At 67.0% G+C, this 54,341-nt stretch carries 60 protein-coding genes and 1 tRNA gene (2 of these 61 running past the window's edge); 24 read left to right on the top strand and 37 right to left on the bottom strand.

Annotation, left to right across the window (positions count from 1 at the left end):
• Window positions 1–754, top strand: partial view of a glycosyltransferase 87 family protein gene (locus ACFVJ5_RS12690; RefSeq protein WP_379220118.1) — the 3' portion only. Its footprint begins 503 nt before the window's first position; only the last 754 of its 1,257 coding nucleotides appear in the window; the start codon falls outside the window, past its left edge; it ends in the stop codon at window positions 752–754.
• Window positions 755–787: 33 nt separating this feature from the next.
• On the opposite strand, the gene ACFVJ5_RS12685 is transcribed toward ACFVJ5_RS12690, so the two are convergent.
• Both ACFVJ5_RS12685 and ACFVJ5_RS12680 read right to left on the bottom strand, forming a co-directional pair.
• The gene (locus ACFVJ5_RS12685) at window positions 788–2,080 is read right to left on the bottom strand and encodes a M18 family aminopeptidase (RefSeq protein ID WP_379220117.1); all 1,293 of its coding nucleotides are present in this window, start codon (window positions 2,078–2,080) and stop codon (window positions 788–790) included.
• A gap of 60 nt (window positions 2,081–2,140) precedes the next feature.
• Window positions 2,141–2,578: a MarR family winged helix-turn-helix transcriptional regulator gene (locus tag ACFVJ5_RS12680; protein ID WP_378631758.1), complete on the bottom strand. Its 438-nt coding sequence runs from the start codon at window positions 2,576–2,578 to the stop codon at window positions 2,141–2,143.
• A gap of 60 nt (window positions 2,579–2,638) precedes the next feature.
• Between ACFVJ5_RS12680 and ACFVJ5_RS12675 the strand changes: the two genes are divergently transcribed.
• A complete protein-coding gene (locus ACFVJ5_RS12675; RefSeq protein ID WP_379220116.1) occupies window positions 2,639–3,712 on the top strand; it encodes a substrate-binding domain-containing protein in 1,074 nt (357 codons plus the stop codon).
• A gap of 16 nt (window positions 3,713–3,728) precedes the next feature.
• Here ACFVJ5_RS12675 and purQ read toward each other — a convergent pair whose 3' ends face one another.
• Both purQ and purS read right to left on the bottom strand, forming a co-directional pair.
• On the bottom strand, window positions 3,729–4,406 hold the full coding sequence (purQ, locus tag ACFVJ5_RS12670) for a phosphoribosylformylglycinamidine synthase subunit PurQ (RefSeq protein ID WP_379220115.1): 678 nt from the start codon (window positions 4,404–4,406) through the stop codon (window positions 3,729–3,731).
• Between the two features lie 76 nt (window positions 4,407–4,482).
• Window positions 4,483–4,719, bottom strand: coding sequence for a phosphoribosylformylglycinamidine synthase subunit PurS (gene purS, locus ACFVJ5_RS12665; RefSeq protein ID WP_056818769.1), 237 nt, complete (start codon window positions 4,717–4,719; stop codon window positions 4,483–4,485).
• A 97-nt stretch (window positions 4,720–4,816) separates the two neighbouring features.
• On the opposite strand from purS, the gene ACFVJ5_RS12660 reads away from it, so the two are divergent.
• Window positions 4,817–5,461, top strand: a complete 645-nt coding sequence (locus tag ACFVJ5_RS12660) for an MBL fold metallo-hydrolase (protein ID WP_379220114.1) — start codon at window positions 4,817–4,819, stop codon at window positions 5,459–5,461.
• Here ACFVJ5_RS12660 and ACFVJ5_RS12655 read toward each other — a convergent pair whose 3' ends face one another.
• The 5 genes from ACFVJ5_RS12655 to ACFVJ5_RS12635 form a co-directional block, all read right to left on the bottom strand.
• Entirely contained in the window at window positions 5,462–6,808 is a 1,347-nt protein-coding gene (locus ACFVJ5_RS12655) for a dipeptidase (RefSeq protein WP_379220113.1), read from the bottom strand.
• An 11-nt stretch (window positions 6,809–6,819) separates the two neighbouring features.
• Window positions 6,820–7,257, bottom strand: coding sequence for a hypothetical protein (locus ACFVJ5_RS12650; protein WP_379220112.1), 438 nt, complete (start codon window positions 7,255–7,257; stop codon window positions 6,820–6,822).
• Window positions 7,254–8,678: an APC family permease gene (locus ACFVJ5_RS12645; protein WP_379220111.1), complete on the bottom strand. Its 1,425-nt coding sequence runs from the start codon at window positions 8,676–8,678 to the stop codon at window positions 7,254–7,256. Before ACFVJ5_RS12645 ends, ACFVJ5_RS12650 begins: the two co-directional genes overlap by 4 nt.
• Before the next feature lie 134 nt (window positions 8,679–8,812).
• Entirely contained in the window at window positions 8,813–9,514 is a 702-nt protein-coding gene (locus ACFVJ5_RS12640; RefSeq protein ID WP_379220110.1) for a DUF2334 domain-containing protein, read from the bottom strand.
• 74 nt (window positions 9,515–9,588) lie between these two features.
• Window positions 9,589–10,236, bottom strand: coding sequence for a nitroreductase family protein (locus ACFVJ5_RS12635; protein ID WP_378990602.1), 648 nt, complete (start codon window positions 10,234–10,236; stop codon window positions 9,589–9,591).
• Between the two features lie 141 nt (window positions 10,237–10,377).
• Between ACFVJ5_RS12635 and ACFVJ5_RS12630 the strand changes: the two genes are divergently transcribed.
• Window positions 10,378–10,830: a MarR family winged helix-turn-helix transcriptional regulator gene (locus tag ACFVJ5_RS12630; protein WP_379220109.1), complete on the top strand. Its 453-nt coding sequence runs from the start codon at window positions 10,378–10,380 to the stop codon at window positions 10,828–10,830.
• 40 nt (window positions 10,831–10,870) lie between these two features.
• Here ACFVJ5_RS12630 and ACFVJ5_RS12625 read toward each other — a convergent pair whose 3' ends face one another.
• The gene (locus tag ACFVJ5_RS12625; RefSeq protein ID WP_379220108.1) at window positions 10,871–13,018 is read right to left on the bottom strand and encodes a S9 family peptidase; all 2,148 of its coding nucleotides are present in this window, start codon (window positions 13,016–13,018) and stop codon (window positions 10,871–10,873) included.
• A gap of 152 nt (window positions 13,019–13,170) precedes the next feature.
• On the opposite strand from ACFVJ5_RS12625, the gene ACFVJ5_RS12620 reads away from it, so the two are divergent.
• Complete coding sequence (locus tag ACFVJ5_RS12620; RefSeq protein ID WP_379220107.1) at window positions 13,171–14,190, top strand: DUF2330 domain-containing protein; 1,020 nt, start codon at window positions 13,171–13,173, stop codon at window positions 14,188–14,190.
• Between the two features lie 21 nt (window positions 14,191–14,211).
• Here ACFVJ5_RS12620 and ACFVJ5_RS12615 read toward each other — a convergent pair whose 3' ends face one another.
• From ACFVJ5_RS12615 to ACFVJ5_RS12595, 5 genes are all read right to left on the bottom strand, one after another.
• Window positions 14,212–15,144, bottom strand: coding sequence for an alpha/beta hydrolase (locus tag ACFVJ5_RS12615; RefSeq protein WP_379220626.1), 933 nt, complete (start codon window positions 15,142–15,144; stop codon window positions 14,212–14,214).
• Window positions 15,145–15,307: 163 nt separating this feature from the next.
• Window positions 15,308–15,730 carry an HIT family protein gene (locus ACFVJ5_RS12610; protein ID WP_378631740.1) on the bottom strand — a complete coding sequence of 141 codons (423 nt, stop codon included), beginning with the start codon at window positions 15,728–15,730 and terminating at the stop codon, window positions 15,308–15,310.
• Between the two features lie 98 nt (window positions 15,731–15,828).
• A complete protein-coding gene (gene purB, locus ACFVJ5_RS12605) occupies window positions 15,829–17,250 on the bottom strand; it encodes an adenylosuccinate lyase (RefSeq protein ID WP_379220106.1) in 1,422 nt (473 codons plus the stop codon).
• 6 nt (window positions 17,251–17,256) lie between these two features.
• Entirely contained in the window at window positions 17,257–17,910 is a 654-nt protein-coding gene (locus ACFVJ5_RS12600) for a TetR/AcrR family transcriptional regulator (RefSeq protein WP_378631736.1), read from the bottom strand.
• A 157-nt stretch (window positions 17,911–18,067) separates the two neighbouring features.
• Window positions 18,068–19,231, bottom strand: coding sequence for a pyridoxal phosphate-dependent aminotransferase (locus ACFVJ5_RS12595; protein WP_379220105.1), 1,164 nt, complete (start codon window positions 19,229–19,231; stop codon window positions 18,068–18,070).
• A 127-nt stretch (window positions 19,232–19,358) separates the two neighbouring features.
• Here ACFVJ5_RS12595 and ACFVJ5_RS12590 point away from each other — a divergent pair, with 127 nt between their 5' ends.
• Both ACFVJ5_RS12590 and ACFVJ5_RS12585 read left to right on the top strand, forming a co-directional pair.
• Complete coding sequence (locus ACFVJ5_RS12590) at window positions 19,359–20,483, top strand: M23 family metallopeptidase (RefSeq protein ID WP_379220104.1); 1,125 nt, start codon at window positions 19,359–19,361, stop codon at window positions 20,481–20,483.
• Between the two features lie 83 nt (window positions 20,484–20,566).
• A complete protein-coding gene (locus ACFVJ5_RS12585; protein WP_194825705.1) occupies window positions 20,567–20,749 on the top strand; it encodes a YegP family protein in 183 nt (60 codons plus the stop codon).
• A gap of 87 nt (window positions 20,750–20,836) precedes the next feature.
• Here ACFVJ5_RS12585 and purD read toward each other — a convergent pair whose 3' ends face one another.
• Window positions 20,837–22,120 (bottom strand): phosphoribosylamine--glycine ligase, encoded by a 1,284-nt coding sequence (gene purD / locus ACFVJ5_RS12580; RefSeq protein ID WP_379220103.1) that lies wholly within the window; start codon window positions 22,118–22,120, stop codon window positions 20,837–20,839.
• Between the two features lie 144 nt (window positions 22,121–22,264).
• Here purD and ACFVJ5_RS12575 point away from each other — a divergent pair, with 144 nt between their 5' ends.
• From ACFVJ5_RS12575 to ACFVJ5_RS12550, 6 genes are all read left to right on the top strand, one after another.
• Window positions 22,265–22,642, top strand: coding sequence for a PH domain-containing protein (locus tag ACFVJ5_RS12575; protein ID WP_379220102.1), 378 nt, complete (start codon window positions 22,265–22,267; stop codon window positions 22,640–22,642).
• A gap of 14 nt (window positions 22,643–22,656) precedes the next feature.
• Complete coding sequence (locus ACFVJ5_RS12570; RefSeq protein WP_101464615.1) at window positions 22,657–23,082, top strand: HIT family protein; 426 nt, start codon at window positions 22,657–22,659, stop codon at window positions 23,080–23,082.
• An 81-nt stretch (window positions 23,083–23,163) separates the two neighbouring features.
• A complete protein-coding gene (locus ACFVJ5_RS12565) occupies window positions 23,164–23,685 on the top strand; it encodes a DUF3558 domain-containing protein (RefSeq protein ID WP_379220101.1) in 522 nt (173 codons plus the stop codon).
• A 28-nt stretch (window positions 23,686–23,713) separates the two neighbouring features.
• Entirely contained in the window at window positions 23,714–24,103 is a 390-nt protein-coding gene (locus ACFVJ5_RS12560; protein ID WP_379220100.1) for a hypothetical protein, read from the top strand.
• Between the two features lie 317 nt (window positions 24,104–24,420).
• Window positions 24,421–25,503 (top strand): hypothetical protein, encoded by a 1,083-nt coding sequence (locus ACFVJ5_RS12555; RefSeq protein WP_379220099.1) that lies wholly within the window; start codon window positions 24,421–24,423, stop codon window positions 25,501–25,503.
• Window positions 25,500–26,255, top strand: a complete 756-nt coding sequence (locus ACFVJ5_RS12550; RefSeq protein ID WP_379220098.1) for an ESX secretion-associated protein EspG — start codon at window positions 25,500–25,502, stop codon at window positions 26,253–26,255. The genes ACFVJ5_RS12555 and ACFVJ5_RS12550 overlap by 4 nt, the downstream gene beginning before the upstream one ends.
• A 113-nt stretch (window positions 26,256–26,368) precedes the next feature.
• On the opposite strand, the gene ACFVJ5_RS12545 is transcribed toward ACFVJ5_RS12550, so the two are convergent.
• Complete coding sequence (locus ACFVJ5_RS12545; protein WP_379220097.1) at window positions 26,369–26,779, bottom strand: DUF6069 family protein; 411 nt, start codon at window positions 26,777–26,779, stop codon at window positions 26,369–26,371.
• Between the two features lie 491 nt (window positions 26,780–27,270).
• On the opposite strand from ACFVJ5_RS12545, the gene ACFVJ5_RS12540 reads away from it, so the two are divergent.
• Window positions 27,271–28,272, top strand: a complete 1,002-nt coding sequence (locus ACFVJ5_RS12540; RefSeq protein ID WP_379220096.1) for a 1-aminocyclopropane-1-carboxylate deaminase/D-cysteine desulfhydrase — start codon at window positions 27,271–27,273, stop codon at window positions 28,270–28,272.
• Between the two features lie 49 nt (window positions 28,273–28,321).
• On the opposite strand, the gene ACFVJ5_RS12535 is transcribed toward ACFVJ5_RS12540, so the two are convergent.
• Together ACFVJ5_RS12535 and ACFVJ5_RS12530 are read right to left on the bottom strand one after the other, a co-directional pair.
• A complete protein-coding gene (locus ACFVJ5_RS12535; protein WP_379220095.1) occupies window positions 28,322–29,545 on the bottom strand; it encodes an RNA polymerase sigma factor in 1,224 nt (407 codons plus the stop codon).
• On the bottom strand, window positions 29,542–29,889 hold the full coding sequence (locus ACFVJ5_RS12530; protein ID WP_378631709.1) for a YciI family protein: 348 nt from the start codon (window positions 29,887–29,889) through the stop codon (window positions 29,542–29,544). Before ACFVJ5_RS12530 ends, ACFVJ5_RS12535 begins: the two co-directional genes overlap by 4 nt.
• 109 nt (window positions 29,890–29,998) lie before the next feature.
• Between ACFVJ5_RS12530 and ACFVJ5_RS12525 the strand changes: the two genes are divergently transcribed.
• A complete protein-coding gene (locus ACFVJ5_RS12525; protein ID WP_379220094.1) occupies window positions 29,999–30,406 on the top strand; it encodes an AbrB/MazE/SpoVT family DNA-binding domain-containing protein in 408 nt (135 codons plus the stop codon).
• Between the two features lie 322 nt (window positions 30,407–30,728).
• Here ACFVJ5_RS12525 and ACFVJ5_RS12520 read toward each other — a convergent pair whose 3' ends face one another.
• From ACFVJ5_RS12520 to ACFVJ5_RS12505, 4 genes are all read right to left on the bottom strand, one after another.
• Window positions 30,729–31,364 (bottom strand): LysE family translocator, encoded by a 636-nt coding sequence (locus tag ACFVJ5_RS12520; RefSeq protein ID WP_379220093.1) that lies wholly within the window; start codon window positions 31,362–31,364, stop codon window positions 30,729–30,731.
• Window positions 31,365–31,446: 82 nt separating this feature from the next.
• Window positions 31,447–31,518: transfer RNA gene (locus ACFVJ5_RS12515), tRNA-Thr, on the bottom strand.
• 75 nt (window positions 31,519–31,593) lie between these two features.
• Window positions 31,594–31,830, bottom strand: a complete 237-nt coding sequence (locus ACFVJ5_RS12510) for an MbtH family protein (protein WP_022565839.1) — start codon at window positions 31,828–31,830, stop codon at window positions 31,594–31,596.
• 130 nt (window positions 31,831–31,960) lie between these two features.
• A complete protein-coding gene (locus tag ACFVJ5_RS12505) occupies window positions 31,961–32,794 on the bottom strand; it encodes an alpha/beta fold hydrolase (protein ID WP_379220092.1) in 834 nt (277 codons plus the stop codon).
• 174 nt (window positions 32,795–32,968) lie between these two features.
• Here ACFVJ5_RS12505 and ACFVJ5_RS12500 point away from each other — a divergent pair, with 174 nt between their 5' ends.
• The 4 genes from ACFVJ5_RS12500 to ACFVJ5_RS12485 all read left to right on the top strand — a co-directional run bounded on the left by ACFVJ5_RS12500 (window position 32,969) and on the right by ACFVJ5_RS12485 (window position 36,898).
• Entirely contained in the window at window positions 32,969–33,127 is a 159-nt protein-coding gene (locus ACFVJ5_RS12500; protein WP_165610244.1) for a hypothetical protein, read from the top strand.
• Between the two features lie 44 nt (window positions 33,128–33,171).
• Window positions 33,172–34,701 (top strand): trehalose-6-phosphate synthase, encoded by a 1,530-nt coding sequence (locus ACFVJ5_RS12495; RefSeq protein ID WP_378632450.1) that lies wholly within the window; start codon window positions 33,172–33,174, stop codon window positions 34,699–34,701.
• A gap of 65 nt (window positions 34,702–34,766) precedes the next feature.
• A complete protein-coding gene (locus ACFVJ5_RS12490; protein WP_379220091.1) occupies window positions 34,767–35,480 on the top strand; it encodes a response regulator transcription factor in 714 nt (237 codons plus the stop codon).
• Window positions 35,477–36,898 carry a sensor histidine kinase gene (locus ACFVJ5_RS12485; protein WP_379220090.1) on the top strand — a complete coding sequence of 474 codons (1,422 nt, stop codon included), beginning with the start codon at window positions 35,477–35,479 and terminating at the stop codon, window positions 36,896–36,898. The genes ACFVJ5_RS12490 and ACFVJ5_RS12485 overlap by 4 nt, the downstream gene beginning before the upstream one ends.
• Before the next feature lies 1 nt (window position 36,899).
• Here ACFVJ5_RS12485 and ACFVJ5_RS12480 read toward each other — a convergent pair whose 3' ends face one another.
• The 12 genes from ACFVJ5_RS12480 to ACFVJ5_RS12425 all read right to left on the bottom strand — a co-directional run bounded on the left by ACFVJ5_RS12480 (window position 36,900) and on the right by ACFVJ5_RS12425 (window position 48,368).
• Complete coding sequence (locus ACFVJ5_RS12480) at window positions 36,900–37,385, bottom strand: h domain protein (protein ID WP_379220089.1); 486 nt, start codon at window positions 37,383–37,385, stop codon at window positions 36,900–36,902.
• Window positions 37,382–38,110, bottom strand: coding sequence for a hypothetical protein (locus tag ACFVJ5_RS12475; RefSeq protein WP_379220088.1), 729 nt, complete (start codon window positions 38,108–38,110; stop codon window positions 37,382–37,384). The genes ACFVJ5_RS12480 and ACFVJ5_RS12475 overlap by 4 nt, the downstream gene beginning before the upstream one ends.
• On the bottom strand, window positions 38,107–39,510 hold the full coding sequence (locus ACFVJ5_RS12470) for an MCE family protein (protein WP_379220087.1): 1,404 nt from the start codon (window positions 39,508–39,510) through the stop codon (window positions 38,107–38,109). The genes ACFVJ5_RS12475 and ACFVJ5_RS12470 overlap by 4 nt, the downstream gene beginning before the upstream one ends.
• A complete protein-coding gene (locus ACFVJ5_RS12465) occupies window positions 39,507–40,733 on the bottom strand; it encodes an MCE family protein (protein ID WP_379220086.1) in 1,227 nt (408 codons plus the stop codon). The genes ACFVJ5_RS12470 and ACFVJ5_RS12465 overlap by 4 nt, the downstream gene beginning before the upstream one ends.
• Window positions 40,730–41,995: an MCE family protein gene (locus tag ACFVJ5_RS12460; RefSeq protein ID WP_379220085.1), complete on the bottom strand. Its 1,266-nt coding sequence runs from the start codon at window positions 41,993–41,995 to the stop codon at window positions 40,730–40,732. Before ACFVJ5_RS12460 ends, ACFVJ5_RS12465 begins: the two co-directional genes overlap by 4 nt.
• Window positions 41,992–43,059, bottom strand: coding sequence for an MCE family protein (locus tag ACFVJ5_RS12455; protein WP_379220084.1), 1,068 nt, complete (start codon window positions 43,057–43,059; stop codon window positions 41,992–41,994). The genes ACFVJ5_RS12460 and ACFVJ5_RS12455 overlap by 4 nt, the downstream gene beginning before the upstream one ends.
• Entirely contained in the window at window positions 43,052–44,080 is a 1,029-nt protein-coding gene (locus tag ACFVJ5_RS12450; RefSeq protein WP_379220083.1) for an MCE family protein, read from the bottom strand. Before ACFVJ5_RS12450 ends, ACFVJ5_RS12455 begins: the two co-directional genes overlap by 8 nt.
• Window positions 44,077–45,282, bottom strand: a complete 1,206-nt coding sequence (locus ACFVJ5_RS12445) for an MCE family protein (protein WP_379220082.1) — start codon at window positions 45,280–45,282, stop codon at window positions 44,077–44,079. Before ACFVJ5_RS12445 ends, ACFVJ5_RS12450 begins: the two co-directional genes overlap by 4 nt.
• A gap of 4 nt (window positions 45,283–45,286) precedes the next feature.
• Complete coding sequence (locus ACFVJ5_RS12440; RefSeq protein ID WP_062982725.1) at window positions 45,287–46,138, bottom strand: ABC transporter permease; 852 nt, start codon at window positions 46,136–46,138, stop codon at window positions 45,287–45,289.
• Between the two features lie 5 nt (window positions 46,139–46,143).
• Window positions 46,144–46,908: an MlaE family ABC transporter permease gene (locus ACFVJ5_RS12435; protein ID WP_379220081.1), complete on the bottom strand. Its 765-nt coding sequence runs from the start codon at window positions 46,906–46,908 to the stop codon at window positions 46,144–46,146.
• A 325-nt stretch (window positions 46,909–47,233) separates the two neighbouring features.
• Window positions 47,234–48,136, bottom strand: a complete 903-nt coding sequence (locus tag ACFVJ5_RS12430) for a 3-oxoacyl-ACP reductase (protein WP_379220080.1) — start codon at window positions 48,134–48,136, stop codon at window positions 47,234–47,236.
• Window positions 48,137–48,179: 43 nt separating this feature from the next.
• Complete coding sequence (locus ACFVJ5_RS12425; RefSeq protein ID WP_056819344.1) at window positions 48,180–48,368, bottom strand: ferredoxin; 189 nt, start codon at window positions 48,366–48,368, stop codon at window positions 48,180–48,182.
• A gap of 186 nt (window positions 48,369–48,554) precedes the next feature.
• On the opposite strand from ACFVJ5_RS12425, the gene ACFVJ5_RS12420 reads away from it, so the two are divergent.
• On the top strand, window positions 48,555–49,748 hold the full coding sequence (locus ACFVJ5_RS12420) for an acyl-CoA dehydrogenase family protein (RefSeq protein WP_379220079.1): 1,194 nt from the start codon (window positions 48,555–48,557) through the stop codon (window positions 49,746–49,748).
• A 22-nt stretch (window positions 49,749–49,770) separates the two neighbouring features.
• A complete protein-coding gene (locus ACFVJ5_RS12415) occupies window positions 49,771–50,868 on the top strand; it encodes an acyl-CoA dehydrogenase family protein (protein WP_379220078.1) in 1,098 nt (365 codons plus the stop codon).
• Window positions 50,869–50,950: 82 nt separating this feature from the next.
• On the opposite strand, the gene ACFVJ5_RS12410 is transcribed toward ACFVJ5_RS12415, so the two are convergent.
• Window positions 50,951–51,526, bottom strand: coding sequence for a TetR family transcriptional regulator (locus tag ACFVJ5_RS12410; RefSeq protein WP_379220077.1), 576 nt, complete (start codon window positions 51,524–51,526; stop codon window positions 50,951–50,953).
• Between the two features lie 100 nt (window positions 51,527–51,626).
• Here ACFVJ5_RS12410 and ACFVJ5_RS12405 point away from each other — a divergent pair, with 100 nt between their 5' ends.
• From ACFVJ5_RS12405 to ACFVJ5_RS12395, 3 genes are all read left to right on the top strand, one after another.
• Window positions 51,627–52,805, top strand: a complete 1,179-nt coding sequence (locus ACFVJ5_RS12405; protein ID WP_379220076.1) for an FAD-dependent oxidoreductase — start codon at window positions 51,627–51,629, stop codon at window positions 52,803–52,805.
• A 110-nt stretch (window positions 52,806–52,915) separates the two neighbouring features.
• Window positions 52,916–53,155, top strand: a complete 240-nt coding sequence (locus ACFVJ5_RS12400; protein ID WP_379220075.1) for a type II toxin-antitoxin system Phd/YefM family antitoxin — start codon at window positions 52,916–52,918, stop codon at window positions 53,153–53,155.
• Window positions 53,152–53,541 (top strand): type II toxin-antitoxin system death-on-curing family toxin, encoded by a 390-nt coding sequence (locus ACFVJ5_RS12395; protein ID WP_379220074.1) that lies wholly within the window; start codon window positions 53,152–53,154, stop codon window positions 53,539–53,541. The genes ACFVJ5_RS12400 and ACFVJ5_RS12395 overlap by 4 nt, the downstream gene beginning before the upstream one ends.
• 173 nt (window positions 53,542–53,714) lie before the next feature.
• Here the strand turns inward: ACFVJ5_RS12395 and ACFVJ5_RS12390 are convergent, their stop codons facing one another.
• Window positions 53,715–54,341, bottom strand: partial view of an acyl-CoA synthetase gene (locus ACFVJ5_RS12390; protein WP_379220073.1) — the 3' end only. It continues 1,017 nt past the right edge of the window; the window shows 627 of its 1,644 coding nt (coding positions 1,018–1,644); its start codon lies beyond the right edge, outside the window; its stop codon occupies window positions 53,715–53,717.

Raw genomic sequence — 54,341 nt, 5'->3', positions numbered from 1 at the left:
GGCCGCGGTCGCCCTCGACATCCTCGTGCGCAAGCCGTTCTGGCCGCGCGGGATGCTGATCGGCATCGCCGTGTCGATCAAGCTGATTCCGGCAGGCTATCTGCTGTACTTCCTGCTCCGCCGGGACTGGAAGGCCGCGGCCACCATGGTCGTATCGGCCGCGGGCGCGGTGGGCGTCGGCTTCCTGCTGTTCCCCAAGGACTCGGTCGAATACTGGTTCCACACCGTCTCCGACACCGGCCGCATCGGCACGCCGTACTTCGCGGGCAACCAGTCGATCAAGGGCACGCTGTTCCGCCTCGGCATGAACGAATCGCTGGCGACGGGCCTGTGGCTCGGCCTCTCGGCGGTCACCATCGCGCTGGCCGCGGTGTGGATGTACCGCCTGATCGGCGTGGGCAACGAGGTCGGCGCGCTGCTGGTGAACGCGGCGGCCGTGCTGTTGATCTCACCGGTGTCGTGGTCGCATCACTGGGTCTGGGTCGCGCCCGCGCTGGTCGTCGCGGTCAGCCTGGCCGTCGCTCGCCGCTCCCGCGCCTTCACCACCCTCGTCGCCTTGTTCACGGTGATGTTCATCGTGGGCCCGCAGTGGGTGTTGCCACATTCGGGCGACAAGGAACTCGCCTGGGCCTGGTGGCAGCAGATCATCGGCAGCAGTTACGTGTGGACCACGTTCGCCGTGATCATCTACGCGGTGATCACCTACCACCCCAGCCGAAAGCCCTCGACCGCAACGGAACTCGCGGCGGCTTGAGCTCGGCGGCGACCGAGCCGATCCCCGTCGCTGTCAGTCCGTCGCTTCCGGGGTCAGGAACGCGGCGAGGGCCGAGGCGTAGGCGGGGACGTCGGCGGCGCCCATGAGTTCGCGGCACGAGTGCATGGCGAGCTGGGGCGCGCCCACATCGACCGTCGACATGCCGGTGCGAGCCGCCGTCATCGGGCCGATGGTCGAGCCACAGGGCAGGTCGGCCCGGTGGACATACCGTTGCAGCGGCACGCCTGCCTGCGCACACGCGAGGGCGAACGCGCCCGCGCCCGCCGCGTCGGTGGCGTAGCGCAGGTTCTGATTCACCTTGAGCACCGGCCCACCGCCGACCTCGATGCGATGCGCGGGCTCGTGCCGGTCCGGGTAGTTCGGGTGCGTCGCGTGCGCCATATCTCCGGAGGCGACCACCGAACCGGCAAGCGCGGCAAGATAATCCGCACGCCCACCACCGCGGGCCAGCACGATCCGCTCCAGCACCGCGGGCAGCAGATCCGATTGCGCCCCGCGGTCGGACTGACTCCCGACCTCCTCGTGGTCGAACATCACCAGCACCGCCGTCGCCGCACCCGGCTCGTCGGCGGCCGCGAGGAAGGCCTGCAACCCGGCGTAGCAGGTGCCCTGGTTGTCGAGCCGAGGCGCGCTCACCAGATCGAGGTCACGACCGACGATCGTGCTCGACGCGAGGTCATGGGTCATCAATTCCCAGCCGAGCACATCGGCACCGTCGACCTCGGCCCGCGCGGCGACGAAGTCCAGGAACGAGGCGGGCGCGTCGCCGATCCCCCAGATCGCGTTCACGTGCCGCTGCGGGTCGAGGGTGACCCCGCGCCGGTCCTCGGACAGGTGGATGGCCAACTGCGGCACCCGCAGGATCGGCTCGTCGATGCGCACCAGCACATCGCGCATCCGCGCGCCCTCGCGCACACTGAGCCGCCCCGAGAGACCGAGCTCGCGGTCCAGCCAGGAGTTCAGCCAAGCCCCGCCGTACGGCTCGAGCCCGACGAGCTGCCACCCCGCCCCCGCCAGATCGGGATGCTGCTTCACGCGCAGGTTGGGGCTGTCGGTGTGCGCGCCCACCACCCGGAACGGGGCAGCGGGCACGGCGTCGTAATCAGCCCACGCGATCAGCGAACCACCGCGCACCACATAGTGTTTCCCGCCCGCGTCGTCCCACGCCGACGCCTCCGTCAACGGTGTGAACCCGTTGCCGTCCAGCTCGGCCGCCACCGTCGCGCACACATGGAAGGGCGAGGGTGACGCATCGATGAAGGCACACAATCCGCTGGCCGTGGCCGCTGTCAAGGAAACCGGCATCCTGCGATCCTAGGCACGATGCCGCGCCCCGGCACCCCGCCCCGGAATACCGCGCTCGGATCAGTCGTCGCGTTCGGCGATCACCGCGAGCGCGGCCAGTAATTCGCCGTAGCGGCGATTCCCGAGGCGGCAGCGCAGTTCTTCCTCCGCGAGCTTTTCCTGCGCGCGGATCCTGGCGGCCAGTTTGGCCCCGAGGCTGCTCAACCCGATCAGGATGCGGCGACGATCGTCGGTGGCGGCGACCCGGAAGATCAATCCGCGTTCGGCGAGATTGTCCGCGTGCCGGGTGGCCGAGGACGGGGCCAGCCGCGCCTGGGCGGCCAGTTCCGACATCGTCATCCCGTCGTCGGTGGACAACTGCGACAGGATCGCCCAGTGGTCGGCCGTGAGATTGTCAGCCGACAGCGCCGATTCGAGCCGGCCTACCCAGTTGCGCTCCGCGGAGCGCAGGGCGCCGTGCAGCGTGGAATACCCACTTATGATGGACACCGATTGCATTCCCACCTGCCGAGAAATTCATTCGAACAATCCTGTTCGCACTAGGCGATAGAGTACAGAATGCCCACGTTAGGCCAGAGCCGGGATGAAACGATCGAGATTCTCTCGATCGTGCCCACTCAAGGCCCCGGCGGCATCATCGCGCCATCGTGTACCGCGGCCATTTCCCTGGCAGTAGACGAGATCAATAGCGGCACAGGAATTCTCGGCCGTGAAATCCGTCTCACGACCCTCGACGGCGGCCGCGAACCACACGAAGTCGCCGCCGAAGTCGCGGCCTTCCTGGCCACCGGAATGGTCGGCGCGATCACCGGTTGGCACACCTCCGCGGTACGCCGAGCAGTCGCCGAGGCCGTGGACGCCCGCGTTCCCTACCTCTATGCCACCGACCATGAGGGTCTGCCCGACGAACGCCCCGGCGTTCTCCTGGTCGGCGAGCATCCCGACCACCAGACAGTTCCCGCGGCCGCGTGGATGGCCCGCGAGCTGGGAGTGCGCCGCTGGGCGGTCATCGGCAACGACTACATCTGGCCCCGCCGAACCGCCCGTGCCCTGCGCCGGTCCCTGACCGATCCGTACGACATCATCGTCGAGCACTACGTGCCCCTCGGCACCACCGATTTCGGCGACTTCCTGGGTAACCCGACGCTGCTGCTGGCCGACGCGATCCTGATCCTCATGGTCGGCGCCGACACCGCCCGCTTCAATCGCCAGTTCGCCGCCACCGGCCTGCCCGCCGTCATGCCCCGCCTCAGCCCGGCGGTCGACGAGAACGTCCTGCTCAGCGCGGGCCCGTCAGCGAACGCCAACCTCTATGTGGCCTCGAGTTTCTTCCTCGACAACCACAGCGCCGAGGGCCGCGCCCGCCGCGCCCGCTACCACCGGCACCAGGGTCGATTCGCCCCCGCGCTGACCACCTTCAGCAACTCCACCTACGAAGCGATCCACCTGCTGAACACCCTGGCCGACACCACAGGAACCCTCGACGTGAGAACGATCATCGCCGCGTCGGAAACAGGCCTGGTGCTGGACGGCCCGGGCGCCCGACGGGGCTTTCTGGGCAATCAAGCAGTAGGCCCCGCCCACCTGGCAATGGCGAACGGGGTCGACTTCGACATCATCGACACGCTCTAGTGCCGATGCGGGGCTGTCAGGCCTTGACGAAACTATCGATCACCGAGAAGAACATGCCGAGCCCGTCATCGCTGGGTCCGGTCAATGCCTCGGTGGCGTGCTCGGGGTGCGGCATCAAACCGACGATTCGTCCGTCGGCCGAGGAGATCCCGGCGATCCCGCGCTGCGAACCGTTCGGGTTGTCGCCCGCGTAACGGAACACCACGCGGCCTTCGCCTTCGAGCTCGTCGAGCACCTTCTCCGAAGCTTGGAAACGCCCCTCGCCCGACTTCAGCGGAACGAGGATCTGCGCACCCGGCTCATACCGCGAGCTCCACGCGGTATCGGTCCCTTCGACCTTCAGCCACTGGTCCCGGCAGATGAAGTGCAGTCCCTCATTGCGGGTCAGCGCACCCGGCAGCAGCCCGGCCTCGCACAGCACCTGGAATCCGTTGCAGATGCCGAGCACCGGCAGACCCAGCCCGGCCGCGCGAACGACCTCGCCCATCACCGGCGCGAACCGTGCGATCGCCCCACACCGCAGGTAGTCCCCGTAGGAGAACCCACCCGGCACGATCACCGCGTCGACACCCTTGATATCGGCATCGGCATGCCACAGGCTCACAGCCTCGGCGCCCGCCAACCGCACCGCACGAGCGGCGTCGACATCGTCGAGCGTCCCGGGAAAAGTAATAACGCCAATGCGTGCGCTCATGCCTCCGCCTCGCTGGCGCTCGGCTCCGGCCTGACCGCATGGGCGGCTGTGCCTATTGTGAGCTCGCTGCGCTCCCTCATGAGACCCGAACGACCTTCCAGTCCTCGATCACCGTGTTCGCCAGCAGCGCCTCGGCGATCTGCTCGAGCTGGGCGTCCGACACACTGTCGTCCACCTCGAGCTCGAATCGCTTGCCCTGCCGCACATCCGAGATTCCGGCGAATCCCAGACGCGGGAGCGCGCCGACCACGGCCTGTCCCTGGGGGTCCAGAATCTCGGCCTTCGGCATGACCTCGACCACGACTCGTGCCACGCGTTGCTCCTCAAGTGATGTGGGGGTTACGCCAGAAATCCTAGTTGACCGGGCAGTCGTGCCCGCGTTCCGGGGTCACGGCGGCTTAGCATCGGGTATGCGCATCGCCCACTTCGGTCATTCCTGCATCCTCGTGGAACTGCACGGCGTGAAAGTGCTGTTCGACCCCGGAACCTTCGCGCACGGGTTCGAGGGCATCACCGGCTTGGACGCGATCGCGGTGACCCACCAGCACCCCGACCACATCGATCCGAATCGGATCGGCGAGCTCATCGAGAACAATCCCACTGCCCGGCTGCTGTCGGATCCGCAGACCGCGCAGCAGCGCAGTGAGGGCTGGGAGCCGGTGTCGGCCGGTCAGGTGCTCGATATCGGTGAGTTACAGATCACCGGCGGTGGCGGCAGGCACGCGGTGATCCACCCGGAGATCCCGGTGATCGACAACACCGTCTTCCAGCTCGGCACCGAGGCCGACCCCGCCCAGCTGGTCCACCCCGGCGACTCGCTCTGGGTGCCACCGGTCCCGGTCGGCGTGCTCGCGATCCCCGCCGTCGCCCCCTGGATGCGCATCTCCGAAGCCGTCGACTACCTACGCGCCGTCAATCCCCGCACCGCGGTACCCATCCACCACGGCATCATCGCCCCGTCGGCCCAGGGCATCTACTTCGGCAGGCTGACCGAGATGGCCCCGGCCGGCACCGAGTTCCGCGTACTCGAACCCGAGGACCAGGGCCAGTTCTGATCAGCGGTAGCTGGTCAGGAATAACGCCTCGGCCAGTGCCATGTGCTCGATCTCGCTGGGGTCGACGCTCTCGTTGGGCGCGTGGATCAGGCATTTCGGCTCTTCGACGCCGATCAGCATGATCTCGGCCTTCGGGTAGGTATCGGCGAAGACGTTGCACAGCGGGATCGACCCGCCCTGTCCCTCGGTCGTCACGTCGCGACCGTAGGAGGTCGCCATCGCCTTTTCCATGGCCGAGCGGGCGGGGCCCTGCGTGGACGCGACGAACGGCTCGCCGAGCGCCTCGACCTCGATGTCGAGTTCGGCGTTCCACGGCACGTGCGCGCGCAGGTGCTTCTCCAGCAGGTCATAGGCCTGCTTGGGCTCGGTGCCCGGCGGGATGCGCAGGTTGAGCCTGGCCCTGGTGCTCGGCTGGATCGCCGCCGACGAGCCGACCACCGCGGGCACGTCCATTCCCAGCACGGTCAGCGCGGGCCGCGCCCACAGCATGTCGGACACGGTTCCGTTGCCGAGCAGGCCGACACCGTCGAGCACACCCGCGTCCGACCGGAAGTCCGCCGACGGATACTGCGCGCCGGTCCACTTCTGATCGTCGGTGAGTCCGTCGATCGTGGTGTTGCCCTCGGCATCGCGCAACGACGACAGCAGCTGGATCATCGCGGCGAGCGCATCCGGCGCGGGTCCACCGAACATTCCCGAATGCATCGGCCCTTCCAGCGTTTTCACCGTCAGCACCACATTCACCATCCCGCGCAGGGTCTGGGTGAACGTGGGCACCCCGACAGCGAAATTGCCGCAGTCGGCGACCAGGATCGCATCCGATTGCAGCAGAGCGGGATTGGCGACGACGAACTTCTCCAGGCCGCCGGTGCCCTGCTCCTCCGAGCCCTCCGCCACCACCTTGATCCCGATCGGGAAGTCCGGTCCGATCGCGCGCAGGGCGGTCAGGTGCGTGACGATATTGCCCTTGCAGTCGGCCGCACCGCGCCCGTACCAGCGCCCGTCCTTGTCGGTCAGCGTCCAGACCGGCGTCTTCCACGCCGCATCGTCGAGCGGGGGCTGCACGTCGTAGTGGCAGTAGAGCAGCACCGTCGGCGTGCCGGGCGGCCCCGGCTTCGACGCGATGACGGCCTTGCTGCCATCCGGCGTCTCGTGCAGACCGACCTCGGTCAGCCCCGCCGCCGCGAACGCGTCGGCCACCCACCGCGCCGTCTGCTCGCAGCCTTCCGGCGGGAACTGGCGTGGATCGGCGACGGATTTGAACGAAACGAGCTGGGCCAGATCCTTTTTCGCCTGACCCATCAGCCCGGAAACCTTGCCGCGCAGCGCCGTCACATCGTCGGTCATCTCTTCGCGCCTCACTTCGTCGTATCGTCGAGCTTCAGGGTCTCGAGATGAGAAAGATAGTCCTGCAAGCGATCCGGGCAGTAGGTCGCGATAGTGAGCGCCACTGCCTCGGCGGTGTCGCTCGGGCCGATCACCGGACGCTGCCCCGGCCCGGCCGCGCCGTTGGTGATCGAGGCCTGGTACTTCGCCTTGATCATCGGCGAACTCGGGTCCTGGCAGACCGACCCGCCGTCGTCGCCGAGCGCGTCGGCGATCACGTTTGCCTCCGGTGCGGGCAGACCCGCGGCGACCAGACTGTTGTGCAGCTGTTCGGCTTTCGCGGTCGCCTGGGTGTTCTCGCGGATCGCGGTGAACGTGAACAGCCCGATCAGGGCGAACACCACGAGCAGCACACCTGACGTGATGTAGATCCAGCGGCGCTTGTGGTCGGGGGCGTCTCCGGTCGTCATGCCTGCTGCCCTTCCGGTACGGCGAATTTCCAGCTGTCCTTGCGGTTTCGGTAGAACAGATACGGAATGAGCAGGCCGACGATGCCGAGGCCGCCACCCACGATGAGCACGTACACCCACGGACTGCCCGCGCCGAACTGCGAGGGCGGCACAAAGCCGATCGTGAACGCGGCGATCGAGGAGGCGGCGCCGAGCGCGCACAGCGCCATCAGCGCGGGCGCCCGGTAGCCGCGCGGGTGATCCGGATCGTCGCGACGCAGCTTGGCGGCCGCGGCGAACATCAGCACGTACATGATCAGATACACCTGCGTGGTGATCACCGACAGGATCCAGTACGCGCTGGAGACATTGGGGATGAAGGCGTAGAGCAGCGCGATGAACGTGGTGAACACGCCCTGGGCCACCAACATGTTCTGCTGCACGCCGTGCTTGTTGAGCCGAGTCAGGAACGGCGGCAGGTACCCCTCGCTGCGCCCGATCAGCAACAGCCCCTTGGACGGTCCGGCCAGCCAGGTGAGCATGCCGCCGACGGCGGCCGCCACCAGCGCGATGCCGACGATCGGGGTGAGGAAGCCGATCCCGAAGTGGCCGAAGAAGGCGTCGAAGGCCTGCATCACACCCGCGGTGAGACTCAGGCTGGCCGAGGGGACCACCCAGCTGATCGCCAGCGCGGGCAGGATGAAGATCACCAGCACCAGGGCCATCGCCAGGAACATCGCCTTCGGGAATTCCTTGGCCGGGTTCTTCAGCGACGACACGTGCACCGCGTTCATCTCCATGCCCGCGTAGGACAGGAAGTTGTTCACGATCAGCACCAGGCTCGCCAACCCGGCCCAGGCAGGCAGCAGGTGCGACGAATCCATCGGCGCCGCAGACGGATTGCCCTGCGCGAGGAAGATCAGCCCGAGCACGACCAGCAAGGTGCCGGGGATCAGCGTGCCGATCACCAGGCCCATACTCGACAGCCCGGCCACGGTCTTGGTGCCCTGCGAGGACACGTACACACCCGCCCAATACACGGTGATGATCACGATCGCCACGTACAGGCCGTTGGAAGCCAGCGACGGATGAATGATGTACGCGAATGTGCTCGCGACATAAGCGAGCAGGCTCGGATAGTAAAAGATCGTCATGGCGAACTGGCACCAGACGGCAAGAAATCCGAGTGGCTTGCTCAATCCCTCACTGACCCATTGATACACACCGCCCTGCCACCCCGATGCGAGTTCCGCGGCGACCAGCGAGGTCGGCATCAGAAACAGAATCGCGGGAATGACATAGAGGAATACGCAGGCCAATCCGTACACGGCCATTGTGGGCGCTGATCGCAGACTCGCCACCGAACTCGTGGTCATCAGCGCCAAGGTCACCCAGGACATATATTTCGTCGTCGTCGCGACTTTCGTCGACGTGCCCGTCATCAGCGCTGCCTCCTGCGTTGTTCACACAACTAGCGGAAACCACTCGATCAACTGATGAATGATAAATCGCGCAGGGAGGTATCGGGGCCACCGCCGCGCGCTGATCGCCGGTTACGCGCGCGGCGGTGGCGGGGTCAGGCGGCTCGGACAGCCGGGTAGGACTCCCAGCGGTACACGTCGCTGTGGGCGCCGTGATAGAGCGCGAGGTCGACCGCGTCGAGCATGGCCTGACGCGGACCCGATCGCTGCAACTGCGCCGCCGACACCGCCAACCGCAGCACGCCGCCGCGTCGAGCGGTGCGCGCGGCGCCCATCACCAGCGCCCGGCACCACCATGGCTCGGCACGGAATCCCTCGCCGATCCCGTACACCCGAGCACGTTGGGCGACATCGCGTTCCAGGTCGAGCATGCTGGTGAGCCCGAATGCCATGCGGAAGCCCACGTCGGGCAGGGCCGCCAGCGCACCGTTCGAGGCATCCCAGCGCGGCGCGGCGAACAGCCGGGTGCGCAGTTGCACCCGCTCCATCACCCGATCGGCGGCCTTGAGCCGCAGCGTCGCCTCGTGCCGGGGCAGATCGGCGAACTCCGCGCGCCGCGCTTTGGTGGCGGCCTGGTCGTAGCCGTGCAGCACGATCGCGTCGCCCTCGAGGCGCCGACCGCGCAGCCACGACTGCGTCGCCGGATCGTCGACCAGCCGGTACTTGCCTTTCAATCGCGGCGCGACCAGCAACGACAGGCGCACACCTCGCGCGTCCATCTCCCCGGCGAACTCGATCGCGGCATCGCGAGTCGTATCCCGGATCCCCGACACCGAAACGATCAACTCAGCGTTCATGCACCTACGGTGACAGCTCGAGGTGACGCCGGCGTGCTACCCCGATGACGCCACGACGAATTCCGCCGCACTTCTCACCATCCCTGCCAGTGCAATACCTGTTCGCGCGGCACCCGCACCGCGGGTTTGAAGTCGGTGCCGATCGTGAACGCCAGCGGCAGGAAAGCCGCCAGCATGACCTTGTCGTACGGAACACCCAGCACCGCGGCGAGTTCCCGTTCCAGCGGCGCCTGCGCGGTGGTCCACACGGTGCCGAGTCCGCGGGCTCGCGCGGCCAGCATGAAGCTCCACACCGACGGCAGGATCGAGCCCCACGTGCCCGCCTGGACTTCTACCGAGGCGCGGTCGGTGCGACCTTCCACGGCCGGGATCACGAACGCGGGCACCCGGTGGATATTGGCCGTCAGGTAGCGCAAGCCGTCGAAGACCCGCTCGGTGGAGCGCGGGGAGACGTTCATCCGCTCCGCGTCGCGCGCCGTCAGCGGCGTGCCCTGGCTCAGCGGCAGCGACCGCCGGAAGATGTCGGCCAGCTCGCCGCGCCGGGCCTTGTCGGTGACCACCAGGAAGTGCCAGCGCTGCCGGTTGCGCCCGGTGGGCGCCTGGGTGGCCAGGTCGACGCACTCCTCGATGAGCGACCGGGGCACCGGCCGATCGAAGTCGAGCCGTTTGCGCACCGCGCGAGTGGTCGACAGCAGCTGGTCCGGGGTCAGATCGAGAGTCATGGGCGCTCCTCGTGCCACGCAGGAATCGTCTGGCACCAGACAATCTGTGCTCAGACGATTATGACGCTAGAGCGCTAACCGTCTGCCGTCAAACAATCTGCGCACAGATGATTTAATGGAGGCACAGACCCGAGGAGTCATATGCCGCCCAAGCCCACCTACTTCCCCCAGCTCGCCGCCGAACGACCCGACATCGCCCTGTGCCGGGCATCGACGGCGGTCGCGCGCGCGGCGGAAGTACACGCGAGCGCGCAGGGCCTGGGCGTCGGCCAGCACCTGGTGCTGAAGATGCTCGCCGAGGTCGGCGCCTGCTCCCAGCAGGCACTGGCCGAGGAACTGCGCATCGATCGCAGCGTGATGGTGACGGTCTGCGACGACCTCGAATCATCCGGATACGTTCGGCGCGAACGCAACCCGCTCGACCGCCGCTCCTATGCCGTCACCCTCACCCCCGCGGGCACCGACCGCCTCCGCGGCGCCGAAGCCGCCACCCCCGCTTTCCTCGACGACACCTTCGCCGCGCTGACCGCCGGCGAACGTACCCAACTCACCACATTGCTCGGCAAGCTACTCCTCACCGAACCCCGGCCCTGACACAAGAAATGGGCCCCGGCCGAAGCCGGGGCCCATTTGATCAGGCGTCCGCGAGACCCACTCGGTCGAGGACCCAGGCGTACTCGAAGCCGACTTCCTTCCACTTCTCGTAGCGGCCGCTCACACCGCCGTGACCTGCGGTCATTTCCGTCTTGAGCAGCACCTCGTTGTCGCCGGTCTTGGTGGCGCGCAGCTTGGCGACCCACTTGGCCGGTTCCACGTAGAGGACGCGGGTGTCGTTGAGGCTGGTGATCGCCAGGATGGCCGGGTAGTCCTTGGCCTCGACGTTCTCGTAGGGCGAGTACGACTTCATGTACTCGTAGACGTCCTTGTCGGCCAGGGGATTTCCCCACTCGTCCCATTCGATCACGGTCAGCGGCAGCGACGGGTCGAGGATGGAGGTGAGAGGGTCGACGAAAGGCACGTTGGCGAGGATGCCGGTGAACAGTTCCGGCGCCAGGTTGGCGACCGCGCCCATCAGCAGCCCGCCCGCGCTGCCGCCGTCGGCGATCAAGCGGTCGGGTGCGGTGGCGCCGGTATCGATGAGATGGCTTGCGCAGGAGACGAAGTCGGTGAAGGTGTTCTTCTTCAGCAGCGTCTTGCCGTGCTCGTACCAGAGCCTGCCCATCTCGCCGCCGCCGCGCACATGCGCCACCGCGAACACCATGCCGCGATCGAGCAGCGACAGCCGCGACACCGAGAACGACGGATCGATGCTGGCCTCGTAGGAGCCGTATCCGTACAGCAGTGTGGGTTTCGGCCCGTCGGCCAGACCCTTGCGCTTGATGATCGAGATCGGAATGCGGGTGCCGTCGGCGGCGATGGCCCAATCCCGATGCTGCTCATAGTCATCGGCGTCGTAACCGCCGAGCACCGGCTGTTCCTTGCGCAGCAGCAGCTCACCGGTGGCGGGCACATAGTCGAACACCTGCATCGGCGTGATGAACGAGGTGACCCCGACGCGCAGCGTGGGCTGCTCCCACTCCGGGCTCGAACCCGCACCGGCGGAGAACAATTCGAGTCCGAAGTCGAGCTCGGTCAGTTCGCCGAAGCCCTCCGGCGTGAGCGGCCACACCGACAGGCGCGGCAGCGCGTCGCGCCGGTAGCCGAGCACCAGATGGGTGGCGAAGGCGTCGATGTCCTCGAGCCGCACGTCCTCGCGATGCCCGATCAGGGTCGTCATGTCCGACGGGTCGGTGGCGGGCGCGACGGCGAGCACGAAGTTCTCCGCCTTCACCCCGTCGACCACGTCGTTGTGCAGGATCAGGAACTTGTCCTCGCCCGCGATCACCGCGTGCTCGGCCGAGTACTCCACGCCTTCGCGACGCGGCAGCAGCACCCGGAACTCGCCCTCGGGGTTGTCCGATTCCAGGACCCAGCCCTCGGTGGTGATCTTGGAACCGAGCCAGACCATCAGGTACTTCTCGGAGCGGGTCGCGCCGACACTCACCCAGTAGCGCTCGTCGGGCTCGTGGAACACCGTCACGTCGGCGTCGGAGCCGGTGCCGACGCGGTGACGCCACACGGTGTCGGGCCGCCACGACTCGTCGACCGTCTGATAGAAGATGTGCGTGCCGTCCAGCGACCAGGTCGCCCCCGGCGCCGCGCCTGCCACCTCGTCGGCCAGCAGCTCACCGGTGCGCAGATCCTTGATCCGCAGCGTGTAGCGCTCGTCGCCGGAGCTGTCCACGGAGTAGGCGAGCAGGTTGCCGTCGTGGCTCAGCGAGAACGCGCCGAGCGCGAAGAAGTCCAGGCCCTCGGCGAGGATATTGCTGTCGAGCAGCACCTGTTCGCCCTCGATCGCCGAGCCGACCTCCAGCTGAGGCGGCGTCCAGGCGTCGATGCCCTCGGCATTCGCGTCGACGGGACAGCGGCAGTGCACGCCGTACTGTTTGCCCTCGAAACTGCGCGAGTAGTACCAGTAGTCACCCAGTCGCGTCGGGACCGAGAGATCGGTTTCCTGCGTCCTGGCCTTGATCTCGTCGAAGATCTTGTCCCGCAGGGGCTGCAGCTGGTCGGTCTGCGCCGCGGTGAAGGCGTTCTCCGCCTCCAGGTACGCGATGACCTCGGGGTCTTCCTTGTCCCGCAGCCACTCGTAGTCGTCGACAAACGTGTCACCGTGGTGGACCCGCTCGAAGGGCGCCCTCTTCGCGATCGGCGCCGACACAGTCTCATTCTCGCCAGCCATTGGTCCACCGTAGCCGCCCCACTCCAACCGGGCCCGCCAACTCGGCCGTCGGCGGCTGGAGGCAGCGGGCTCGCGCTGGACGACTGAGTATTTCTGCGCATCTGCCGCAGGCGCGCTGTGCGTAGCCTGACCGCATGGGGATGCGGTACGCAATGCGTTCGTTGGTCGTGACTGCCGGGGTGGCGCTGGCCACGAGCTCGGGGGCGGTGATGTCGGCGAACGCGTGTGCGTGCGGCGGCGTGGTCAGCGGGGACAGTTCGGCGCGGGTGAACAACGAGGCCGCGGTCCTGGGCTGGGACGGGCGGCGCGAGACCGTGCTGATGCGGTTGGGGATGCAGTTCACCGGTGCCGACGCGGCCCTGATCGTGCCGACACCGACGCCGGCGACCGTCTCGGCGGGCAGTCCGGACTCGTTCAGGGAGCTGTCGCGCATGACCGCACCCGAGCGGGTCACCGAATACGACTGGTTCGGCAGCGGCTCGCTCGGCGGCGACGCATCCGGTGCCGCTCCGGGTTCGGGTCCCGATGTGCTGAGTCAGGTGCAGTTGGGCCCGCTGGAGGCGACCACCCTGCGCGGCGGCGATCTCACCGGTGTCCGAGAGTGGCTGGACACCAACGGTTATCAGCTCCGGCCCGAGGTGAGCGCCACGCTCGACCCCTATCTCCGCGAGGGCTGGTCCTTCGTCGCCATGCGCCTCACCAGCGCGAAGCCCCTCTCCGGCGCCCTCGACCCGGTCCGCCTCACCTTCGACTCCGACCGCCTCGTGTACCCGATGCGCATGTCGGCCGCGGCGACCACACCGCAATCGGTCCACCTGTACGTCTTCAGTGACCACCGGGTGGCACGCACCGACCCCGATACCGAACCCCACGTCATCACCACCGAATTCGCCTCTCCGGTCGGCGAACCCAGCGATCCGGACCTGAAAGCGCTGGCCGCGAGCGGCAACTACCTCACCGAACTCTCGATCTACATCCCCCACCCAGCGACGATCACCAGCGATTTCCTTCTGGGTCCCGCCGCCGAGGACGCCCCCGTCCGTGACCGGGTGGTGAGCAAGGAATACGTCGAGATCCTCGGTCTGCCCGCGGGTTACGTCCTGATTGTCGCCGGGCTGTCGCTGATCGGCGTGATCGCGAGCGTGGTCCTGCGTCGACGGTCCGCGAGGTAGCCCGAACGCGCGTGGAGACTCTCAGGCCCCGAGCGCGGGTCCGATCACCGGCCAGGAAGCGTGCAGGGCGTCCTGCCAGTAGGACCAGGAGTGCGTGCCCACCGGGTGGTAGTCGATCCTGGCGCCGATGCCCGCGGCGCGCAGGCGCTGGTCGAAGGCCACCATGCAGGTGTTGACGCCGAGCTCGATGGGTCCGCCGAGGAAGATGTTCTCGGCCAGGGTGGGCTTGAGTTCGGCCTCGTGCGGTCCGGGGATGCCGGTGCCGGTCGACATGTACAGCGCCTTGCCGCGCAGCCCATCGATCATCAGGGCCGGATCATGGGCCGCCCACTCGGGGCTGCCGGGCGCGCCCCACATGTTGCCGGGATTGCCGCCCCGGTTGACGATGGAGAACATCATCGCGCCCGCCGCCATCGCGATGTCCGGGCAGGCGCTGTAACCGGCTACGGCCCGGTAGAGGCCGGGGTGGCGGGCGGCCAGGATGTAGGCCGCGTTGCCGCCCATCGACAGTCCGCCGATGCCGTTCGAGCCGTTGCCGTTGAACTGACCGTCGATCAGGCCGGGCAGTTCCTGGGTGAGGAACGTTTCCCACTTGTACCGGCCGAAACGCGGATCATCGGCGATCCAGTCGGTGTAGTAGCTGGCCTGCCCGCCCATCGGCAGCACCACGTTGACGTTCTTGTCGCGGAAGAAGGCTTCGGCGTCGGTGGCGTTGGTCCAGGTGCTCTGGCCGATGCCGGGGTCGAGTCCGTCGAGCAGGTAGTACGTGCCTCGCGAGCCACCGCCCGCGGGGTGCAGGACCTGGAGATCGACGTTGCGGCCCATCGCGGGCGAGGTGACGGTGATCGCCGTCCGGTGCGGAGTCAGTTCGTTGACTCCGATGATCTGCGCGGCGGACGCCGTCGTGGGGTGAACCACCGCCGGTCCGATTACACCGAGAGCGAGAGCCAGCACTGCAGCAGCAACACCTGTACGACGCACGATCTACCCTCCATAACCGCATGCCAATGACAGTCCAAAGTAACCCACAGGTGAACGAATCGGAAGCATTCGGCGTATCGGGCGTTTCTTCAGCAAACTCTCCGGTTTGCGATGACCGCTTCGCCCGGAATTCGGGTCAGCGGGTGAGGGCGCCCCGGATCGAACCGGCCAGATAGTCGAGATCCGCCCGCGCGGGTGACGTCGGCCGGGCACGCAGGCCGAAACCGTCACCGGGCGTTCGCGGGATCACGTGCAGGTGCACATGGAAGACCTCCTGCCCCGCCGTAACCCCGTCGGCGAGAAAGAAATTCACCCCGTCGGCTGCCACCTCACTGCTGCGCAGGGCGGCGGCGATCCGCTGCCCGACCTGAAAGAGCTTGCCGCCCAACGCGGGATCGAGATCGGCCAGACTCGGTGCGGGCACTTTGGGCACCACGAGCACATGCCCCGGCGTCACAGGACGAATATCCATGAAGGCGAGGACTTCGTCGTCCTCGTACACCTTCGAGGACGGGGCGGCCCCGGCGATGATGTCGGCGAAGATCGTGTACGGATTCACCCGACCACGGTATCGACCTCGACGCACGAAAGCCCGCCACCGGCGCCGAAAAGGCGGCAGTGGCGGGCTGATTCGCACAGGTCTACCGAAGCACAGGTCTACAGAATCGGCGACGGCGTGTAGCGCGCGGCGTCCGGATTCGCCTCGACCAGCTTCTGCACCTGCGCGACGACCTCGGCGACCTGGTCCGATGCCGCGCCGATGAACGCCGCCTTGTCGGCCAGCGCCGCGTCGAGTCCGGCGCGGTCGAGCGGCATCCGCGCATCGGCGGCGAGACGATCCAGCAGATCGGGTTCGCGGCCCTGCTCGCGCATGGCCAGCGCCACCGCCACGGCGTGCTCCTTGATGACCTCGTGCGCGGTCTCGCGGCCCACGCCCGCGCGCACCGCCGCCATCAGGATGCGGGTGGTCGCCAGGAACGGCAGGTACCGGTCCAGCTCACGCGAGACCACCGCCGGGTAGGCGCCGAACTCGGCGAGCACGGTCAGGAAGGTCTCCATCTGCCCGTCGATGGCGAAGAACGCGTCGGGCAGCGCGACGCGGCGCACCACCGAGCAGAACACGTCACCCTCGTTCCACTGGGCGCCCGCCAGCTCGGCGGCCATCGAGCCGTAGCCGCGCAGGATCACCTGCAGGCCGTTCACCCGCTCGCACGAGCGCGTGTTCATCTTGTGCGGCATCGCCGACGAGCCGACCTGGCCCGGCTGGAACCCCTCGGTGACCAGCTCATGACCGGCCATCAGCCGAATCGTGTGCGCGAACGAGGACGGCCCCGCGCCCAGCTGCACCAGCGCGGACAGCACGTCGTGATCGAGCGAGCGCGGGTACACCTGACCCACGCTGGTGAACACGTTCGCGAAGCCGAGGTGGGTGGCCACCTGCTGTTCGAGGGCGGCGAGCTTGTTCGCGTCACCGTCGAGCAGGTCGAGCATGTCCTGGGCGGTGCCCATCGGGCCCTTGATCCCGCGCAGCGGGTAGCGGTCGATCAACTCGCGCACGCGCGCCAGCCCGACCAGCATCTCGTCGGCGGCGGAGGCGAAGCGCTTGCCCAGCGTGGTGGCCTGCGCGGCGACGTTGTGCGAGCGCCCGGCCATCACCAGGGTCTGGTACTCGGCGGCCCGCTCGGCCAGGCGCGCCGCGATGGCGATGCCGTGCTTGTACACGTGCTCGAGCGAGAGCCGGATCTGCAGCTGCTCGACGTTCTCGGTGAGGTCGCGGCTGGTCATGCCCTTGTGCACGTGTTCGTGCCCGGCGAGCGCGTTGAATTCCTCGATCCGCGCCTTCACGTCGTGGCGGGTGACCCGCTCACGCTCGGCGATCGAGGCCAGGTCGACGTGGTCGATGACGCGTTCATAATCATCGACAACCCCTGTGGGGACATCGATTCCGAGTTCGGCCTGCGCACGCAGCACCTCCAGCCACAGCCGGCGCTCGAGCACGATCTTGTTCTCGGGCGACCAGAGCGCGACGAGCTCCGGGCTGGCGTATCGGGTGGCGAGGACATTCGGGACGAGGCTCACGAGCACTCAGTCTAATTGCCGCACCCGTTCGGCCTGCTGGGGCATCATGTTCGGGACCACGGGCGGGGCGACGATGTCGATCATTTCGAGCAGACCGGCCCTGGCGGGTCGGCGGGGTTCGGGATGGCCTTCGATCAGCGCGGCGACCACCGCACCGTCGACGACGGCCACCAGCCTGCGTAACTGCTCGGGGCGCACCACTCGGTCGGAGCGGCGCAGCACGTCGGCGAGCAGTTCTTCGAGCTGGGTGCGTAGTCGGAGCTGGACCTCACGTAACTCGGGGTGACGAGCCGACGCCACGGAACGCTCGTAGCGGGCGATCAACTGGCCGCGCGCGTCGAGGTCGCCATCGTCGGGGCCGACGAGCACGTCGAGCACGAGCTCGACCGTCGCCTCGGTGCCGCGCCTGCGATGACTGACCTCACCGACCCGGCGGCGCATCGCGTCGAGTTCGATCGCGCCGCTGAATTCGACGGCGCGGGCGATCAGATCTTCCAGCGATTCGAAGTAGTAGGTGGTCGACGCGAGTGGAAGATCGGCTCGCGAGGCCACCGAACGATGTCGCACGGCGTCGAAGCCGCCTTCGAGCAACAGCTCAGCCGCCGCCGCCACCAGAGCCTGCCGACGTCGTTCGCCTTTCGGGGTCGTTGCGGTGGTCACCGTGCCAACGTGCCAGTCATCATCAGTTCAACCGTGCGCAATCGTCATCGGGGAAACACTGGGAATTCGGGATAACTGAGTTTTACCGTATCCCGGCACGGATGTGTTCGTACTACGCAAAGTTGTTGTCGCACATCACTGTTGACAAGTGTCCAGATCAGCCCTTCAGGAACCGTCCCAGACGCTCCAGTGCTGCGGCGATGTCATCGGTGGCACCCGCGAAGGAAAAACGGACCGTGTGGTTTCCATTTGTGGTGTCGAAATCCAGTCCGGGCGCCAGCGCGACACCGGTTTCGGTGAGCACCTCGGCGCACCAGGCGAGAGAATTATCGGTCAGATGACCAATATCGGCGTAGGCGTAGAAGGCGCCGTCGGCGGGCGCGAGATCGGTGATTCCGATCGCGGGCAGACCCTCCAGGAGCAGCGCTCGGTTGCGCGCGTACCGGCGCACATGCCCGTCCAGCTCATCCTTGGCTTCCGGCCCGAAAGCGTGCACGGCCGCGTACTGGGAGATGGCGGGCGGGCACACCGTCATATTCGACGCCAGCCGTTGCAGCGCCGGGCGCAGATCGGCCGGGGCCAGCATCCAGCCCAGCCGCCAGCCGGTCATCGAGAAGTACTTCGACACCGAACCGATCACCACCGATTCGCGGGAGAACTCCCACGCCGAGGCGGTCGGCGTGCTCGCGCCCGCGTAGGTGATGCCGTGATAGATCTCGTCGGAGATCAGCAGCGTGCCGTGCTGTTCGCACCAGCGGGCCAGCGCGGCGAGTTCGGCGGGGTCGATCATGGTGCCGGTCGGGTTGGCCGGACTGGCCACCACCAGACCGGCGGGCGGTTCGGGCAGGGCCTCGAGCATCGCCACGGTCGGCTGGAATCTGGTCTGCGGGCCGCAGTCCAGTTCGACGACCTCACAGCCGAGCGCGGACAGCGTGTTGCGGTAGGCGGGATAGCCGGGGCGGGCCACCACCACGGTGTCGCCCGCGTCGAAGGCGGCCAGGAAGATCAGCGTGAACGCGCCCGACGAGCCGGTCGTCACCACCACCTCGTCCGGGTGCACGTCATAGCCGTAGGTCTCGCTGTGATGCCCCGCGATGGCCTCGCGCAGCGGCAGGATGCCGAATGTCTCGGTGTAGCCCAGCAATTCGTGATCGATCGCCGCCCTGGTGGCTCGCAGCACCGGCGCGGGCGCCTGCGTGGACGGCTGTCCCGCCGCGAGCACCAGCACATCGCCGTGCGACCTGGCGCGTTCAGCGGCCGCTTTCCACACATCCATGACGTAGAAAGGGGCAATGGCCGACCGGCGCGATTCTCTGGACACCCGAGAGACGGTAGAGCACCCGATTGCGGGCGTTCACAGATATGGTCGGCACAATGGCTCCGACAGCGAATACGCAGCCACCGACGCGACCCCTGTGGTCACGTCGGGGCCGGGGCGCGGGGGCGGGATGAAGCGGACAGGGACAGCACGGGACGTGCGGGCGAGCACCCCCGAGCAGAGCGTGGACCCCGAATCCGGACAGCCCGCCGTCGACAGCTCGCGACAAGACCCCGTCGAATCGGCGCGATCCGCTGACACCGCGAAGCGTCGGGCCGTCAGCGTCAACGGCCGTATCTTGCAGGCGAATTGGCGTGAGCAGTTGCCGTCGAAGGTCGCGGCGCGCGATCGGATGGCCGAGTGGGCCGCGCGGTATCCGGTGGTCGCCGATATCGCGGGCGAGCTGCGTAGCGGTGAGGTGCGCAAGGTTTTCTGGCGTCGGCCCAAGGCGCAGGCCGAAGGGATGTGGGCGCGCAGGCCCAGTCGAGAGCGGGTGCGTGCGGTCCTGCTCGAACGGCGCGTGCTCATCGCCGGCGTGCTCGCGGTCGCGGTGTTCGTGGCGGCCGACGGACAGTTCGGCGGCGCCGTCGACGAGCGACCGCTCGCCCCCGGCGAAGCACTCCACGTGGCCATCGCCTATCCCCCGCAACTCCTGCCCAACCCCCAGTCGGTGACCCCCATGCTCGATGCCATCGCCGCAGGTGAGAAGCGCCGCGAAGCGCACGTGGTCGCCGCGGCGGCCCGCGCCACCCTCGAACGCGCGAAGGCGGAGGCGGCGGCCGCGGCATCGGGTGAATGGCAGGACTGGATGGGCCAGCGTGCCCCGGTGGTCCCCGGTGCGATGATGCCCGGCTCGACCCCGTCCGTCGGCGGGTTCAGCCTGCCCGCCAAAGGCGCGTTCACCTCCGGTTTCGGCTCCCGCTGGGGCACCATGCACCGCGGCATCGACATCGCGGGCCCCATCGGCAGCCCCATCTACGCCGTCGCCGACGGCACGGTGGTGGAAGCGGGTCCGGCGCAGGGTTTCGGCCTGTGGGTCCGTATCCGCCACGACGACGGCACCATCAGCATCTACGGTCACATGTACGACTTCTTCGTCTCCCAGGGCGAGCGCGTCCCCGCCGGAATGCAGATCGCGCGCATCGGCAATCGCGGCGATTCCACCGGCCCGCACCTGCATTTCGAAATCGTGCAAAACGGTCAGCATGTGGATCCGCAGGCCTGGCTCGCGATGCATGGATTGCGTCTCGATTGACATCACGTCGAGACCATCGACATCACGAGAACGTTAATGTGAAACCTGTCGAGTGTTTTCCTCCGAACCGAAGCGAGGCAACCATGGCAGGCAAGTTCGAGGTATTCAAGGACAAGGCGGGGAAGTTCCGTTTCCACCTGAAGGCCGGAAACGGCGAAATCGTCCTCGAAAGTCAGGGGTACGAAAGCAAGGAAGGCGCCAAGAAGGGAATCGCCTCCATTCAGACGAATGCCCCGAACGCCCAGGTCCTCGACCTCACCGCCTGATCGGCGCAGCCGCGCGACGTTCCTCGGCCACCGTTTCCCGCTCGATCGTGATCAGCGGTCGCGCACCGCTGATCACCGATCGCGCGATTACCCTGCGACGCTGTTACGTTCCGGAACAACAACTTCGGTGGCACCGATATCGGTCCGGAAGTGGCTGCCGGGGAGCTTGATTCCCGCGAGTCGCGCATAGGCCCGCTCCCGCGCCTGCGCGAGATCCGCACCGACACCGACCACATTCAGCACACGCCCGCCCGCCGACACCAGCGCCTTGTCCTCGCGCTGATCCGTACCGGCGTGCAGCACCAGCGTTTCGCCCTCCAGCGCGCCGTCATCGGCGCCGGTGATCACATCGCCGGTGCGCGGTCGCGCCGGGTAGTTCTCGGCGGCGAGCACGACAGTGATCGCGGAACCGTCCTTCCAGCGCGGTGCGTCGACCTCGGCGAGGCGCCCGGTCGCGGTGGCGTGCAGCAGTTCGGCGAACGGGCTGTCCAGCAGCGCGAGCACGGCTTGGGTCTCGGGATCGCCGAAGCGGCAATTGAATTCGACGACAGCCGGACCGTTCGTACCGATCGCCAGACCCGCGTACAGCAGGCCCGAGAACGAGCTGCCCCGCGCGACGAGCTCGGCGGCGACGGGCTTCACCACGTCGTCGACGATCTCGTTCAGCGTCTCCGCGGGAAGCCACGGCAGCGGCGTGTAGGCGCCCATACCGCCGGTGTTCGGGCCGGAATCGCCGTCGCCGACCCGCTTGTGGTCCTGCGCGGGCAACAGCGGAATCACGGTCTCACCGTCGACCAGGCAGAACAGCGACACCTCCGGCCCGTCGAGGAACGACTCCAGCAGCACCGGATGTCCCTGCTCCAGCAGTTCGGCGCCGTGATCGCGGGCCGCGCGCCGGTCGGCGGTCACCACCACGCCCTTGCCCGCGGCGAGCCCGTCGTCCTTGACCACCCAGGTCGGGCCGAAGCGGTCGAGCGCCGCGTCCAGCTCGGCCGGAGTGTCGACGATCTCGCTGTGCGCGGTCCGCACCCCGGCCACCGCCATCACATCTTTGGCGAACGCCTTCGACCCTTCGATCCGCGCCGCGTCGGCCGACGGGCCGAACACCGGGAACCCGGCCGCGCGCACGACGTCGGCGACGCCGAGGACCAGCGGCACCTCGGGGCCGATCACTACCAGGTCGGCGGCCACTTCGCCGGCCAGCGCGGCGACGTCGTCGGCGGAGCAGGGATCGACCGGACGTAGCTCGGCGTGCTGGCCGATGCCGGGGTTGCCCGGGGCGGCGATCACCGCCGTCACGGACGGATCCCGGCGCAACGCCAGGACGAGGGCATGTTCACGGGCTCCGGAACCGATGACGAGTACGCGCACGGCCATAGATTAGTCGCGCCGTCCTCGGTCTCCGCGATAGGGCCGACCGCGCTGAGCGGCGCAACCATCTCCCGGCCCGGCTTCACTTGCGCCACAATGGGACCAGGGGCGGCGCGGCAGCCGCCACTGAAACGGGGGAAAGCCATGGGCCTGCTCGATGGGATGATGGGCAATGCCGGTCGTATAGATCCGGCCGCCGCCCAGCAGGAATACGCGAAGCTGTTCGGGCAGGGCGAGCAGGTGTATGCCGCGTTCATCCTGGTCCGCGACGCGATGCTGTTCACCAATCGCCGCCTGATCATGGTCGACAAACAGGGCGTCACCGGCCGCAAGGTCAGCTACCACAGCATCCCCTACCGTTCGATCAGCCACTTCACCGTCGAAACCGCGGGCACCTTCGACCTCGACGCCGAGCTCTACATCTGGATCGGCAGCGGCGACGAGCCGGTCAAGCAGCGTTTCACCCGTCAGGTCGACATCTACGAGGTGCAGGGCATCCTGTCGCATTTCGTGTCGATCTAGCTACGCTCACCGGTATGGCATCCGTTTTCAGCGCGATCATCGCAGGTCAGATCCCCGGCCGCTTCGTCTGGGAAGACGACGAGTTCGTCGGCTTCCTCACCATCGGCCCCGTCACCCAGGGCCACACCCTCGTCGTCCCGCGCGCGGAGATCGACCAGTGGCAAGACGTGGATCCCGCCGTGATGGCTCGGATGATGGGCGTCGCCCAGAAGATCGGCCAGGCGGTCCGCGTCGCCTTCGACGCCCCCCGCGCCGGCCTGCTCATCGCCGGCCTCGAGGTCCCCCACCTGCACACCCACGTCTTCCCCGCCTACACCATGGGCGACTTCGACATCTCGGGCGCGAACACCGACCCCACCCCCGAATCCCTCGACGAAGCCCAGACCAAGATCAAGGCTGCCCTCCGCGACCTCGGCCACGGAGCAAACGTCCCAGCCTGAGTTCTGCCCTGGATGGAACCGAAACGACCGGGCGCGCGTCTAAGACATCGAGTGGTCGTTGTGTGCGAAAGAGGAGAGACGATGCGACTGGTTGGCTTTGCCGCCGGGGTGTGCGCTGTAGTGGCGCTCGCCGGATGTTCCACTGCGGTCGACGGGCAGCCCGAGGCCAGCGGGACTCCGCTGACCAAGGAGCAGCTGTTCGATCCGTGCACGGTGTCGGACAGGGTGCTGCAGGCGGCGGGGGCCGATCCTGCAACGAAGGACGACAACCCCTTCTCGGTGCCGCGAGCAGATTGGAAGGGGTGTGCCTGGACCGCCAATGGCTACTTCATCTCCCTCTTCACGACAACTAAAACCATGAAGGAGTTTCGTGCGAACGACTACCTCCATGACTTCAAAGATGTCTCTATCGGCGATAGGAAGGCTACCCAGTACCTTCTCGGAACAAAGACCCCGCCAGATCAGTGCGGAATAGCTTTTGAAAGCGCACAGGGAACGATCACATTGCAGGCGAGCAAGTTCGTAGACAACAAGGCATCGACAGATCCTTGCCAGCTGGCCAACGATGCCGCGCCACATTTTGTGACCATCCTGCCCCAGTAGCGGACCGCTGATCAGAAAGACTCAAACGATGGCAGATACAAACGAAATTGCAAAAGAGTTCCAAACTCTAGCAGGAGAAGCTGCTGCGGGTCGGCTTATCATAGAATTCTACGCCGCCGAACGATGTGCCAAGCAGTGCGACGACTACATCTCCGAACTGCGAACCCTTTCGCGACGAACTCAAGACATGGTCTTGGTCGACTCATTCGGTAGCTTGAACTCCGCGAAGGCACTCGGAACGAAGTTTGCTGACCTCGCGAACGGCCAGGGCAATGGCTCCTACACAGACGCCGCCGCGAAGCACATAGAGATCTTAACCAATATGGCCGACATGTACCGCAAAGCTGGTGCCGCATACAAGGACTGCGATGAGGCTACCCAGCTGGCCATTAAGCAACAGACTAACAAACTAGATTGAGTCCGGGGGGATAAATGACTTTTTCAGATTTCATGAGCAAACTGGGCAGCGTTGCATTGACAGCATCGAGCCCCTCCAGAATTAGCGATCGAATCGGCTCGCTGTTCGATTCCGATGTCTCCGCCACACAGTCCGAGCTAGACGCCCAGGCCGCTGGCGACAGCGCACGGTCCCGCATATACGCCGAGAATTCGAGTCTCGCCAGCGGCTTTTCTGGCGAGTTCACGCAGCAGGTCGTGCCACCCGTCATGGAACCGTTCGTCACCATGAGCCATTCGGATATCATGAAATTTGTCGAGTCAATCAAACCTGAGACGATGAACAGCAGCGTTCAGGCCTGGCGGCAATTGGCCACGGACACCACGACGAAAGCCACTACCTTCCACGACAATATCCAGAAGGAAATGGAACGGGGCTGGTCGGGAAGCGCGGCGAGCCAAGCGCTGGCGAGCACAAAGAGCTATCTCGCCGACGTGCACAAGGTCGACCAGGCCGCATCCCTGATCGGCAACAAGATGGAAGAGGCTTACTCCGGCTTCAATCAGGTGAAGTATTCGGTACCGCACGAGTCCGACCAACAGAGCAGCACCGTCGCGGGATTGGTCGCCACCACGCTCTCTAACGCGGTCGCGCCCGGGCTCGGCACCGTAACCAGCTTCGTCATGGACAGCACCAGCGCGGGCCGCTCCGATGCCGCCCAAGCCGCGGCGCGCCAGGTGATGGAGACCGTTTACAAGCCAGTCGCGCAACAGTCCGACACCCAGGTCCCGAAGGTCCCCGAGCCATCGAAACCCCAGTCCGACAAGCCCACCGGCGACACCACCAAGGACAAGCCGACTGGCACCACCACCGACAAGCCCACCGGCACCACCACCAAGCCGAGCACCGACGACACCACCCCCTCCACCACGGAGCCGGAAACCCCCACCACCACCGACACCGGTGACGACGACACCACCGACGACACCACCACTGACGACACGACCGGCGACGAGACCACCGCCGCCACGACAACGCCGGAAACCCCCACCGCCACTACCCCGTCAGGCACCAGCCCGGGCACGACCCCGGCCGGCACGTCCCCCGGCGGACTCGGCTCCGGCGGCGGAGCAGGCGCGGGCGCCGGTGCCGGAGCAGGTGCGGGCACGCCCGGCGCGGCTGTCCCCGGGACCGCCGGTCAGAAGCAGGGCGCCGGTGCGGGAGCGGGCGCGGGTTCCGGTGCGTCGTCGGGTCGCTCGGGCATGTCCGGCATGGGCGGAATGGGCGCCCCCGGTGCGCGCGGCGGCGGCAAGGACGACGAGAACGAGCACCAGGCTCCCGACTACTTGCGCGGCGTCCACGAAGAACTGCTCGGCCCCGAACGCCTGCACGTCCCGCCGGTGATCGGCGGCGACGCATGACCGACACCTGGGAACTGACCCCGTTCGAATTCTGGGTCGCCTGGGAAACGCTCGGCCGCGACCGCATGCCCTGGCCCCTCACGTTCACGGCAGGTGTCGAAACGCAGGTCGAGTTCGACCGGGAATGCCGTCGTGCGGCGGACTCGCTGATCGCCAAAATGGGCACCGACGAATCGCTGTACCACGCCTTACACGCCCTCGCGCACCCCGAAATCCGGGTGGAGCTGTTCGGGCACCGCTTCGACGGCCGCACCCGGATGGTCCGCGCCTGCGCGACCACCGAGGCGAGCAACGGCGTGGTCGCCGCCCAGCTCCCCGGTCCCGAATACGGCCAGGGCGGCAACATCCTGATCTCGCTGCGTCCGGCCCACGCCATCGTCTCCCGCCTGCTGGCCATCCTCCCGAAAACCCCCGCGGGCACCACCGGCGGTTTCAACGTCCACCGCGACGACTTCACCACCACCCCCGACCCCTACGCCCGCCACCGCACCCCCGCCGAACAAGCCCTCAAATTCCTCAAACGCCCCTTCACCACCTACGCGGAATTCCGCGTAGCCACCGGCCCAGCCCTGGACGGCTGGCAAGAAGGCGGCACCACTCTCCAACTGGTCGACTACACCGACGACGGCCGCTACCTGATCCAAGAAGGCGAACGAGTAGAAGTAACCCCCACCACGTCCGACCGAATCGAAGTCCACCTCCAACACCTGATCGAGAAGGCCACGGCAAGCACCCGCCAATCAGCCTGGTAGCCAACAACACTCGTGGAACATCCACAGCGGAAATCGTGTACAGCCCGGGGTGTCTGCACACGATTCCGCTGTGGCCCAGTTTTCTGTGGCCGCTCACGAAGTACCAGGCGGCGCTAGGCATCGAGCCGGGCGGCGACCACCGGGATGACGACCGCGGCGGCGACGAGGTGGGTGAGCATCAGGGTGAGCTTGGTGTCGGCGGCTGCGTTCACGATCAGATCGGGGACGAGCGACAGCGCGGTCAGGGTGATCGTGGTGCGTGCGAACACCGCGCGAGGGTTTCGGGCCCACTTGCGCAGGGCGGCGGCGAAGAGGATGCCGATCGCGGCGAAGATCAAGGTGAGCTGGGCGAATCCGGCGAGCGGGATCTGTTCGCCTTCGATTGCGAGAGAAACGCCGACGGCGTGGGCGACGGCGGCTACAGCCGTTGTCGCGGCCGCGGCGCCGACGGCCGCCAGTGCGGCCGGACGCCAGAAGGCGGAGCTGCTGCGGACAACGGGCGCGACGTAAGCGGAAGTGGTCATGTCGTACTCATATGTGGTGTGGGCAGCCCGTTGCTGCCTCTCCTCAGTTCCACGAACAGGACCGACCGAATACGACAGCTGTCGGCGAAGTTCTTTTCGGCGGCGCGGACAGTATCCCCGTGACGGCCACGGGCGACCTCGTCGGACGACCGCCCCGGCACCCTCTCCATCCAGCCGGCGGCAACATGCCCAGCTCCGACGTGAACACCGGCTAGGGCACGGTCCGCCTGACCGGCGCGGTAGGCACCTCCGGCCTGTCCGCGGGCCAGACCATGCAGTGCTCCGGCGCAGACCTCCACGTGCCGTAGCGCTCGGCCGTCGGCCGGATCGTCGAGCGGCGACACTCGACCACGGCACCGTGGGCGACTCCTTGTTCGGCGGCGATTTCGATGGCCGCGCGCAGCAGATTCGATACGGTAGGCAAGCACCGAATCCGAGGAGGAAAATTTGCCGCGCTCACGGATCGGCGACTGGTTCCGCGACACCGGCCGATGAATACTCCGCTTCTGCACCAACGCTTTCCACGCCTGCGCGAAACCCTGCCGCATATCGGACTGAGCTCCGGCCCGACGCCGGTCCGCCGACTCGATGGGCTGCCTGCCGGCGGCGCGCCGGTCTGGCTCAAAGACGACTGCGCGTTCGGTGACGGCGGGTGGGGTGGCAACAAAGTCCGCAAGCTGGAATGGATTCTCCCCGACGCACACCGGCGCGGTTCCCGAACCATCCTGACCGTCGGCGGATTGGGTACGAACTGGGGACTGGCCGTCGCCCTGTACGCACGCGACCACGGACTCGGCACCGCTCTCGCCCTCGTCGACCAGCCCGTGGACGAGCACGTCCGCGCCCAGCTGAGCCGACTCGAGAACAGCGGCGCCGCACTCTATTTCACGCATTCGAAGACGCGGACCGTCCTCACCGCGCCGATACTGTTCGCCCGACACACGAGCGGAAGGCATCTGCCCTACTACCTGCCGCCCGGTGGATCCTCGCCGGTCGGTGTCCTCGGATACGTCGAGGCCGCGCTCGAACTGGCCGGACAAGTGCACCGCGGCGAGCTACCCGAGCCCACCCACCTCGTGACCGCCGTCGGATCCGGCGGCACGATCGCGGGGCTGCAGCTCGGTTTGCGGATGGCAGGCTTGACGACCCGAGCAGTCGGTGTCGTAGTCAACGACACGCTGCGGTTGGACCCGGCGACGATCACCCGGCTCGCCCGCCGTACCGCGCAACTGCTGCGTAAGCGAGGCGCGGACCTGTCCGATCTCGACCCGCGAGTCGAGGACATCGATATCGTCACCGACTGGCTCGGCAGCGGCTACGGCCACCCCACGCCGGAAGGCGAACGCGCCCAGTCCTTGTCAGCCGACCGCGAGCACCTGCACCTCGAACCCGTCTATACCGCCAAGGCCATGGCGGCCCTGCTGGCGATGAACGAGCAGGGCGCATTCGGCGACGGCCCTGTCCTCTACCTCAACACGAACGGGCCGCGATGACCAAGCGAGTCCATGCCATCGATGCGCGCCGGTCCCCGGATGGACCCTTCTACACAAGATGCTCGCGCCTCCTGGTCAGGTATGCGCGCTCGGCTGGGTTCTGCGTGGCGGCGATCGCGGCGTCGTAGGCGGATCTCGCCTCGGCGCTGAGCCCCAACCTGCGGAGCAGATCGGCGCGGGCGGCGTGCCAAGCGTGGTACCCGTCGAGCGGCAGCGCGTCTATCTGTGCCAGCGCGACATTCGGACCATCGAGTTCGGCGATGGCGACGGCTCGGTTGAGGGCGACGATCGGGGTCGGGGTGACGGTGTAGAGCTGGTCGTAGAGGGCGACGATCTGGTTCCAGTCGGTGTCGCGGGAGTCGGCCGCGTCGGTGTGGACCGCGTTGATCGCCGCCATGATCTGATAGCGACCAGGTGGGTCGCCGCCTGCCGCGACCCGGCGCAGGCATTCGCGTACGAGCGTGTGCCCTTCGGCGATGAGGGTGTGGTCCCAGCCGCCGCGGTCCTGCTCGCCGAGCGTCACCAATTCCCCGCCCGCGAACCGCGCCGCGCTGCGGGCGTCGATGAGCAACATCAGCGCGAGCAACCCGGCAACCTCGCCGTCATCGGGCAGCAGATCGCGCATGATGCGGCCGAGCCGAACCGCCTCCGCCGTCAAGTCGGCCCGAACAGATTGCGCGCCTGCGAGATACCCCTCGTTGAAGATGAGGTAGATGACGGCCAGCACACCGCCGAGCCGATCGGTGACGTCATCGCGATCGGGCACCCGGAACGGGATGTGCGCGGCTTTGATCTTGGCCTTGGCGCGGGTGATGCGTTGCGCCATGGTCGTTTCGGCAACGAGAAACGCACGAGCGATCTCGCCGACGGTGAGCCCGCCGAGCAGGCGCAGTGTCAGCGCGACTCGCGCCTCCGGCGCCAATGCCGGATGGCAACAAGTGAAGACGAGCCGGAGACGGTCGTCGTTGATCGGTCCGGTCGGTTCGTGCGGTGTGTGATCGTCGATGATCATGGCTGCCTGGTGTTTCGCGTCGCGCAGTGATTCCCGGCGGATCCGGTCGATCGCGCGGTTGCCCGCGGTCTTGGTCAGCCAGCCGCCCGGGTTGGGCGGTATGCCGTCGACCGGCCACCGTTCGATGGCTGTGAGCAGGGCCTCGCCCGCGGCGTCCTCGGCGATGTCGAGATCGCCGAAACGCCGGGCGAGCGAGGCGACCACCCGGCCGTACTCCTCGCGATAGATCCGATCGATCCGGGCGCGAGTGTCGTCGCTCATGCGCCGTCGAACGTCCTGATCTCGATCTTCTGCTCGCAGACCTTCGACGCCCTGGCGGCGATCTTCAGCGCGGCATCGAGGTCGGGTACCTCCACGACCCAGAATCCGCCGAGGCACTCCTTGGTCTCGGCATACGGCCCGTCGGTGACGACCACATCAGCACCGGTGTTGTCGACCGTGGTGGCCTCATCGATCCGCCCGAGCCCACCCGCGAACACCCATACCCCTTCGGCTTGGAGCTCGTCGTTGAACCTTCCCGTCGCCTCGTACTGCGGCTGCGCCTCCTCCTGCGGAATGTCATAAACACTCGGCTCGACAACAACGGAAAGCAGGTACTGAGTCATAACGATCTCCCTTCGTCGGTGGCCGCCGATCGGCTGCCTCTATCAACACCACGAACGGGCCGACCCGGATACGACAACTCTCGACGAGATCCGCCGAATCTTCTCTGAAATGGGCGCATCGCTCCACGAGTTCACCCCATCCGGGATAGCAGCTTTGCTGCTTGACGGCTTTACTGCTCAATGGGATAGTGGGGCGATGGGCAATTTTCGCGGATACGCGGCAATCCAGGGACGTGGCACGGTCGCGCTGCCTGCCGAGCTCCGGAAGAAGTACCGGCTGGACGAGCCAGGTGCGCAGCTGGAGATCACCGAACGCGAAGACGGCGTGATCGAGCTTCGGCCCACATTGCCGGTCCCAGTCGATGAGATCTGGTTCTGGAACGAGGGCCACCAGGCAGCTGAACGCGAGGCCGAAGCCGATGTCGAGGCTGGGCGACACAGCACTTTCGACAACGCCGAATCGTTCTTGGCGCACCTCGACACCATGGCGTCGGGTCCCAGCGAGGCGGTGGAGTGAAATACCGGACGCTTGCATCGTTCGATCGAGATTTGCGACGTCTGCCCGCTGAACATCAACGCATGTTCCAGCAAGCCCTACGCTCACATTTCCTGCCGGCCATCGACGCCGGAGCGTTCGCGGGCTCACCACCCTGGCCGATACGCCTGCGGATTCACAAACTGAGCAACTGCGAGGTCTACTCACTCACGTGGAATTTCACCTCACCGGACGGTAGGGCCACTTTCCACCTGGAGAAGACGAACGAGAGCGAGCCGATCCTGGTCTGGCGACGAATCGGCGATCACGGAATCTACGACCGCCCATAACGCCACCGCACCGTTCAGTTGGCCCCGGAGAACGCCACGCTGCCACCCACTCCGATGATCATCGCCCCACCCACGCTGCCGACCGCCGCGAGTCGGCGCGGAGATCGCGCGAACCACGTCCGCACGGTGCCCGCGAGCAACGCCCACGCACTGTCCGAAGCCATCTGAATCACGAGGAAGATCGCGCCGAGCACCAGCAACTGAGCGGGCAGTGCGCCCGCCTCCGGCACCGTGAACTGCGGCAGGACCGCACCGAAGAACACCATCGTCTTGGGATTGGTCGCGCCGACAACGAAGCCCTGCCACAGCACCCGCCGACCCGTGGTGTTCGGCACCTCCGCCGCGAGCGCCGTCACCAACTTCTTCCGATCCCGAATCGTCACGACGCCCAAGTGGATGAGGTAGGCGGCGCCGGCGACCTTCACGATCAGGAACAGCGCGGACGACGCCATCAACACCGCCCCCAGCCCGAAAGCCACCGCGACCAGCGGAACGGCCGAGCCGGCCACCGCGCCGATCACCGACAGAATCGCCGGCCTGCGGCCCAGGGTCAGCGCCCGCCCGATAGCGAACAGCACATTCGGACCCGGAATCACGATGATGACGAACGCGGCAACCACAAACGCCGCCGCATGAGACAGCGGAACCATCCCCCGACCCTAACCGGCCACTGACACAATGGTCACGAGACAAAAAGGACCTGACCTGCTTTCACAGGTCAGGTCCTTGTCGAGCCCCCTGTCAGGATTGAACTGACGACCTTCGCTTTACAAGAGCGGTGCTCTACCACTGAGCTAAGGAGGCGGGTGGTGCGCGACTATCTTAGCCGCGCACGCCAACCGCGTGGCACCGGATGGTGTCACGCGGTGGCGGAGGAGATCAGGACTGGGCGCGAGCTGCGTCGTCGGCGGCCATCGCGTCACGCAGGCTCTTGGGCCGCATGTCGGTCCAGTTCTTCTCGACGTACTCGACGCACGCTGCCCGGCTTTCTTCGCCGAACACGACACGCCAGCCCGCCGGGACCTCCGCGAACGCGGGCCACAGGGAGTGCTGCTCTTCATCGTTGACCAGAACGAAGAAGCGGCCGTCCTCGTCGTCGAAGGGGTTGGTGCTCATTTCACCTCACTGGATACTGGCGCTGTGTACAGGATCACTGCGCGGCCGCGAAGCCACGAGCGTTGTGTCGACCCTAGCAAGGCATACGTTACTGGTAGGGAGTTACCCGATGCTGCCCCGGTCGGGGCGGTCAGGCGGCGAAGAAGTCGAGCAATATCTTGTTGATCGCCTCGGGACGCTCCAGGTAGCCGTAGTGACCGGTATCCGGGACCTCCTGGTAGCGGGCGCCGGGAATGGCCTCGGCGACCTCGCGCGAGAGGTACGGCGGAATCATCCGATCATCGGCGAACCCAATTGCCAAGCAGGGCACCGTAATCGAACGATACGCGGCGACCCGATCGAACTCGTGATCCATCGCCCGCTGGGCACGGACGCCGGGCGAGGGCGTCCCCACGCTGAACTCGAACAGGTCGAGCCAGTCGCGCGCCGCGTTGGTGTCGGCCATCGTCGCGGGCGACAGATTCATCACCGCGCTCAACGCCGCCTCGAATTTCGCGGGCAGCTTCACCGCCGAGGCGTCGAGCTCCTGCTCACCGGCCGACAGCGTCTTCTGGAACTGATCCAGCCTGCCGTGCCCGGCCATGAACACGGCCTTGCGCACCAGATCGGGCCGGGCGAGCGCCAGCTCCTGCGCCACCCGCGCACCCATCGAGGTGCCCGCGATCAGCGCGGGACCTTCGTCGAGGAACTCGATCAGCGCGGCGGTATCGGCGACCAGCTCCTCGATCCGCATCCCGCCCGCGGCCTCGAACGACGGCGCGATCCCCCGGTTGTCGAACACACAGACCCGGTAACGGGCCGCGACCAGCGCGGGAACCTGATGCAGCTCCCACACCCGCCCCGGCGAGCCCGTCCCCATGATCAACACCACCAGCGGACCACCGCCCTTGACGTCGGTGCCCTTGGTACGGTCGCCCTTGACCTGATAGTTCAGTGCGATGCCGTTCACCGTGGCCAGTGGCATGAAAGAAACCTCTCTGCGGGGTCGATCGTGTACTGCCCCACGGTAACGGGACCGCCACGACACGGCACCGGGGCGGGGTGTTACGCGTCGCTAGTTCATCGGCCGTGCGCCGGCGCCCGATAGTATTGATCACTCGCAGGTAGAGCGCAGGGAAACCGGGAGGACGAACCCATTATGGCCGCGAAGAGCACCGCCAACGACATCGCCGACGACGAACTCGAGCCGCTTGCCGACGAGACCGCCCGCCAGGCACAGAAGGTCGTCGCGGCACACGCCGAAGACGCCGACGAATGCCGCATGCTGCTGTCGATGCTCGGCATCGCCCCCGCCTGACACAGCGCACCCCTGCGACGCATAAGGATGCGTGAGTGGACCAAATGATCGATCAACCGTCCAACGACCGTCCGTCCGAAAACAGTGAAACCCTCGTGCCGAACGGCGCAGGTTCGGGATTCGTTGTCGTCGCCAACCGGCTCCCGGTCGACCTCGAGCGCCTTCCCGACGGCACCACCCGGTGGAAGCGCAGCCCCGGCGGGCTGGTGACCGCGCTGGAACCGGTGCTGCGCAGCAACAAAGGCGCCTGGGTCGGCTGGGCCGGTGTGCCCGATGTCGAGGTCGAACCGATCATCGAAGACGGGCTCGAGCTGTACCCGGTGCCGCTCACGGCGCAGGAGGTGGAGGACTACTACGAAGGGTTCTCCAACGGCACGCTGTGGCCGCTGTACCACGACGTGATCGTGCGCCCGGTGTACGACAGGGCGTGGTGGGCGGCCTATGTCGAGGTCAACCGGCGCTTCGCCGAGGAGACCGCGAAGGTGGCCGCCGAGGGCGCCACGGTGTGGGTGCAGGACTACCAGCTGCAGCTGGTGCCCAAGATGCTGCGCATGCTGCGCCCCGACCTGACCATCGGCTTCTTCCTGCACATCCCGTTCCCGCCGGTCGAGCTGTTCATGCAGATGCCGTGGCGCACCGAGATCGTCGAGGGCCTGCTCGGCGCCGACCTGATCGGCTTCCACCTGCCCGGCGGCGCGCAGAACTTCCTCTACCTGGCCCGCAGACTGGCCGGTCAACCCACCTCACGCGGCACGATCGGGGTTCGCTCGAAGCTGGGTGTGGTGCAGGTCGGTTTCCGCACGGTGCGCGTCGGCGCGTTCCCCATCTCGATCGATTCGGCCGAACTCGACGAGTCCTCCCGGCGTCGTTCGGTGCGCGAGCGAGCCGCGAAAATCCGTGCTGAGCTGGGCAATCCCAAGAACATCATGCTCGGCGTCGACCGCCTCGACTACACCAAGGGCATCGACATCCGGCTCAACGCGCTGCAGGAACTCCTCGAGGAGGGCCGCATCGACCCGACCGAGACGGTGATGGTGCAGCTGGCCACCCCCAGCCGCGAACGCGTGCAGAGCTACATCAAGATGCGCGGCGACATCGAACGTCAGGTGGGCCGGATCAACGGCGAGTTCGCCCGCGTCGGCTACCCGGTCGTGCACTACCTGCACCGCCCGATCCCCCGCGACGAGTTGATCGCCTTCTTCATCGCCGCCGACGCCATGCTGGTGACGCCCCTGCGCGACGGCATGAACCTGGTCGCGAAGGAGTACGTGGCCTGCCACAGCGACCTCAACGGCGCCCTGGTGCTGAGCGAGTTCACCGGCGCCGCGGCCGAGCTGCGCCAGTCCTACCTGTGCAACCCGCACGATCTGGACAGCGTGAAGGACGCGATCATCGGCGCACTCGACGACGATCGCGACACCAAGCGCCGCCGGATGCGGTCCCTGCGTCGCCAGGTGCTCACCCACGACGTCGAACGGTGGGCGCGCGCGTTCCTCGACGCCCTGTCGCAGGGCAATGTGGCGGGTTCGGCGCTGATGAGCGACGAGCAGACCTACCCCGCCGACCAACGCTAGAGGCACACAGCGACCTCACAGCGTCGGTCCAGCCACTTCCCAGCGGGGTGGTGGAGCATAGGGGCATGAGCGGTGTGCCTGATGTGCCCGAGGCGCGGGTACTCGTCGTCGACGACGAACCGATGATCGTCGAGCTGCTGGCGGTGAGCCTGCGCTACCAGGGGTTCGAGGTGGCGACGGCGGCCGACGGCGCCGAGGCGCTGGACCGGGCGCGCGCGTTCCGCCCGCAGGCGCTGATCGTCGACGTGATGATGCCCGGCATGGACGGCTTCGGCCTGCTGCGCCGGTTGCGCGCCGACGGGATCGACGCGCCGGTGCTGTTCCTGACCGCGCGCGACGAGGTGGACGACAAGATCACCGGGCTCACCCTCGGCGCCGACGACTACGTCACCAAGCCGTTCAGCCTGGAGGAGGTGGTGGCGCGGCTGCGGGTGATCCTGCGGCGCGCCGGCCACGCCGAACCCGAGAAGGCGAGCACCCGGTTGCGCTTCGCCGACATCGAACTCGACGACGACACACACGAGGTGTGGAAAGCGGGCGAACCGGTGGCGTTGTCCCCCACCGAGTTCACGCTGTTGCGCTACTTCATGGTGAACGCGGGCAGCGTGCTGAGTAAACCTCGCATCCTCGATCACGTGTGGCGCTACGACTTCGGTGGCGAGGTGGGCGTGGTGGAGACCTACGTGTCGTATCTGCGCAAGAAGGTCGACACCGGCGAGCAGCGGTTGATCCACACGCTGCGCGGTGTCGGCTATGTGATGCGTGAGCCCACGCGGTGAGCAGACTCCCCCTGCGGGTGACGCTGGTGCTGATGCTGGTCGCGCTGGCCGGATTCGGTTTGGTCGCTTCGAGTTTCGTGGTGACCAAGGCGATGGAGAACTCGCTGCGCAACCGCACCGACCAGCAGTTGCAGGACGCGGCGATAGAGTGGGAGCGGCGGGTGGGACTGCCCGCGCCGAATCTGCCGCCGCCCTCTTCGGAGTCCGGGCAGCCGCCCGGGCGCTACTTCGTGACGGCCGAGAGCACCGACGGCACCCGAAAAGTACTCCTCGACAATGTCTTCGGCACCGACGCGCAGCCCGACCTGCCCGATCCGCCCGCGCTGCAACCGGTCACGGTCGGCTCGTCGGACGACTCGGGCGATCAGTGGCGGGTGCTCACAGTCAACGGTCATCGCGCCACGGCGACGGTCGCGTGGCCGCTGACCGAGAACATCGAAACGGTGCGCAAGCTCGTTGTGCTGCAACTGATCGTCGGCGCGATCGTGCTGCTCGCGCTGGCCGTCGCGGCCTATTTCGTGGTGCGCGGCAGTCTGCGACCGCTGCACCGGGTCGAAGCGACAGCGGCGGCGATCGCGGGTGGTGAGCTGCATCATCGAATCCCGGTGCACGGCAATGTCACCGAGGTCGATCGGCTGTCACAGTCACTGAACAGCATGCTGACCCAGATCCAGCAGGCGTTCGCCGCCACCGAGGCCTCCGAGACCGCCGCGCGTGATTCCGAGGCGACGATGCGCCGTTTCGTCGCCGACGCCAGCCACGAACTGCGCACCCCGCTCACCACGATCCGCGGCTTCGCCGAGCTGTACCGCCAGGGCGCGAACACCGACCCGGCGATGTTCATGAATCGCATCGAACACGAGGCACAGCGCATGGGTCTCCTGGTCGAAGACCTGCTCATGCTGGCCCGGCTCGACGCCCAGCGCCCCGTGGAGCTGGGTCCGGTGGACCTGCTGGCGATGGCGGGCGACGCCGTCCACAACGCCCGCGCGGTCGAAGCCGCCGCGGGACAACACCGTCCGATCACTCTCGACATCGCCGCGGGCACCGGCACCCTGGAAGTCCTCGGCGACGAGCACCGCCTCCGCCAGGTCCTCACCAACCTCCTCGACAACGCCCGCAGCCACACCCCCGACGGCACCTCGATCACCGTCCGCCTGACGCCTGCGGCCGACGAGGTCCAGCTCGAGGTCATCGACACCGGCCCCGGGCTCACCGCCGAGGAAGCAGACCACGTTTTCGAACGTTTCTACCGCGCGGACATCTCCCGCACCCGCCGCGGCGACAACCGCAGCGGCAGCGGGCTCGGCCTGTCCATCGTGGCCGCGCTCGTCGCGGCGCACGGCGGCACAGTGCGCGTCGAATCCACGCCGGGCGGCGGCGCGACTTTCCTCGTGCGCCTACCGCGCGGCGAGTAGGTCAGACCGGCGTGACCTGGGAGACCAGCCAGCGGTTGTCTGCCTTGTCCAGCGATACCCGCACGCGGCTGCCCGAGGTGGTGCCCTCCGGTGAGTCCTTGCTGGTGGTCAGCTGGTTCAGGTAGAGCAGGACGACCGCCTTCTCGGGGTCGGCGGAGACGACGCCCTCGGCCTGGGTGGTGGCCTTGACGGTGAGCTGCTTCTCCTTGGCGCCCGGCGCGATGGCCTGCTGGATCAGTTTCAGGTATTCGGCCCGGAACGATTCGGTGAGATTGTCGGCAGCCCTAGGCAGTTCGGTGTCGACGGTGGCGGGCTCATAGGTGAACATCGCGCTCACCGTCCGGCTCGCGGTGCTCATCGCGTCGGTGCGCGCCTGCTCGGTCTTGTCTTGCTGCCACAGCTGATACCCACTGACACCGAGGACGATGGCCGCGATCACACCAGCCGCCGCGAGGGCTCCGAAGACGATCTTGATTCGCTTGCTCATCCCACGAACTCCACTTTCGACACGGTCATCCCGGAATCGCCCTTCGACACCGTGATCCGGAATCGGTACTGCCGCGACTGCGGTTCGGCCGAACCGGTATTACTCACCATCTGCTTGGCGGCGACCAGGACCTTCGCCGAATTCTCGTCGACGGACTCGATGCCCGACTCGACGACCTCGCCGGTGGAGACCACCTTGGCCTGCTTCACCACATCCATGAACGGGTCGACGCGACCATCGAACTCGGTCTTGAACTCACCCGAGGCCAACGACAGGATCCGGTCGATGTCCTCCTTGGCGGAGTCGGCCCGAATGGTGGTCAGGTTGATGACCGCCTGACGCGCGGTCTGGGTGTACTCCGCGCGCAGGTCCTCGTCCTGATTGCCCGACCGCGCCGCGAGCGCGGTGAACGTGGCACCGACGACCAGCGCCAACACCAGCACCGCGGCGGCGGCGAGCCCGATGACCTGCCCGAGCCGCGTCAGCTTCGCGTCTTCTTCGTCGAGCTCGGCCGAATCATCGTCGGCCGCCTCGTCCACCACCGCGGCCTTCGTCAACGCGACTACCGTGGCTTCCTCGGCCGCAGCCACCTCAGCGTCGGCCACCTCGGCCGATTCCACCGCACCCGCGTCGACTGTCACGTCGACGACCTGCACATCCTCCACCGGCGGACCCGCCGACCTGGCTGCCCGCCGACGCGGGCGGCCGTTGTTGCTCTCACTCATCTCTGCTGCTCCTCCAACATCGCCTGCCAGCTGGCCGGGACAGTGCCCGAGCCATCGGAGGCGATATCACCTTGGCGGTACATGCGTCCGTCCGGGCCAAGATAGCTGCCCGTGGACGGATCATAGGGGCGCGCGACGGCGGGGGTGACTCCGCCGGTGGACGCGCCGGTGGGGGCCGAGGCCGGGGCTACCGGCTGCGGCGCGCCGAACGGCGGGTTCGTACCCAGCGGCACGTACCCCGTCCGGCACAGTTCGGGAGTGGGCGCCCGGACACCGGGATACTCCATGCACGGACTGTTGCGAATACCGCGCACTTCGATCGGAGAATCCTGAGCTACCTTGCAGTACAGCCCTTCCGGAGTGTCGATAGGGCTGAAGTCACTCGGCTCACGCCACTGATCGGGGGGCAGGAAGCCGGTGGTGCAGGCGGGTGGGTCGTGGACCACGGTCATGAAGTCGACCATCGCGCCGTACTTGGTGGGTCCGCGCAGGACCGTCCGCAACGCCGCGATCAACGGCGGGAAAACGACCAGAAGTTGTTCGACACCAGCGTGATACGTCACCCCGACCTGGCCGAGACTCACCAGATTGCTCGCCAGCAGCGGCAGCGTCGGACGCAGACTCTGGAACTGCTCGGTCACCTTTTCCATCGCGGAAGGGCTGTTGTGCAACAGGTTTCGCAAGGTCGGGTCGGACTCGCGGAGCTGATCGGTGAGAGTCGCGAGATCTGTTGTCCAGGAACGAATATTGGCATCGGACTGGATTTGGGTGTCCAGCAGCGGGCCGATCTGATCGAGCAGCTTCTTCGTCGGTTCCACGTCGGTTTCGGCCTGCTGCACCAGCAGCGCCGCCGAGTCGATGAACCGCTGCAGGTCAGGACCTGCGCCGTTGAACGCCAGGAATGCCTCGTCGATCACCTGGCGCAGCCGGGTATCGGCGACGGTCGCGAGCAGCTTGTCGGTCTGATCGAGCAGCGAGCCCACGTCCTGGGGCAGCTTGGTGCGCTGCACCGGGATCACCGAACCGTCGCGCAGATCGCCCGAGGTGGAATTCGGCTCCGGCACCAGGTCGACGTACTGCTCGCCGATCGCCGAGACACTGCGCACCCAGGCGGTCGAGTCCGACGGCACCTTGTAATCGCTGTCGATCGACAGGTCCGCCTCGACCCCAGCCGTGGTGAGCCGCACCGCCTCGACCTTGCCGATATTGGTGCCGCGGTAAGAGACATTGGCGGTCGGATACAGCCCGCCGGTGGCGGCGAGCTGGACCGTCACGCCGTAGCGGCCGATCCCGAACATCGCGGGAAGCTGGATGTAGGTCCCGCCCATCACGACGAGACCGATCACGGTGAGTACCGCGAAGATCGCGAGCTGAACGTGGACGAACCTGGTGAGTTTCATCGCCCCGCCCCTTCCTGGCCGGGCAGCGGCACGGTGATTCCGGGGATGGACGGCAGACCGGGAATGGGCGGCAGTCCGGGCAGGGTCGGCGTCGGCGCCGCACTGGGGGCCGGCGCCTGCGGGAGCTTGGTCGGATCGCCCGCGTCGGTCGCCGTCGTCGGCGCGAAAGTACCGAGCACGCCCTCGACACCACCGAAGCGTCCGCCGAGCGGAGTACCGGTGAGCCAGTTGCTGTCCAAGCGCTTACCGGTCAGGTCGAAGGTGATGAAGAGGTTGAGGTAATCGCCCTTGATCGCGTTGCCGATGTTCTTGATCGGGAACGGGAAGGAGGGAATGATGCCCATCGCGTCGACGAGGTTGGTGCCGGTGTTCGCCAGGGTCTCCAGCACCGGGCCGAGGCTGGCCAGGTTGGCCTTCAGATCGTCACCGCTGGTCTGGATGATCCGCTCGGTGACATCGCTGAGCTCACCCAGCGCGGTGACCGCCCTGGTGATGTTGGCGGTGCGGTCGGCGAGCGCGGTCAGTGCGGGGTGGATCTCATCGATCGCGCGGGCCAGCACGTCCTTCTGGTCGGCGAAGTTGCCCGCCAGCCGGTCGAGGCCCTCCATCGCGGCGATGATGTTGCCGGTCTGCTTGTCCAGGCCGGTGGTCAGCTCGTTGAGCTGCGGCAGCAGGTCGGCGATCTCGGCCTCGCGACCGTTGAGCGCCGCGTTCATCTCCCTGGTGATGGTCTCGAGCTGGGCGATGCCGCCGCCGTTGAGCACGACCGACAGCGAAGACAGCACCTGCTCGGTGGTCGGGTAGGCCCCGGCCCGCTCGAGCGGGATCACGTCATTGTTTCGCAGCTGACCTTGAGCGGGTGTATTGGTAGGCGCGGACAGCTCGACGTGATTACTGCCGAGGAGGCTGGTCTGCCCGATCTTGGCGATCGCGTTGGCGGGCAGTTTCACCTCGGGATTCAGCGACACCGTGACCAGCGCGTGCCAGCCCTCGACATCGATCCCGGTGACATTGCCGACCTCGACGTCGTCCACGCGCACCGGCGAATTCCGGGTGAGCGTGGTGACATTGGGCATCTGGATCCGCACCGTGTACGCACCGGGGCCTCTGCCCTCGGAACCGGGCATGGGTAGCGAGTTCAGTCCGTCCCATTGACAGCCGGTAGCGCCGAGCGTCACAGCGACGCCCACCGCCAGCCCGGCGAGCATGCGTTGGGGCGTCATCGTTGTCCTCCTGGAACCGCAAGTCCGGCAAGACCGTTGGGCACGGTGATCGGAGCCGTCGTCGGGGCCACCGGCGCGGACGGCACCTCCGCGGCCAGACTCGGCGGGCTGTACGTCAACTGGCCGGGCAGGGCCTGCGTGCCGCCGACCGGGTTGAGCATGATCGGCACGTAGTTCATCGCCAGCGAACTGATCACCGGGGCGATGAATTCCGCGCACAGGTCCGCCGACCGGTCCGAGTCGTTGTGCTCGAGCGCGCGGATGGAACCGCAGAGGAAGGTCAGTGGGCTGGACGTATTGTTCAGCGACACAGAGCCGCTGAGCGAGCCCTGGGCCGGCTTGTAGATCTGGTAGAAGTTCACCAGCGCGGTCGGCGCGGAATGCAGCAGCCGTTCGATCTCCGGCCGCTTGTCGACCAGCGTCTGGGTGACATCGGCGAGCCGATCGACACCCTCGGTGAGCTCGGCGCCACTGCCTTCGAGGAAGCGCTTCACATCGGCGAGCGCCACATCCAAACTGTCCAGTCCCGCACCCAGCTCCTCCGACGCACCGGCGAGTACCGAGGCCACCGAGGCAAGGCGGCCGCCGAACTGCACGATCTGCTCGTTGCTCGCCGAGAGCACCTCGACGAACTTCTGCAGGTTGCGGATGGTGCCGAAAAGGTCGGTTCGCCCGTCGGACAACGTATTCAGCGTCGCCGACAGTTCGCGCAGGGTGTCACGGAACTTCTGGCCGTTGCCGTCGAGGTTGTTCGCGGCAGTGTCGACGAAACGCCCGAACGAGCCCTGCTTGTCGTCGCCGACCGGCCCGAGAGCGGTTGCGAGATTGGAGAGTTCGGCTTTGATGTCGTCCCACTCCACCGGGACCGCGGTGCGCTCGATCGGGATCTGCGCGCCGTCGACCATCTTCGGGCCACCGTCGTAGGCGGGCGCGAGCTGGATGAACCGGGCCGACACCAGCGAAGGTGCGATCAGCACGGCGCGGGCGTCGGCGGGCAGGTCGATGCCGCGGTCGACCGACATCCGCACCTGTACCCGGCCCTCGCCGGGCTCGATCGAGTCGATCTTGCCGATCTTGACTCCGAGCATCCGCACCTCGTCGCCCGCGTACAGGCCGGTGGTCGAGGTGAAGGCGGCGGTGATCTTGGTCTTGCCGAGGCCGAGGGTGGTGTAGACCCCGACCGCGACCAGCGCGACGATCACCACCACGGCGACCGCGAGCATCCAACGCGGCACGCCGCGGACTTTCGATGCGATGCTCATCGCGGCGGATCCTCCTCGGTCGGCTGGATGCTCGGCGTCCTCGGGTGCGTGAAGATGTCGATCAGGTCTTGCGGCAGGTGCTCGGGCCAGACCAGTGCGTCCACCAGGGGACGCAGCTCGGTACTCGTCGCGTTCACCACGTAGGCGTTGAACCACGGACCGTTGCCGACCTGCTCGCCGAGCGCCGAGGCGTAGGGGCCGATACCCTCCAGCGCCTCCGTCAGGTTCTCCTTGTTGCGCTGCAACAGGCCGAGTACCGAATTGAGGCGGTCCAGCGTCGGTTTCATCTGCGCCTCGTTGTCGGCGACCAGCCCGGAGAGCTGCTTGGCGACCGAGTCGACGTAGACGATGAGCTGGTTGATGGCAGCGCGGCGGTTGTCGAGTTCGCCGAGCAGGTTGTTGCCGTCGAGCAGTAGCGCGTTGAGCTGCGAACTACGGTCGGCCAGGACCTTGGTGACGTTCTGGGCCCGGCCGAGCAGATCGGTGAGCGCCTGGTCACGCGTATTGATGCTGCGGGAGAGCGCGGTGACGCCGTCGAGGGCGTTGCGCAGTGGGCCCGGTGTATCGGCGAAGGCGGCCGAGAGCACATCCAGGGTCTGGTCGACCTGATCCAGGTCGAGATCGCGGACGGTCGCGCCGAGGTCGCTGAGCGCCTCGTTGAGCGAGTACGGCGAGGTGGTCCGGTCGAGCGGAATGGTGTCGGAGGTACGCAGCGCGCCCTGTCCGGTCGGCACCACATCCAGGGACTTGCGACCGAGAACCGTGTTGGTCTTGATCGCGGCGGATGTCTTCTGGCCCAGCACGATCGACTCGTCGAGGGTGAACTTCACCAGCACTTTGGGACCGTCGAGCGAGACCTGGTCGACTTCACCGGAACGCACACCGGCCACGTGCACCGGGTCGCCCGGCACCAGCCCGCCCGCGTCGACGAAGAACGCGGTGAAGGTCGCGCCGGAGCGGATGAACGGCAGCTTGGTGTACTGGAGGGTGGCGAGCGAGATCGTCACCACCAGCACAATGCCGACGATGCCGATGGTGACGGCCGACGACTTCTTCTCACTCATTGGGCGTACACCTTCCGGTCGCCTGCAGGCCCGGCATGTGCACTTCCATCGGCTGGCCGTTCGGGCCGTCGACGACGAGGTTGGTGCCACAGATGTAGAGCTGCAGGAACGAACCGTAGGCGCCGACGCGGACGAGTTGCTTGTAGGTCTGCGGCAGCTTCTCGAGCACCCATTGGAGGTGGTCGGAGCCGTCGTCGAGGTTGGTGGCCAGCCTGCCGGTCTGCTCGATCGTATTGCGCAGATCGGGGCGCGCGGTGGTCAGCAGGTCGTTGAGTTCCTTTGTCGCACCGGCGATCCGCGGTAGCGCGGCGCCGATCGGGTCGCGCTCGGCGGCCAATCCGCTGACCAGGCGCTGCAATTCGTCGATCGTGGTGGCGAACTGCTCGTCGCGATCGTCGATGGTGGCCAGTACCGTGTTCAGGTTGTCGATCACGCTGCCGATCAGGGCATCGCGGTCGGCGAGGGTCTTGGCGAAGCTGCCACCGCTGTTGAGCAGCGAGACCAGCGTGCCGCCCTGACCCTGGAAGATCTGCAGCAGCGCCGAGGTCAGGTCGTTGACCTGGCCCGGATCGAGGCCACGCAGCAGCGGCTTGAAACCGCCGAGCAGCAGGTCCAGATCCAGTGCGGGCGTGGTCTGCTCCTTACCGATGGTGGCGCCGTCCGGCAGTCGACGCGCCGAGCCCGGCCCCTCCATCAGTTCCAGATACCGGTCACCGACCAGATTCTCGTACTTGATCGCCAGTCGGGTGCTGGAGAGCACCGAGTACTTGGTGTCCACGTCGAACTCGACGTGCGCGAGATCATCGGAGCCGACCTTCACCGAGGTCACCGAGCCCACCGGCACACCGGCGATCCGCACCTTCGACCCGGGCAACATGCCCGAAGAGTTGGTGAACACCGCCTTGTAGCCGTTCTCGCTGGAGAACCGTGCCTGACTCAGCACGATCGCCAAGCCGGCGAACACCAACGTCATCACCACGGTGAAGATCGCGAGCTTGACCGTCGTCGCCGTGTTTCTCACCGTGTCACTCCCGGCAGTCCTTCCAGCAAGAGCTGGAAAACCTTTGGTGCGCTGTCGTTCAATCCGAGCGGCGTGGTGCTCGGTGTGTACACCGTGCCCTGACTGGTATCGGTCACCACATAGTTCGAGTGGCTGTCCGGCGCCCGGGTCACCACCCCTTCACAATGCGGTCCGCCGGTGGCGTTCACCTTGGGCAGGTCCTTGGGGTAGGTGTAGGGCTTGGAGCCGGGCATGAGCGAGGCATTCATACCGACGCCGGGCAGCACGCCGCCGAATACCTCCTCGGCCAACGGCATGATCGGGCCGAGACCGTTGATGATGCAGCTCAACGCAGGCGCGTACTCGAACAGCAGACTGGTCGTCGGCCGCAGCAGGTCGAGCGCGGTGACGAGGTTGGATTCGTTCTCCCGCAGCACCGAACCGGTGGTATCCGACAGTCCGATCACGTTCACCAGCACGTTGTCGAGCTCGGCTTGCAACTCCGACAGCGTCTTCGCGGTGACCGTGGCGTTGTCCACCGTGCGCAGCAGCGCGCCGGAGGCATCGGCGTAGATATTGGTCACCTGGGCTGTCTTGTCCAGATCCTGTTGCAGCGTGGGCAGATAGGGGTTGATCTCGCGCAGGTAGCGATCCGACCGGACGAGCAGGTCGCCGAACTTGTCGCCGCGGCCCTGCAGTGCGGTGCCGAGCGCGGTCAGCGTGGCATTGAGCTTCTCCGGTTCCACCTGGGCGAGCACATCGGACAGGTGCTGGAACAGCGTGTTGAACTCCACCGTCACCGAAGTCGCCGCGACCGTGCTGCCGGGCTTCAGCGAGCTCGACGACGGCTGTTCGGGGACAACGAAGTTCACGTACTTGGCGCCGAACACCGTGGTCGAGCGAATGTCGACGCCCGCGTTCGACGGCACCAGCTTCAGCTGTTCGGGGTCGACCTCGAGCAGGATCTGCGCGCCGTCGTCGCGCAGGTTGATCTCGGCGACCCGGCCGATCTCGACGCCGCGCACCTTCACCTTGGCATCGGGGTCGAGCACGAGGCCCGAGCGTGGAGCGTCGACCAGCACCTTGGCGGTGGTGGTGAACGCGCCTTGGAAGAGGGCGAACGCGAAGACCGCGAGCCCGACGAGCAAGCCGACCATTGTGAGCGCGGCGAGCTTTCGCCCGAGCCCGCCCTGCAATGCGGCAACGAACCGTGAAGTATCCATCACGCTATCCCGAGAGGTGGAAGTTGCCGGAGGTGCCGTAGATCGCCAGCGAGATCAGCAGCGTCACTGTGACGACGGCGATCAGCGACGACCGCACCGCGTTGCCGACCGCGATGCCGACGCCGACCGGACCACCCGCGGCGTGGAAACCGTAGTAGGTGTGGATGAGCATCACGGCCAGTGCCATCACGATCGCCTGCGCGAACGACCACAGAATGTCGCTCGGGATGAGGAAGGTCGAGAAGTAGTGGTCGTAGACGCCTGCCGACTGCCCGTAGATCACGACGGTCGCGAAACGGCTGGCGATGAACGAGGCGATCACCGCGAGTGCGTAGAGCGGCACGATCGCGATCATGCCCGCCAGCACCCTGGTGCCGACCAGGAACGGAATCGGCCGAATAGCCATCGATTCCAGCGCGTCGATCTCCTCGGCCACACGCATCGCGCCCAGCTGCGCTGTCGCGCCGGCGCCGATCGTGGCGGCCAAGCCGATGCCGGAGATCACCGGTGCCGCGATGCGCACATTGATGAGGGCGGCGAAGAAGCCGGTCAGGGCCTCGACACCGATATTGCCGAGCGAGCTGTAGCCCTGCACCGCGATGGTGCCGCCCGCCATGAGCGTCAGGAAGCCGACGATCACCACGGTGCCGCCGATCACGGCCAAAGCGCCACTGCCCATGCTGATCTCGGCGATGAGGCGGATGGTCTCGGTGCGGTAGTGCACCAGCGCGCGCGGCACCGAGCCGAGCGCCTTGACGTAGAAGATGGCCTGATCACCCAGGGAATCCACCGATTTCGACATTCGGTCGAAACGGCGAACCGTGCGCGGAAACTTGCTGCGAACTATGAATGCCATCGTGGTCACCGCACCGTGAATTTCAGGCCGATCGCGGTGACAACGACATTCACCACGAACAGCGCCATGAACGCGAATACCACTGTTTGGTTCACCGCGTCACCGACGCTCTTGGGTCCGCCTTTGACCTGGAGCCCGAGATAACAGGCGACCATTCCGGCGATCAGGCCGAACAGTCCCGCCTTGATTTCGGAGATGATCAGCTCGGACAGATTCGTCAGCAGCGGAATCCCGTTGACGAACGCGCCGGGATTCACGCCCTGGAGGAAGACCGAGAACACGAAGCCGCCGGCGATGCCGATCGTGCACACCAGGCTGTTGAGCATCAGCGCCACGAACATCGAGGCGAACACGCGCGGCACGACCAGCCGGCTGACCGGGTCGATGCCGAGCACCTTCATCGCGTCGATCTCTTCGCGAATCGTGCGTGCGCCCAGGTCGGCGCAGATCGCGGTGGCGCCCGCGCCCGCCACGATCAGCACCGTGACGATCGGTCCCACCTGGGTGACGGCGCCGAACGCGGCGGCCGCGCCACTGAGGTCGGCGGCGCCGATCTCGCGCAGCAGGATGTTGAGCGTGAAGACCACCAGCACCGTGAACGGGATGGCGACCAACAGCGTCGGCACGATCGAGACGCGAGCCACGAACCAGGCCTGGTCGACGAATTCACGCCACTGGAATGGTTTGCGGACGGTGGCACGTGCCACTTCCGCGCCGAGTTCGAAGAATCCGCCGACCGCCCGCAACGGGACAGCAAGGAGGTTGTTCATACCGAATCCTCCTCTTTCGACGGGCGGACCGATGTGTCCGCGTACCCGTACTTCACCGCCACCCCGATCTGAAGACTGCCCAAAGACTAGAACATGTTCCTACTAATGTCTGCCATATTCGTAGACTCAGAGCAGGACTTTTTCTCGTAAAACACTGTCAAAACTGAAACGGATACTTATTCAAATCGGCGACCTTCCTGTGAGGCGGCACACACCCCGACGGTCATGTCTACCAATACCTGGACTGGTGATCAACACGACAGGCGCGACAAATCCGACGGGGTGTGCGGCCGGCCAACATCAGGCAAACCGTGGACTGGACCGCTCAGCCCAGATCGCGGAGGTCGCGCGCCGAAAAGGTGTGATCCGCGGGGCGCTCTGCGAAGTAGCCACCGAGGGTCGCGGCCAGGTCGGCCTCGGACCATTCGGCGCCCGCCGCATCGAAACGCTGCTCGACCGTCGGCGCCGCCATCAGCGCCACCATCGGACCGTAGACGACGAAGACCTGACCGTTCACCGCGTCGGCGGCGGGCGAGGCGAGGTAGGCCACGAGCTTGGCCACGTGCTCGGGCGCCAGCGGGTCGACCGCGCCTTCGGGCGCGTCGGCGAAGACCGCCTCGGTCATCGCGGTCCTGGCCCGGGGGCAGATCGCGTTGGCGCGCACGCCGTACCTGGACAGCACGCGCGACGCAGTGAGCGTGAGGACGGTGATGCCGGCCTTGGCCGCACCGTAGTTCGCCTGGCCTTCCGGTCCGAGCAGGCCCGCCTCCGAGGAGGTGTTGACCAATCGGCCGTAGACCGGCTCGCCCGCCGCTTTGGACGCCGCGCGCCAGTAGGCGGCCGCGTTGCGGGTGAGCAGGAAGTGTCCGCGCAGGTGCACCGCGATCACCGCGTCCCAGTCCTCGTCGGACATGTTGAACAGCATGCGGTCACGGGTGATGCCCGCGTTGTTGACGACGATGTCGAGCCCGCCCAGCGATTCCTGCGCGGTCGAGACGAGCGCGTCGGCCGTCGAGCGCTCGGCGATGGAGCCGCCGACGAATTCCGCCTTGCCACCGAGCTCGCGGATGGCGGCGATGGTCTCGGCCGCCGCGTCCTCGGTCAGGTCATTGACGACCACCGCCGCACCGGCCGACGCCAGCGCGAGAGCTTCGGCTCTACCGAGCCCCGCGCCCGCACCGGTCACGATGGCGACCCGGCCCTCCAATGAAATCTGCGTCACACTCATTCGGCCGACTCTAGAACGTGTTCCACCATCCGACAAGAGCGGATCACGCCAACCTCAGCGCAGCCTTGGGACACTGCGCCACGGCCTCCTCCGCGTCGGCGAGACGATCGGGTGCCACATCGCCCTCGGCGACGGTCAACATGTCGTCGTCATCAAGTTCGAACATGTCAGGGGCGATTCCTACACAGACGCCGTTCGCTTCACACCGGTCGAAATCGACGATGATCTTCATGAGAACTTCCTTCCACACGGTCTTCGCGACACTAACCCAGACAGCCCGGCCACCGAAGCGGAACAGGCACCGAATCACCATCAATACTGGAACATGTTCCAGTTCATATGCAATGATCGGTTTCGGCGGGGCTCACCCCCTGCGCCCCGCCACCCGCCCTTTCAGCTCGACACCGAGGTAGGAAGCATGCGCGTCGCGTATACGCCGCAGCAGGAAGAATTGCGCGCCGAGCTGCGCGAATATTTCGCGAAGCTGATGACGCCGGAACGCCGCGCGGCGCTGAGCATGACGACCGGCGAATACGGCTCCGGCAACGTCTACCGCGAGGTCGTGCGCGAGATGGGCCGCGACGGCTGGCTCACCCTGAGCTGGCCCAAGGAGTACGGCGGCCAGGACCGCACCACGATGGATCAGCTGATCTTCGTCGAGGAAGCGGCCATCGCGGGCGCGCCCGTCCCCTTCCTGACGCTCAATTCCGTGGCGCCGACCATCATGCAGTACGGCACCGAGGAGCAGAAGAAGTTCTTCCTGCCCAAGATCGCCTCCGGTGAGCTGCACTTCGCCATCGGCTACTCCGAGCCGGGCGCCGGTACCGACCTGGCTTCGCTGCGGACCACCGCGGTGCGCGACGGCGACGACTTCGTCATCAACGGCCAGAAGATGTGGACCAGCCTCATCGCCTACGCCGACTACATCTGGCTGGCCGTGCGCACCGATCCGACCGCCAAGAAGCACAAGGGCATCACGATGCTCATCGTGCCGACCGACGCCGACGGGTTCTCCTGGACGCCGGTGCACACGATGGCCGGGCCCGACACCAGCGCCACCTACTACCAGGACGTGCGGGTGCCCGTCTCGTCGGTGGTAGGCCCGGAGAACGGTGGCTGGTCGCTGATCACCAATCAGCTCAATCACGAGCGTGTCGCCCTCACCTCGGCGGGTCCGCTGAGCCTCGCGGTCGCGCAGACCGTGGAGTGGGCACGGGAAACCACCCTGCCCAGCGGCAAGCGCGTGATCGACCAGGAATGGGCCCGGCTCAACCTGGCTCGGGTGCACGCCAAGGTCGAATACCTCAAGCTGCTGAACTGGGAGATCGCCAGCAGCGCCGACCTGGGCGGCGAGGCCGCGCCGAAGCCGTGGGACGCCTCCGCCTGCAAGGTCTACGGCACCGAGCTCTCCACCGAGGCCTACCGCCTGCTGATGGAGGTCGTCGGCCCGCACGCCTACCTGCGCCAGGACTCCCCCGGCGCCGCTCTGCTCGGCCGGCTCGAGCGGATGCACCGCGCCGCACTGATTCTCACCTTCGGCGGCGGCACCAACGAGGTCCAGCGCGACATCATCGCCATGACCGCCCTGCGCCAGCCCGCGTCCGCCCGCTGATCCCGAAAGCCGGTATCTCCCCATGGATTTCACTCCCACCGAAGCCCAGACCGATCTCGCCCGGCTGACCGGCGAGATCTGCGCCAAGCTGGTCACCGCCGATCGTCTGCGCGAACTCGACACCGCCGACCGGTTCGACGAACAGCTCTGGAAGTCGCTCGCCGAGACCGGCGTGCTGGCCGCCGCGCTGCCGGAAGCCCTGGGCGGCAGCGATTTCGGCATGCTCGAGCAGACCGCGATCCTGCGTGAACTCGGCCGTGTCGTCGCCGCGGTGCCCTACCTGTGGTCGATCGTTCTCGGCGCCGGCGCGCTGGCGAAGTTCGGCAATGCCGACCAGCAGCAGCTGGCGGCTCGGGCAGGCGCCGGTGAGATCGTGCTGACCGCCGCTCTCGCCGAGGAACTGCGCGCCACCACCGACGCGCCCGGGATCGTCGCCGAGGCCGCAGGCGCCGCGTGGAAGCTGACCGGCACCGCGACCACCGTCGCCGTCGCCGATCGCGCCGAACGAATCCTGGTGCCCGCCATCACTTCCACCGGTGTCGGCGTCTTCGTGATCGATCCGGAGCACGCTTCGGTCACCCGCACCGCCCAGCAGATCGTCGACCTGAGCCCCGAGTTCGCCGTCGATCTCGCCGCCACCCCGGCCGAGCTGCTCGGCAGCATCGAGGCAGGCGCCGACATCCTCACCTGGTTGCGCGAACACGCCTGGCTCGGGCTGTCGGCCCTGCAACTCGGCACGCTGGAGCGCGCGCTCGAGCTGACCGCCGAGCACACCCGCACCCGCGAACAGTTCGGCAAGCCGATCGGCTCGTTCCAGTCGGTTGCCCAGCGCCTGTCCGACGCCTACATCGACATCGGCGGCCTTCGCCTCACGGTCACCCAGGGCGCCTGGCGTCTCTCGGAGGACCTGCCCGCCGCCGAGGCCATCCACATCGCCAAGTTCTGGGCAGCCGAAGCGGGTCACAAGGTGGCCCACACCGTGGTCCACGTCCACGGCGGCCTCGGCATCGACCGCGACCACATCACCCACAACTACTTCACCGCCGCCAAGCACAACGAATTCGCCCTCGGCGGCGCCACCCCGCACCTGCTCGCCTTGGGCGCGGAGCTGGCGAGCTAGCGCAACCCGCACACCACGCAGGCCCCGTACGGACATATCCGTACGGGGCCTGCGTTCGTTGGTACGCCGGTTGCCCTGGCCTTCAGTCGGCGGCTGAGGTCAGGTACCTCTGCAAGGTGGGGGCGATATCGGTGACGATCTGTTGCGGCGCGAGCGCCACGACCGGGGGCAGCCGCAGAACGTAGCGGCACAGGGCCAAGCCGAGGAGCTGGGTGACGATCAGGGCGGCCCGGCGGGGTGCGTCCGCGGGAGTGCCGAAGCGCAGGACCGCGGGGAGGACCTGGTCGGCGAAGATCTCGCGGAAGCGGGCCGCGACCGCCTCGTCGGTGATCGAGGAGCGGAGCAGGATCAGCAGGACCGTGTTGTCGTTGCCCTCCCAGATCTCGAGGAAGCGGCGGATCATCAGCTCGCCCATGGTGTTCGGGTCGGCGGCACTCAGGTCGGGCAGGTCCAGATCGATCTGGGCGGCGGCGGCGAAGAGTCCGTCTTTGCTGCCGAAATAGCGCATCACCATCGAGGGATCGATCCCGGCGTCGGCGGCGATCGCGCGGATGGTGGCCTTGGCGTAGCCGTCGGCGGCGAAGCGGGCGCGAGCGGCCTCGAGGATGGTGGCCTTCGTCGCGTCGGAGCGACGGGTGGGAGTCTGCTGGTCAGGCATGTCAACGATTGTAGGCCAACAGCTGTTGACTTTCCTCGGCAGCCGGGTCTACCGTTATGCCTACAAGCGTTGGCAAACAAGCGTTGACCAGGAGTCGAAAATGGCCGCCACCTCACTGCCCGAAGCCACTTCCGTCGTCATCGTCGGCGCGGGGCCCGCGGGGCTCACCGCCGCGATCGTGCTCGCCGAAGCCGGTGTCGACCATGTGCTCATCGATCGACTCGGCGAGGGCGCCAACACTTCCCGGGCCGCGGTGGTGCACGCCAGGACGCTCGAGGTGCTCGACGGGCTCGGCATCGCGAGCGCGCTCGTCGAACGTGGAATCGAGGTGCCGACGTTCAAGCTTCACGACGGCGCGAAGACGTTGGCCACCATCGAGTTCGGCGATCTCCCCACCGCGTTCCCGTACACGCTGATGGTGCCCCAGGACGTCACCGAGCAGGTGCTGCTCGACCGACTGCACGAGCTCGGGGGCACCGTGCACCGGCCGCTCACCGTCACCCGGGTCGTCGATGAGAACGACAGCGTAACTGTCGAATACGCCGATGAGCACGACCGGCGAGGCACGATCGGCGCCGACTACGTCATCGGCGCCGACGGCATGCACAGCGTCGTGCGCGAACAAGCGGGCATCGGGTTCACCGGCGACACCTACCCGGCCTCGTTCATCCTCGCCGACGTCCACATGAGCTGGCCGACTCCGCGTTCGGAAGTGTCGCTGCACCTCTCCCCCGAAGGCGTCACCGTGGTGGCGCCACTCCCCGACGAGGCGAAGAACCGCTACCGCGTCGTCGCCACCGTCGACGAGGCACCGGAACACCCCACCCGCACCGACATCCAGACCCTGCTGAACACCCGCGGCCCGGCAGGCGAGATCCGCGTCGACGAGGTCCTGTGGAGTTCCCGCTTCCGGGTCCACCACCGCGTAGCCGACCACTACCGGGCAGGCCGCGTCCTCCTCGCGGGCGACGCCGTCCACGTCCACAGCCCCGCGGGCGGCCAGGGCATGAACACCGGCATCCAGGACGCGGCGCTTCTGGGCACCCTGCTGGCGAAAGTCACGGCGGGCGAACCGGATTCGACACTCGACACCTACGAAACGATCCGCAGGCCCATCGCCCTCGACGTCGTAGCCTTCACCGACCGCATGACCACGATGGCCACCCTCCAGTCCGCCCCGGCACGCACCGCCCGCAACACCGCCTTCCGCCTACTCACCCGCATCCCCGCGGTGCGCGGCAAGCTGGCCTACCAACTCTCCGAACTCGGCAACCGCTGACGATGCTCACGCAGTCGCCCCGTCCGGCGAACCTGCCGAACGGAACTGGCGAGCTAGTCCCTTCACCGACAGTTCGTACGAACTGTCGGTGAAGATGTACAATTCATGGCATGACTGCAGCCCCCTCGCCCGAGAACTGGGAGCTCCCGGTAAGTGAAGCCAGGGAGCGTCTCGCCGAAGTTATCGCGGCTGCCGAAGGCGGCACCGTCGTGCACTTGACCCGCCATGGCCGCCGCGTGGCAGCCGTGGTGCCGGTTTCGATGGCAGAGACCGCAGACAGCCAAGTCCGCGCACTGTCGCGACAATTCGCCGAGCGTCACAGGAGCCTGCTCGACAGGCTCGCTGAGTGAGCGAAGCGGAGATCTACTACCTCACCGTCGCCGACCTGCGAGCGATCGCCGAGGATGTGGCAGGGCCGTACGTCGTACGCGACGCGGGTCTGCTCGCCTCGGCGGCCGCGCGCCCGGCGACCACCGTGTTCGGCACCGACGCCTACCCTGGCGTCTGGCAGAAGTCCGCAGCGCTCCTGCATTCGATTGCGGCAAACCATCCACTCGTCGACGGCAACAAGCGCCTTGCCATCGCAGGCGCGATCGTTTTCCTGGCCTACAACGGCATCGACACGAGCGCTCTCGACGAAGACCTCGCCTACGACCTCATGATCGATGTCGCCAGTGGCACAGTTGTCGATGTCCCCGAGATCGCGTCCCGCCTCGCCGCCGCGCTGAAGCACTGACCCCGACTGAATCCGGCATGCCCACGATGGCCTCCGCCAGCGGCCGGCCGGCCTACCAACTCCCGGAACTCGGCAACCGCTGACCGGAAACCCCTTTCCCACAGACGATTCCGAACACGACGAAGGCCCGCCCGGCGACGCTGCCGGGCGGGCTTCTTCGTGTCGAGCGGGTACTACGCCGAGCCGGCCTCCGCGTGCTCGTCGGCGGGACGCTCGTCGGTCTGGGCCTTGGCCCAGCGGTAGTCCGGCTTGCCCGCGGGCGAGCGCTTGATCTCGTCGACGAACCACAGGCTGCGTGGCTGCTTGTACGACGCGATCTCTTGGGCCAGTACCGGTTTCAGGTCGGCCAGGGTGGGGCGGTTCTCGCCGCGGCACTGGACGACGGCGACGACTCGCTGGCCCCAGCGCGCGTCCTCGACACCGACCACCAGCGCGTCGAAGATCTCGGGGTGGGCCTTGAGGGCGCCCTCCACCTCTTCGGGGTAGATCTTCTCGCCACCGCTGTTGATGCTCACCGAACCACGGCCGAGCATGGTGACCGAGCCGTCCTCCTCGACGCGGGCGTAGTCACCGGGGATCGCGAAGCGAACGCCGTTGAACTCCTTGAACGTCGCGGCCGACTTGACCTCGTCCTTGTAGTAACCGAGCGGGATGTGCCCGCTGCGGGCCAGCAGGCCGACGACGCCGGAACCCGGTTCGACCGGATTGCCTTCCTCGTCGAGCACCTGGGTGGCCGCGTCGATCTTCACCCGGGGACCACCGGTGTGGGTGGCGCCCTTGGCGACCAGGGAGAGGCCGCC

It is taken from the genome of Nocardia sp. NPDC127606 (assembly GCF_042671725.1).
GTDB lineage: Bacteria > Actinomycetota > Actinomycetes > Mycobacteriales > Mycobacteriaceae > Nocardia.
This window is presented reverse-complemented; position numbering and strand designations above follow the sequence as displayed.

Excerpts from the sequence above, each read along its gene's own strand:
- ACFVJ5_RS12495 (WP_378632450.1), top strand. The coding sequence starts at position 33,172 with ATGATCGATCAACCGTCCAACGACCGTCCGTCCGAAAACAGTGAAACC.
- ACFVJ5_RS12560 (WP_379220100.1), top strand. The coding sequence starts at position 23,714 with ATGGCAGATACAAACGAAATTGCAAAAGAGTTCCAAACTCTAGCAGGA.
- ACFVJ5_RS12635 (WP_378990602.1), bottom strand. The coding sequence starts at position 10,236 with ATGACTCTCGATCTGACCCCGGACCAGCTGCTGTCGACCACTCGCGCG.
- ACFVJ5_RS12405 (WP_379220076.1), top strand. The coding sequence starts at position 51,627 with ATGGCCGCCACCTCACTGCCCGAAGCCACTTCCGTCGTCATCGTCGGC.
- ACFVJ5_RS12575 (WP_379220102.1), top strand. The coding sequence starts at position 22,265 with ATGGGCCTGCTCGATGGGATGATGGGCAATGCCGGTCGTATAGATCCG.
- ACFVJ5_RS12565 (WP_379220101.1), top strand. The coding sequence starts at position 23,164 with ATGCGACTGGTTGGCTTTGCCGCCGGGGTGTGCGCTGTAGTGGCGCTC.
- ACFVJ5_RS12680 (WP_378631758.1), bottom strand. The coding sequence starts at position 2,578 with ATGCAATCGGTGTCCATCATAAGTGGGTATTCCACGCTGCACGGCGCC.
- ACFVJ5_RS12410 (WP_379220077.1), bottom strand. The coding sequence starts at position 51,526 with ATGCCTGACCAGCAGACTCCCACCCGTCGCTCCGACGCGACGAAGGCC.
- ACFVJ5_RS12555 (WP_379220099.1), top strand. The coding sequence starts at position 24,421 with ATGAACAGCAGCGTTCAGGCCTGGCGGCAATTGGCCACGGACACCACG.
- ACFVJ5_RS12685 (WP_379220117.1), bottom strand. The coding sequence starts at position 2,080 with ATGCCGGTTTCCTTGACAGCGGCCACGGCCAGCGGATTGTGTGCCTTC.
- ACFVJ5_RS12550 (WP_379220098.1), top strand. The coding sequence starts at position 25,500 with ATGACCGACACCTGGGAACTGACCCCGTTCGAATTCTGGGTCGCCTGG.
- ACFVJ5_RS12650 (WP_379220112.1), bottom strand. The coding sequence starts at position 7,257 with ATGACGACCGGAGACGCCCCCGACCACAAGCGCCGCTGGATCTACATC.
- ACFVJ5_RS12530 (WP_378631709.1), bottom strand. The coding sequence starts at position 29,889 with ATGACTCAGTACCTGCTTTCCGTTGTTGTCGAGCCGAGTGTTTATGAC.
- ACFVJ5_RS12535 (WP_379220095.1), bottom strand. The coding sequence starts at position 29,545 with ATGAGCGACGACACTCGCGCCCGGATCGATCGGATCTATCGCGAGGAG.
- ACFVJ5_RS12660 (WP_379220114.1), top strand. The coding sequence starts at position 4,817 with ATGCGCATCGCCCACTTCGGTCATTCCTGCATCCTCGTGGAACTGCAC.
- ACFVJ5_RS12510 (WP_022565839.1), bottom strand. The coding sequence starts at position 31,830 with ATGAGCACCAACCCCTTCGACGACGAGGACGGCCGCTTCTTCGTTCTG.
- ACFVJ5_RS12465 (WP_379220086.1), bottom strand. The coding sequence starts at position 40,733 with ATGACGCCCCAACGCATGCTCGCCGGGCTGGCGGTGGGCGTCGCTGTG.
- ACFVJ5_RS12645 (WP_379220111.1), bottom strand. The coding sequence starts at position 8,678 with ATGACGGGCACGTCGACGAAAGTCGCGACGACGACGAAATATATGTCC.
- ACFVJ5_RS12460 (WP_379220085.1), bottom strand. The coding sequence starts at position 41,995 with ATGAGCATCGCATCGAAAGTCCGCGGCGTGCCGCGTTGGATGCTCGCG.
- ACFVJ5_RS12655 (WP_379220113.1), bottom strand. The coding sequence starts at position 6,808 with ATGACCGACGATGTGACGGCGCTGCGCGGCAAGGTTTCCGGGCTGATG.
- ACFVJ5_RS12440 (WP_062982725.1), bottom strand. The coding sequence starts at position 46,138 with ATGGCATTCATAGTTCGCAGCAAGTTTCCGCGCACGGTTCGCCGTTTC.
- ACFVJ5_RS12420 (WP_379220079.1), top strand. The coding sequence starts at position 48,555 with ATGCGCGTCGCGTATACGCCGCAGCAGGAAGAATTGCGCGCCGAGCTG.
- ACFVJ5_RS12675 (WP_379220116.1), top strand. The coding sequence starts at position 2,639 with ATGCCCACGTTAGGCCAGAGCCGGGATGAAACGATCGAGATTCTCTCG.
- purQ (WP_379220115.1), bottom strand. The coding sequence starts at position 4,406 with ATGAGCGCACGCATTGGCGTTATTACTTTTCCCGGGACGCTCGACGAT.
- ACFVJ5_RS12625 (WP_379220108.1), bottom strand. The coding sequence starts at position 13,018 with ATGGCTGGCGAGAATGAGACTGTGTCGGCGCCGATCGCGAAGAGGGCG.
- ACFVJ5_RS12540 (WP_379220096.1), top strand. The coding sequence starts at position 27,271 with ATGAATACTCCGCTTCTGCACCAACGCTTTCCACGCCTGCGCGAAACC.
- ACFVJ5_RS12400 (WP_379220075.1), top strand. The coding sequence starts at position 52,916 with ATGACTGCAGCCCCCTCGCCCGAGAACTGGGAGCTCCCGGTAAGTGAA.
- ACFVJ5_RS12590 (WP_379220104.1), top strand. The coding sequence starts at position 19,359 with ATGAAGCGGACAGGGACAGCACGGGACGTGCGGGCGAGCACCCCCGAG.
- ACFVJ5_RS12445 (WP_379220082.1), bottom strand. The coding sequence starts at position 45,282 with ATGGATACTTCACGGTTCGTTGCCGCATTGCAGGGCGGGCTCGGGCGA.
- ACFVJ5_RS12480 (WP_379220089.1), bottom strand. The coding sequence starts at position 37,385 with ATGAGCAAGCGAATCAAGATCGTCTTCGGAGCCCTCGCGGCGGCTGGT.
- ACFVJ5_RS12490 (WP_379220091.1), top strand. The coding sequence starts at position 34,767 with ATGAGCGGTGTGCCTGATGTGCCCGAGGCGCGGGTACTCGTCGTCGAC.
- ACFVJ5_RS12505 (WP_379220092.1), bottom strand. The coding sequence starts at position 32,794 with ATGCCACTGGCCACGGTGAACGGCATCGCACTGAACTATCAGGTCAAG.
- ACFVJ5_RS12430 (WP_379220080.1), bottom strand. The coding sequence starts at position 48,136 with ATGAGTGTGACGCAGATTTCATTGGAGGGCCGGGTCGCCATCGTGACC.
- ACFVJ5_RS12415 (WP_379220078.1), top strand. The coding sequence starts at position 49,771 with ATGGATTTCACTCCCACCGAAGCCCAGACCGATCTCGCCCGGCTGACC.
- ACFVJ5_RS12455 (WP_379220084.1), bottom strand. The coding sequence starts at position 43,059 with ATGAGTGAGAAGAAGTCGTCGGCCGTCACCATCGGCATCGTCGGCATT.
- ACFVJ5_RS12545 (WP_379220097.1), bottom strand. The coding sequence starts at position 26,779 with ATGACCACTTCCGCTTACGTCGCGCCCGTTGTCCGCAGCAGCTCCGCC.
- ACFVJ5_RS12500 (WP_165610244.1), top strand. The coding sequence starts at position 32,969 with ATGGCCGCGAAGAGCACCGCCAACGACATCGCCGACGACGAACTCGAG.
- ACFVJ5_RS12630 (WP_379220109.1), top strand. The coding sequence starts at position 10,378 with ATGCCGCCCAAGCCCACCTACTTCCCCCAGCTCGCCGCCGAACGACCC.
- ACFVJ5_RS12470 (WP_379220087.1), bottom strand. The coding sequence starts at position 39,510 with ATGAAACTCACCAGGTTCGTCCACGTTCAGCTCGCGATCTTCGCGGTA.
- ACFVJ5_RS12435 (WP_379220081.1), bottom strand. The coding sequence starts at position 46,908 with ATGAACAACCTCCTTGCTGTCCCGTTGCGGGCGGTCGGCGGATTCTTC.
- ACFVJ5_RS12585 (WP_194825705.1), top strand. The coding sequence starts at position 20,567 with ATGGCAGGCAAGTTCGAGGTATTCAAGGACAAGGCGGGGAAGTTCCGT.
- ACFVJ5_RS12475 (WP_379220088.1), bottom strand. The coding sequence starts at position 38,110 with ATGAGTGAGAGCAACAACGGCCGCCCGCGTCGGCGGGCAGCCAGGTCG.
- ACFVJ5_RS12425 (WP_056819344.1), bottom strand. The coding sequence starts at position 48,368 with ATGAAGATCATCGTCGATTTCGACCGGTGTGAAGCGAACGGCGTCTGT.
- ACFVJ5_RS12525 (WP_379220094.1), top strand. The coding sequence starts at position 29,999 with ATGGGCGCATCGCTCCACGAGTTCACCCCATCCGGGATAGCAGCTTTG.
- ACFVJ5_RS12570 (WP_101464615.1), top strand. The coding sequence starts at position 22,657 with ATGGCATCCGTTTTCAGCGCGATCATCGCAGGTCAGATCCCCGGCCGC.
- ACFVJ5_RS12640 (WP_379220110.1), bottom strand. The coding sequence starts at position 9,514 with ATGAACGCTGAGTTGATCGTTTCGGTGTCGGGGATCCGGGATACGACT.
- ACFVJ5_RS12620 (WP_379220107.1), top strand. The coding sequence starts at position 13,171 with ATGCGTTCGTTGGTCGTGACTGCCGGGGTGGCGCTGGCCACGAGCTCG.
- ACFVJ5_RS12520 (WP_379220093.1), bottom strand. The coding sequence starts at position 31,364 with ATGGTTCCGCTGTCTCATGCGGCGGCGTTTGTGGTTGCCGCGTTCGTC.